This window comes from Microcystis sp. M_QC_C_20170808_M3Col (assembly GCF_007095505.1).
GTDB lineage: Bacteria > Cyanobacteriota > Cyanobacteriia > Cyanobacteriales > Microcystaceae > Microcystis.
This window is the reverse complement of the sequence record NZ_SFBY01000373.1, coordinates 1-57671: the sequence shown is the minus strand read 5'-3', so window position 1 is coordinate 57671 and position 57671 is coordinate 1. Positions and strand designations below refer to the sequence as shown.

The 57671-nt window shown below is 40.1% G+C and carries 42 protein-coding genes and 4 pseudogenes (1 of these 46 running past the window's edge); 28 read left to right on the top strand and 18 right to left on the bottom strand.

Features of this window, described 5'->3' with window-relative positions; genetic code table 11:
- On the top strand, positions 1 to 940 hold the 3' portion of the coding sequence (gene hpnH / locus EWV84_RS17295; protein WP_286826385.1) for an adenosyl-hopene transferase HpnH. The gene continues 77 nt to the left of window position 1, outside the view; 940 of the gene's 1017 nt are visible here — the last part of the coding sequence; the start codon falls outside the window, past its left edge; its stop codon occupies positions 938 to 940.
- Position 941: 1 nt separating this feature from the next.
- Here the strand turns inward: hpnH and EWV84_RS17290 are convergent, their stop codons facing one another.
- The 3 genes from EWV84_RS17290 to EWV84_RS17280 form a co-directional block, all read right to left on the bottom strand.
- Positions 942 to 2315 carry an HD domain-containing phosphohydrolase gene (locus EWV84_RS17290; protein ID WP_287079001.1) on the bottom strand — a complete coding sequence of 458 codons (1374 nt, stop codon included), beginning with the start codon at positions 2313 to 2315 and terminating at the stop codon, positions 942 to 944.
- Between the two features lie 123 nt (positions 2316 to 2438).
- On the bottom strand, positions 2439 to 2888 hold the full coding sequence (gene ndk, locus EWV84_RS17285) for a nucleoside-diphosphate kinase (protein ID WP_002780036.1): 450 nt from the start codon (positions 2886 to 2888) through the stop codon (positions 2439 to 2441).
- 336 nt (positions 2889 to 3224) lie between these two features.
- The gene (locus EWV84_RS17280; protein ID WP_286826387.1) at positions 3225 to 4031 is read right to left on the bottom strand and encodes a creatininase family protein; all 807 of its coding nucleotides are present in this window, start codon (positions 4029 to 4031) and stop codon (positions 3225 to 3227) included.
- Positions 4032 to 4171: 140 nt separating this feature from the next.
- On the opposite strand from EWV84_RS17280, the pseudogene EWV84_RS17275 reads away from it, so the two are divergent.
- Positions 4172 to 4652, top strand: a pseudogene (locus EWV84_RS17275) (transposase family protein); the annotation flags it as partial.
- 112 nt (positions 4653 to 4764) lie between these two features.
- Here the strand turns inward: EWV84_RS17275 and EWV84_RS17270 are convergent.
- Positions 4765 to 7386, bottom strand: a complete 2622-nt coding sequence (locus tag EWV84_RS17270) for an O-linked N-acetylglucosamine transferase, SPINDLY family protein (protein ID WP_287079000.1) — start codon at positions 7384 to 7386, stop codon at positions 4765 to 4767.
- 244 nt (positions 7387 to 7630) lie between these two features.
- Between EWV84_RS17270 and EWV84_RS17265 the strand changes: the two genes are divergently transcribed.
- Positions 7631 to 8686 carry a Fe(3+) ABC transporter substrate-binding protein gene (locus EWV84_RS17265; RefSeq protein ID WP_287078999.1) on the top strand — a complete coding sequence of 352 codons (1056 nt, stop codon included), beginning with the start codon at positions 7631 to 7633 and terminating at the stop codon, positions 8684 to 8686.
- Positions 8687 to 9551: 865 nt separating this feature from the next.
- Here the strand turns inward: EWV84_RS17265 and EWV84_RS17260 are convergent.
- Positions 9552 to 10166, bottom strand: a complete 615-nt coding sequence (locus EWV84_RS17260; protein WP_286826395.1) for a DUF938 domain-containing protein — start codon at positions 10164 to 10166, stop codon at positions 9552 to 9554.
- An 891-nt stretch (positions 10167 to 11057) separates the two neighbouring features.
- On the opposite strand from EWV84_RS17260, the gene topA reads away from it, so the two are divergent.
- Entirely contained in the window at positions 11058 to 13694 is a 2637-nt protein-coding gene (gene topA / locus EWV84_RS17255; RefSeq protein ID WP_287078997.1) for a type I DNA topoisomerase, read from the top strand.
- A 120-nt stretch (positions 13695 to 13814) separates the two neighbouring features.
- On the opposite strand, the gene EWV84_RS17250 is transcribed toward topA, so the two are convergent.
- The gene (locus tag EWV84_RS17250; protein WP_286826820.1) at positions 13815 to 14600 is read right to left on the bottom strand and encodes an SWIM zinc finger family protein; all 786 of its coding nucleotides are present in this window, start codon (positions 14598 to 14600) and stop codon (positions 13815 to 13817) included.
- Positions 14601 to 14934: 334 nt separating this feature from the next.
- Between EWV84_RS17250 and EWV84_RS23155 the strand changes: the two are divergent.
- From EWV84_RS23155 to EWV84_RS17190, 14 genes and pseudogenes are all read left to right on the top strand, one after another.
- Positions 14935 to 15245: pseudogene (locus tag EWV84_RS23155) on the top strand (hypothetical protein); the annotation flags it as partial.
- Positions 15246 to 15337: 92 nt separating this feature from the next.
- A complete protein-coding gene (locus EWV84_RS17245; protein ID WP_287683055.1) occupies positions 15338 to 19597 on the top strand; it encodes a non-ribosomal peptide synthetase in 4260 nt (1419 codons plus the stop codon).
- 361 nt (positions 19598 to 19958) lie between these two features.
- Positions 19959 to 24719, top strand: coding sequence for a non-ribosomal peptide synthetase (locus EWV84_RS17240; RefSeq protein ID WP_287078995.1), 4761 nt, complete (start codon positions 19959 to 19961; stop codon positions 24717 to 24719).
- A 39-nt stretch (positions 24720 to 24758) separates the two neighbouring features.
- Complete coding sequence (gene fni, locus EWV84_RS17235; protein ID WP_287078994.1) at positions 24759 to 25802, top strand: type 2 isopentenyl-diphosphate Delta-isomerase; 1044 nt, start codon at positions 24759 to 24761, stop codon at positions 25800 to 25802.
- Entirely contained in the window at positions 25796 to 26428 is a 633-nt protein-coding gene (locus tag EWV84_RS17230; protein WP_287078993.1) for a LysR family transcriptional regulator, read from the top strand. Before fni ends, EWV84_RS17230 begins: the two co-directional genes overlap by 7 nt.
- 96 nt (positions 26429 to 26524) lie before the next feature.
- Positions 26525 to 27151, top strand: coding sequence for a cupin domain-containing protein (locus EWV84_RS17225; protein ID WP_287078991.1), 627 nt, complete (start codon positions 26525 to 26527; stop codon positions 27149 to 27151).
- A 48-nt stretch (positions 27152 to 27199) separates the two neighbouring features.
- Positions 27200 to 28000, top strand: coding sequence for an SDR family oxidoreductase (locus EWV84_RS17220; RefSeq protein WP_287078989.1), 801 nt, complete (start codon positions 27200 to 27202; stop codon positions 27998 to 28000).
- A gap of 207 nt (positions 28001 to 28207) precedes the next feature.
- Positions 28208 to 31495 carry a non-ribosomal peptide synthetase gene (locus tag EWV84_RS17215; protein ID WP_287078987.1) on the top strand — a complete coding sequence of 1096 codons (3288 nt, stop codon included), beginning with the start codon at positions 28208 to 28210 and terminating at the stop codon, positions 31493 to 31495.
- A 29-nt stretch (positions 31496 to 31524) separates the two neighbouring features.
- Positions 31525 to 33261: a condensation domain-containing protein gene (locus tag EWV84_RS17210; protein WP_287078986.1), complete on the top strand. Its 1737-nt coding sequence runs from the start codon at positions 31525 to 31527 to the stop codon at positions 33259 to 33261.
- Between the two features lie 61 nt (positions 33262 to 33322).
- Positions 33323 to 34099, top strand: coding sequence for an SDR family NAD(P)-dependent oxidoreductase (locus EWV84_RS17205; protein ID WP_287078984.1), 777 nt, complete (start codon positions 33323 to 33325; stop codon positions 34097 to 34099).
- A gap of 90 nt (positions 34100 to 34189) precedes the next feature.
- Positions 34190 to 34660, top strand: a complete 471-nt coding sequence (locus tag EWV84_RS17200) for a condensation domain-containing protein (protein WP_286825440.1) — start codon at positions 34190 to 34192, stop codon at positions 34658 to 34660.
- Between the two features lie 98 nt (positions 34661 to 34758).
- Complete coding sequence (locus tag EWV84_RS17195; RefSeq protein WP_287078982.1) at positions 34759 to 35214, top strand: acyltransferase; 456 nt, start codon at positions 34759 to 34761, stop codon at positions 35212 to 35214.
- A gap of 6 nt (positions 35215 to 35220) precedes the next feature.
- Positions 35221 to 35367: pseudogene (locus EWV84_RS23150) on the top strand (acyltransferase); the annotation flags it as partial.
- A 172-nt stretch (positions 35368 to 35539) separates the two neighbouring features.
- A complete protein-coding gene (locus EWV84_RS17190; protein ID WP_287078980.1) occupies positions 35540 to 37534 on the top strand; it encodes an ABC transporter ATP-binding protein/permease in 1995 nt (664 codons plus the stop codon).
- Positions 37535 to 37648: 114 nt separating this feature from the next.
- Here the strand turns inward: EWV84_RS17190 and EWV84_RS17185 are convergent, their stop codons facing one another.
- Positions 37649 to 38101 (bottom strand): porin, encoded by a 453-nt coding sequence (locus EWV84_RS17185; RefSeq protein WP_287078979.1) that lies wholly within the window; start codon positions 38099 to 38101, stop codon positions 37649 to 37651.
- 155 nt (positions 38102 to 38256) lie between these two features.
- Between EWV84_RS17185 and pyrE the strand changes: the two genes are divergently transcribed.
- The 5 genes from pyrE (at position 38257) to nuoK (ending at position 41991) form a co-directional block, all read left to right on the top strand.
- Positions 38257 to 38844: an orotate phosphoribosyltransferase gene (gene pyrE / locus EWV84_RS17180; protein ID WP_287078978.1), complete on the top strand. Its 588-nt coding sequence runs from the start codon at positions 38257 to 38259 to the stop codon at positions 38842 to 38844.
- A gap of 378 nt (positions 38845 to 39222) precedes the next feature.
- Positions 39223 to 40341, top strand: coding sequence for an NADH-quinone oxidoreductase subunit NuoH (nuoH, locus tag EWV84_RS17175; RefSeq protein ID WP_016514317.1), 1119 nt, complete (start codon positions 39223 to 39225; stop codon positions 40339 to 40341).
- A 42-nt stretch (positions 40342 to 40383) separates the two neighbouring features.
- Positions 40384 to 40956, top strand: a complete 573-nt coding sequence (gene ndhI / locus EWV84_RS17170; RefSeq protein ID WP_002733194.1) for an NAD(P)H-quinone oxidoreductase subunit I — start codon at positions 40384 to 40386, stop codon at positions 40954 to 40956.
- 107 nt (positions 40957 to 41063) lie between these two features.
- Positions 41064 to 41660 carry an NADH-quinone oxidoreductase subunit J gene (locus tag EWV84_RS17165; protein ID WP_002762100.1) on the top strand — a complete coding sequence of 199 codons (597 nt, stop codon included), beginning with the start codon at positions 41064 to 41066 and terminating at the stop codon, positions 41658 to 41660.
- 25 nt (positions 41661 to 41685) lie between these two features.
- Positions 41686 to 41991 (top strand): NADH-quinone oxidoreductase subunit NuoK, encoded by a 306-nt coding sequence (nuoK, locus tag EWV84_RS17160; RefSeq protein WP_197533180.1) that lies wholly within the window; start codon positions 41686 to 41688, stop codon positions 41989 to 41991.
- A gap of 65 nt (positions 41992 to 42056) precedes the next feature.
- Here nuoK and lptC read toward each other — a convergent pair whose 3' ends face one another.
- The 3 genes from lptC to EWV84_RS17140 form a co-directional block, all read right to left on the bottom strand.
- Complete coding sequence (lptC, locus tag EWV84_RS17155) at positions 42057 to 43205, bottom strand: LPS export ABC transporter periplasmic protein LptC (RefSeq protein WP_287079003.1); 1149 nt, start codon at positions 43203 to 43205, stop codon at positions 42057 to 42059.
- Between the two features lie 308 nt (positions 43206 to 43513).
- A complete protein-coding gene (locus tag EWV84_RS17150; RefSeq protein WP_287078975.1) occupies positions 43514 to 45232 on the bottom strand; it encodes a DUF262 domain-containing protein in 1719 nt (572 codons plus the stop codon).
- A gap of 493 nt (positions 45233 to 45725) precedes the next feature.
- Positions 45726 to 46916 carry an HhoA/HhoB/HtrA family serine endopeptidase gene (locus EWV84_RS17140; RefSeq protein WP_287078974.1) on the bottom strand — a complete coding sequence of 397 codons (1191 nt, stop codon included), beginning with the start codon at positions 46914 to 46916 and terminating at the stop codon, positions 45726 to 45728.
- Between the two features lie 163 nt (positions 46917 to 47079).
- Between EWV84_RS17140 and EWV84_RS17135 the strand changes: the two genes are divergently transcribed.
- From EWV84_RS17135 to EWV84_RS17125, 3 genes are all read left to right on the top strand, one after another.
- Positions 47080 to 48417 (top strand): Mur ligase family protein, encoded by a 1338-nt coding sequence (locus EWV84_RS17135; protein WP_287078973.1) that lies wholly within the window; start codon positions 47080 to 47082, stop codon positions 48415 to 48417.
- A gap of 206 nt (positions 48418 to 48623) precedes the next feature.
- Positions 48624 to 49427 (top strand): type 1 glutamine amidotransferase, encoded by an 804-nt coding sequence (locus EWV84_RS17130; protein ID WP_287078972.1) that lies wholly within the window; start codon positions 48624 to 48626, stop codon positions 49425 to 49427.
- A 76-nt stretch (positions 49428 to 49503) separates the two neighbouring features.
- Complete coding sequence (locus tag EWV84_RS17125) at positions 49504 to 50424, top strand: hypothetical protein (RefSeq protein ID WP_287710017.1); 921 nt, start codon at positions 49504 to 49506, stop codon at positions 50422 to 50424.
- 30 nt (positions 50425 to 50454) lie between these two features.
- Here the strand turns inward: EWV84_RS17125 and EWV84_RS23145 are convergent, their stop codons facing one another.
- Positions 50455 to 50589, bottom strand: a complete 135-nt coding sequence (locus EWV84_RS23145) for a cupin domain-containing protein (protein ID WP_416361031.1) — start codon at positions 50587 to 50589, stop codon at positions 50455 to 50457.
- Between the two features lie 111 nt (positions 50590 to 50700).
- Between EWV84_RS23145 and EWV84_RS17115 the strand changes: the two genes are divergently transcribed.
- Positions 50701 to 50841 carry a hypothetical protein gene (locus tag EWV84_RS17115; RefSeq protein ID WP_287078969.1) on the top strand — a complete coding sequence of 47 codons (141 nt, stop codon included), beginning with the start codon at positions 50701 to 50703 and terminating at the stop codon, positions 50839 to 50841.
- Positions 50842 to 50949: 108 nt separating this feature from the next.
- Positions 50950 to 51252 (top strand): annotated as a pseudogene (locus tag EWV84_RS17110) (PIN domain-containing protein); the annotation flags it as partial.
- A 65-nt stretch (positions 51253 to 51317) separates the two neighbouring features.
- On the opposite strand, the gene EWV84_RS17105 reads toward EWV84_RS17110, so the two are convergent.
- From EWV84_RS17105 to EWV84_RS17075, 7 genes are all read right to left on the bottom strand, one after another.
- The gene (locus EWV84_RS17105; protein WP_158201804.1) at positions 51318 to 51743 is read right to left on the bottom strand and encodes a putative toxin-antitoxin system toxin component, PIN family; all 426 of its coding nucleotides are present in this window, start codon (positions 51741 to 51743) and stop codon (positions 51318 to 51320) included.
- Complete coding sequence (gene vap15, locus EWV84_RS17100; RefSeq protein ID WP_287078968.1) at positions 51721 to 51957, bottom strand: type II toxin-antitoxin system VapB15 family antitoxin; 237 nt, start codon at positions 51955 to 51957, stop codon at positions 51721 to 51723. Before vap15 ends, EWV84_RS17105 begins: the two co-directional genes overlap by 23 nt.
- A 732-nt stretch (positions 51958 to 52689) precedes the next feature.
- Positions 52690 to 54432: an SUMF1/EgtB/PvdO family nonheme iron enzyme gene (locus EWV84_RS17095; protein ID WP_287078967.1), complete on the bottom strand. Its 1743-nt coding sequence runs from the start codon at positions 54430 to 54432 to the stop codon at positions 52690 to 52692.
- Between the two features lie 32 nt (positions 54433 to 54464).
- Positions 54465 to 54914 carry a 4-Cys prefix domain-containing protein gene (locus EWV84_RS17090; RefSeq protein ID WP_287078966.1) on the bottom strand — a complete coding sequence of 150 codons (450 nt, stop codon included), beginning with the start codon at positions 54912 to 54914 and terminating at the stop codon, positions 54465 to 54467.
- Between the two features lie 209 nt (positions 54915 to 55123).
- Positions 55124 to 55444, bottom strand: coding sequence for a hypothetical protein (locus EWV84_RS17085; RefSeq protein WP_287078965.1), 321 nt, complete (start codon positions 55442 to 55444; stop codon positions 55124 to 55126).
- 327 nt (positions 55445 to 55771) lie between these two features.
- On the bottom strand, positions 55772 to 57196 hold the full coding sequence (locus tag EWV84_RS17080) for an AAA-like domain-containing protein (RefSeq protein WP_287078964.1): 1425 nt from the start codon (positions 57194 to 57196) through the stop codon (positions 55772 to 55774).
- A 31-nt stretch (positions 57197 to 57227) separates the two neighbouring features.
- A partial coding sequence (locus EWV84_RS17075; protein ID WP_502705766.1) for a transposase family protein occupies positions 57228 to 57671 on the bottom strand: 444 nt, incomplete at its 5' end.

The following is a 57671-nucleotide window of genomic DNA, read 5'->3' as shown; positions in this document are numbered from 1 at the left end:
TCCCTTAGTTTTAATGCTAGAACCTCTATTTCGCTGTAATTTAGCCTGTACTGGCTGCGGTAAGATTCAACATCCCCCGGAAATCCTCCGCAATCATCTCACCCCGGCAGAATGTTTCGCAGCGGTGGAAGAATGCGGGGTTCCGGTGGTTTCCATCCCCGGGGGCGAGCCGCTTTTACACCCACAAATCGATGAAATTGTCAAGGGGTTAGTGGACAGAAAAAAATTCGTCTATCTCTGTACCAATGCTCTGTTATTGGAGAAAAGCCTGGATAAATTTACTCCTTCACCCTATCTTACCTTTAGCGTCCATCTGGACGGTTTAAAAGCACATCACGATCGCTGTGTGGATCGAGAGGGAGTATTCGATAAGGCAGTACAAGGGATTAAAGCGGCGAAAGCGAGAGGTTTTCGGGTTACTACTAATACCACGGTTTTTGAAGGCACAGAACCGCGAGAAATGCAGGAATTTTTCGATTTTCTCGCTACTTTGGGCATCGATGGCATGATGATTTCCCCCGGTTACAGTTATGAGTGGGCCCCTGATCAAGACAGTTTCTTGAAACGGGAGCAAACTAGAGCTTTATTCCGAGAAATTCTCTCACCCTGGAAATCAGGGCAGAAAAAGTGGAATTTTAACCATAATCCTCTCTTTCTCGATTTTCTCATCGGTGAACAAGACTATGAATGCACTCCTTGGGGTAGTCCTAGCTATAGTCTTTTAGGATGGCAAAAACCCTGTTATCTGCTCAACGAAGGTCATTACAAAAGCTTTCGGGAACTTTTAGCAGAAACCAATTGGGATAACTACGGTCGGGCCAGTGGCAATCCTCAATGTGCCGATTGTATGGTACATTGCGGCTACGAACCGACCGCGGCCATGGCAGCTTTTAAACTGGCTAATATGGGACGTGCCATGCAGAGTCTCATCGGAGTCTAATCTAAACTGATTCTAACCAGACGGCGGGGACTTGACTAGGGCGATCGGGTAATTGCATCCATCCCATTTCGCACAGACGAATTACCGAACTTAATTTTTCTACCAAAGCGGGATCGAAACGAATCCCGCTATAATTTTGACAGCGCTCTAGGGACTCTCCTAAATCTAGAGCTAGTCGGTCGCCTCGCGGTTGAGTTAATTCCTGAAAATAGGCTGATAATCCTAAAATTCTCGACTCTAGGCTGATTTCTTCCCCTTTTAAGCCGTTGGGAACACCGCTACCATCCCAGTATTCAAACTCATGGTAAATAATCTGTTGAATTGGGGCTAATTCGGGCATAGTGGCGAGTAATTGTGCGCCTAACACCGATCTATCCCGCCAAAATAACGCATTTGCTCCCTCTAACTGACTGGCACGCTGTCTAAAAACTTCGATCGGAGCCTCCGCTAGACCGATGCGGTATAATAAACCGGCTAATCGTAAGCGTCGCAATCTCAGGGTGGGTAAATCGAGCAATTGTCCCAACATTTCCGCTAAAGCGGCCACCTGTAGGGAAGCAAGGGGATTATCAATATCTCTTTCATCGACCTTTTGAGCCATTCTTAGAAAAGCTTGCAGTTTATTAGCGGCCAAATTTTTATTTAAACGGGATGCTTGTCCTTCTAAGTCGCTTAATTCTCGCGTTTGTCTGCTGACGGTGACTAACTGCTGTTGACTGGTTTGCAGATAGGTGACAATGCGAGAGACTACTCCCGTTAAATCCGTGGGAATGGGATTAATATTTTGACTAATTTCCTGCTGTTGTCTGCTTAAATCGGCCGCTAGACTGGGATTATAGGGATGCAGACGCTCAATTAAGATCCTAGCGGCTTTTTCGACTAAATCGCGATCAAATGTCCATAAACCGTAGAATTTTCGCTCCGTGTCTATTTGGGGTTGACTATCGGACCGGTATTCTTCTGGGGATAACTCATGACAGAGTACCATGGAGGCGTAATCGGGGGAAAGAATGATTAAATTCCACTCATTAACCAAACTATCGCTATTATCTAAGTTGACTAGCGAAACATTCTCTAAACTGCCGGTTTTATGCTCAGAAAAACCACTATCGGCCACGGCAGCGATCGCAATATGACGAGAAGAGCGAGCGATATCTAAATAGCGCTCTGCTTCCTGTAAATACCATTTTCCCTGTTGAAAGGTGACTAAGACCAGTGGTTTATTTGTACTATCTGAGCTGCTAGTTTGCAAGATATGATCTTCAAGAGCATGACAGAGGGCCACAAGGGTATTCTTAAAATAGACCCCGTAACTGCTGGGTAATCGTCCCGATGAAGCTATTTTTAACTGTTGTAAGCTGGATTCTACGGTCATAATTTCCGAATATTAGGGGGTTGGGGAAATGGGGAGAAGGGAGAGGGGAGAGGGGAGAATAAATAAAAGCAATCTCCTGTCTCCTGTCTCCTGACGACCGGCTCCTGACTGCCTCAAAGGGGTTTATTCTACCACCCAGGGAGTGATTGCGGGAGTCCAATTAGCTAATTCTGCATCGCTAAACCAGAGACTAACTTCATCTTTGGCGGTATCTGGACCATCGGACCCATGGATAAGATTGCGTCCGACACTAATGCCAAAATCACCGCGAATCGTACCCGGTTCAGCATTGAGGGGATTAGTGGCACCAATAATTTTTCTAGCGGAGGCAATTACTCCTTCTCCTTGCCAAACCATGGCCACCACGGGGGAGGAGGTAATAAAATCGACTAACGAACGGAAAAAGGGTCTTTCCTTATGAACAGCGTAGTGTTTTTCCGCTAATTCGCTAGAAACCTGCATCATTTTCAACCCAACCAGCGTAAAACCTTTAGTTTCAAAGCGTTGAATAATTTCCCCCACCAGATTGCGCTGCACACCGTCGGGTTTAATCATTAAGAAAGTGCGTTCCATACTGCCTCTTAAAATTTAGTCATCGAAAAATTGCGTCCGAAACCCAGATTAACCCGGAATGGCATCCTAGAGAATGGCAGAGTTTTCGCTTAAATTGCTGAGTTAGCTTGCTGTCCGATTTAGGGTTTGCGGCAAAAAGTTTTTCGTGGGTGTAGGGTGTGGGGTGTAGGGTTTTAGGGATTTTCAGGGGGTCAATTACCTAATTTTCAGGGAAAAAGTCCCTGAATTTTCCCCCCAATCACTCCCATCGCTGGCACTTTTGGATTGACAAAAAGTCTAAAAGTCTTATCGAACAATGTTTTTAGATTTATTCAGCAACCTCTAATTAATCTTCTATTAATATAACTTCGGTTGACGGAATTGATAAACATCAGCGATCACCTCTACCAAACCATTAGCAACGGATTCTAATAATCGATCGCCTTTTTCTTTACTTGCATTAGTAGCATCTCCCATCACTCCACTTTTAGTTAATTCCTTAGTTAACCAAGCAAAGGGTAATTTTCCCTCCATAGTTAACAAACTATTTTCTGGCAAACCTTGAGGATATTCTCGGACGGCCCGCTCAATTTTTACCTGTTCTGGCAGTAATGATAACATAATGCTAGTTTCCACATCTCCTGCATGAATACCGTATTCTAATTCATATTCCGAGAATAATGCAGCCGCATTGTGGGGAACTCGCCAAGTGAAAAAAGGAAATACTAAAAAATCGGGATATTGTTGATGAATATCCCTAGCGGCAATTTCCATAACTTGCGGTTGCCCGCCGTGGGAGTTCATTAATACTAACTTGCGAAAACCCGAACGATAGAGACTTTCAGCTATCTCTTGAATGAGGGTTAATAAGGTTGCTGCCGAGAGGGTAATCGTGCCCGGGAAAGACCAATGTTCGTTTGATTTTCCGTAGTAGAGACAGGGTAAAGCGAAAGCGGCGATGTTTGTATCTAATTTCTCGAAAGCTTTGCCTAAAACCCCTAAACTAATGGCAGCATCGACGGCAATAGGTAGATGGGGTCCGTGTTGTTCGATCGCACCGATGGGTTGAATAATTACCACATTTTCCTTATCCGGCATTGAATCTATATCTGTCCAAGTAAGATAGGGAAAATAACGATGTGGGGGAATAAAACCGTGCATCATAATTTTATTGGGGGTGAGGGATTATGGTTAGAGGAAAAATTACTGTTTATGTTGTAATTTTATCACTAATTCTTGGCAAGGTTGCCAATCGTCTTTATATAGCATTTATCTTAATGGTGAGGTACGAATTCTCTGGTTTTAGGGAACAGGCAACAGTAGCCAGTCGTCATCTTTATGAGAGCGGAATTTCCGTTCTGCTTGATTTTCTCGGAATACTGAACAGTCGCTTTGTCAATGCGGGTCGTCTGAAAAGAGCCGGTCAAGAATCTCTCAGTCACGAAACCATCTATCAAATGATCTATCAGAACTATCGAGATTGTGGAGAGCATCAAGAATACCTAGGCGGCCAGACGAGGAAAAAGAAAGAGTCGAAGCGGGGGGAAAAGTAAAAGTAAGCGTGGCGCGATTCCGGAGCGTGGCAGGATTGGCCAAGAACAAAACCGCATCGGAAATCAACCCTTGTCACCGAAAAACTTTTCCAAGAGATTCCCCCTGACAAAAGAAAAACCGACCCTTGTGACAAGGTCAAAGAATTTTGTGGACATCAAGAGTCTCGTGAAGAAACTAGGAGCAGATTTTTATTTTACTACTCCTTATCATTCTTGGGAAAGAGGATTAAACGCAGGGTAAGAGTATCTTAAATCCTTGACAAAATGAACTTTATCTGGTTTTCTTCCCCATACCCCACACTCCAACAAACTTTTTGCCGCAAAGCCTATGTAACCCTAAAGTTTTATTTACCTTCTCCTACTACAGATTGATAAAATCTTTCTAGACTTTCTACAGAGGTTCGATCGTTAAATACTGTATCGATATTCACTTTAGTATAATCTTTGATTGTTTGTCGCCATTGATTATCTAAACCTAAACGGATAGCAATTTCAATATAGTGATTTTTATCCGTAGCAATTGTCTCGGTTATGCCTAATTTTTTCAAGATAGCATAGGAATGTCGTCCGCGCATAAATTCCCCCGGACAGGTAACCACTGGCAGCTGACAGGCAATGGCTTCGAGGGTGGTATTTCCTCCCGACCAACTTAAGTTATCTAAATAGATGTCTGCTAATAAATTAAGCTGAAAATAATCATTTTGTTCTAGCTGTGGCATCATTACCCCGTAATCTTGCCAATTGAGTCCATACCTATTAAAAGCTTGACTTAATCTCGACTGAAAGCAATGGGTCACAAATTCGCTACGATGGCAGATAAAAATAAATTGGCTGTTGGGAACTTGTCGAGCAATTCTAGGAAAAATTTCGTCATTTTCTGGCAGATATTTAAATAAACTTTGACAGTTTAAATAGATGATTTTATCCTCGGCTAATCCCATATCTAAACGAGTTTTTCTCTGGGGAGGAAGGGAAGGTTTGGGATAGGCAATACCTAAATTAGATAAGCGAATTAATTTTTCACTGTAGTGATTATCTCCCTCCGCGGGTTCCATTAATTCACTGGAGATAAAATAATCAATGGTTGGTAATCCTGAGGTGATTGGATGTCCCCAAGTTACACATTGTACTGGAGCTAAACGCAATCCTGCTAGTTGGGTAGTACGAGCATCCATACCAATATCTAAATAAACCAGAATATGTAACTGATTATCTAAAATATGTTGGGCAATTCTTTCCATATTAACTAAATTATCAAACTGATAAAAATAATCACTTTGCTCTTGATATTCTCTCGTAAACTTATCGAAGGTCTTATTAATATCTATTCCATAACAATAAATTTCAAATTGTTCTCGATTTCGCCACTGCAACCATCCTTGAAACAGTTTCGCTACCGTGTGATGACGCAAGTGAGCAGAAATATAGCCAAGGCGAATTTTTCCCGTAGGCATGGTTAGGTTTTTCACCCAATTAGGAAAGTTAACCGAGGCTATTTTATAAACTAATTTCCCATATTTTTTTTGTACTTCTAAATCATTTTTAGCCTGATATTGAAGATAAAAATTAGTTCTTAATCCAATACTTTTCCAAGCATCCTGTTGTTGATTAGTAGAGGTTAAATCAAGATTGGACAAGATATTATCTAACCGTTTCTCGTAGTTTGATCGATATAGCATAATATCTGCTTGAGTTGGGTAAACTATCGGCATTAACCGCATTAATTCTAATTTCAGAGATAGGTGATCGGGAAGATACTCTAAAGCTGATTTAGTTGCTTGAATTGCTACCTCGATCGGATAATTATTTTGTAGTAACCAAATTAGGCGCAAATGTAAATCAATATTTTTTGGATGATAGCTAATACCTTTTTTATACACTTCCAAAGCTTGTTTTTCTTCTTTGAGAATGAGATGGCAATGGGCGCAATTTAAATAAAAGTTGCTATCTTCTATTTTAATTACTAATAATTTTTGATAATAGTTTAGTGCTAACCGATAGAGTTTTCTTTGATAAAAATAATCACCTGAGTAAATATCGGCAATTTGTTGGTCAGCTTGCAGGATTTCCCAAAGGGAGAGATTTTGACTAATTTCTCGTCTATCTCCTGCCAGTTGTTGGGCAGTTTTATAAGCATTTTTTGCTTCTGTCCAAGCTTGTTTAACTAAATAGACATTGCCTAAATTGATATAAAAAGGATAAAAATCCGCTTGGCTATTAATTCCCTGCTGATAGAATTTTTCGGCTGACTCTAGCTGACCTAATTGATAAAATAAATTACCCAGTTTATTATAAGCATCGACAAAATTAGCATTGAGATCGATCGCTTTCTGATAAGCTGATAAAGCTATATCTAAACGTGATTGTTTTTCTAGCACCCTAGCCATGGTATAATGATATAAGGCTTGATTTTCCTCTAATTCTATGGCTCGTGCTAAACAGTTAAAAGATTCTGTTAGTCGGTTAATTATATAGTATAAGTATCCTAAATCGTGCCAGATGTAAGCTAATTGTTCACGCCAAGATAAAATTCTTAAGTAAAAGTCCTCAGCTAAAGTATATTCTTGCCGATTAATTGCCTCTTGCACCTCTTGAAGACAGGAGTTTATCACCGTCAGGGCATAATTTTCTATTTCTTCATCCCCTTCTATTTCTTCTAATTCTAGCCACTGGAGATAGATTAATTTAGCTTTGGCAAACTGCCAGCAATCGAGATTTCTAATTATCTCTTTTTTGAGGAGCATAATTAAATCTTGACTAGACTCTGATTGTAATAGCCAAAATAACCAAATTTCTTGCGCTGTTGCTTGCTGCTCTAGCAGCAGATAAGCTAATCCCAGATAGGGATAATAATCAGTCACTTGCGGATGAACCGCGAGTGCTTGTTGACAAAATAACAATAATTGATTATAGTCTCCCGATGCTAACATTAACTCGATCGCTTGTTGGTTATCACTGTTGATCATTATCTTTGACTCTCGTTGCTCTAATTCCACAATACCCTCGATCGAGCTTCGGGTAACATCTTGGACTTATTGAACTTAACTAGCGATAGATTCGAGGATTTATTGGCTCTATTAAGGCAGAAAATCCTTATTCTACCCTGATTTTCCACTATCTACCGCCCTAGCCAGACAAATAATTTCTCGTGCAGATAAGAATTATTCTCAATAGCTGTATAATGGGAAAAGACAAGCCAAGAATCTAGCAATGAACGATAAAATAACCCGTAGAGTCTTTCTAGGCGCAGGAACAGCCACCTTAGCGGTAGCAGTGGGTCAATTAGGGAAAATAAACGAAGTTTCCGCCCAAACTAAACAATTAAACCTCTATTCCTCCCGTCACTACAACACCGACCGACGATTGTATGACAACTTCACCCGACAAACGGGAATAAAAATTAACCTCGTGGAAGGGGAAGCAGACCCATTAATCGAACGGATTAAAAGCGAAGGCAGCAATAGTCCTGCCGATATACTCCTGACGGTAGATGCGGGGAGACTATGGCGCGCCGACCAACAGGGAATTTTTGCCCCCGTCAATTCCCGCATTCTCACCCAAAGAATTCCTGCTAATTTGCGTCACCCCAAAGGTCACTGGTTTGGGTTTAGTAAACGCTTGCGGGTAATTATGTACAACAAAGACAGAGTTAACCCCAGAGAAATCGATTCCTATGCAGATTTAACCAATCCCAAATGGAGAGGAAAAGTCGTCACCCGGTCATCCAGTAACATCTATAGTCAATCTTTTACCGCTTGGTTAATCGACATCCAAGGGGAAACGGCCGCAGAAAAATGGTGTCGGGGATTAGTGGCTAATTTTGCCCGTCCACCCCAGGGTAATGATAAGGCACAAATCGAAGCTGTAGCCGCAGGAATTGCCGATTTAGCCCTAGCTAACACCTATTACTTAGCGGGGTATGCCGAAGAAAAAGACCCCGCTAAACGGGCAATTTATGACCAAGTAGGCGTAATTTTCCCCGACCAAGCAGGCCGCGGCACTCACGTTAATATTAGCGGTGGTGGTTTAATTAAAACCGCTCCCAATCGAGAATCGGCAATTAAATTTTTAGAGTATCTTTCTAGCAATGAAGCACAGAACTTTTTTGCTAAGGGTAATCGAGAATATCCCGTCGTTCCAGGGGTTGCTTTAGACCCTTTCCTGGCAAAACTCGGACGCGGTAAAGAAGATACCGTTAGCGTGGCTAATTATGGTCCTAATTTAGCCAAAGCAGTACAGGTAATGAATCGCGCCGGTTGGAAATAAGTTATCAGTTATCAGTTATCAGTTATCAGTTATCAGTGATCAGTTATCAGTGATCAGTTATCAGTGATCAGTTATCAGTGATCAGTTATCAGTGATCAGTTATCAGTTATCAGTGATCAGTTATCAGTGATCAGTTATCAGTGATCAGTCAGCAATTCTCATTTTAAGGTTTCATGACATTAAAACCCTTGCACCTAGAGGGGTTAAAATTCTTTAACGAATCTCTAGGTCGCTGAAACAAGGCAAAATCGTTTCAAAATGAGAATTGCTGGTGATCAGTTATCAGTGATCAGTTATCAGTGATCAGTTATCAGTGATCAGTTATCAGTGATCAGTTATCAGTGATCAGTTATCAGTGATCAGTTATCAGTGATCAGTTATCAGTGATCAGTTATCAGTTATCAGTGATCAGTTATCAGTTATCAGTTATCAGTGATCAGTGATCAGTGATCAGTTATCAGTTATCAGTTATCAGTTATCAGTTATCAGTTATCAGTTATCAGTTATCAGTTATCAGTTATCAGTTATCAGTGGGAATTATGAATTAAAATCGAGAAAAGCCTCAACTCCAATCCCCGCTTGGGATTTACTTCGACCAAGCCCAAAATCGCTGAAACCCAGATATATCAAGGAAAATCATAAATCGAGGTTAACCCTTTGTCCCGTCATGGTTTGAGCCTTTTTTGCTGACCGAAAACGCCTAAGTCCCAATAGCTAAAAGCTGATTTAAGATATGAATCTTCTTGTGTGTGGTTTTTAAAACCCAGAACCAAAATAACTTTTGGATACGATGCACACTTGGCATTCATACCTCGATTCAGCAACGCCACTGATGACTGATTACTATTCACTGATGATTGCTATGTTAAGGCAATTGAAATAAAACCGAGAGATTATTAGCTGGCATAGGAATTACTTCTAACAATTGTAAACCTCGATCGCTCGCTTCTTGCACCACATCTTCTAAATTCCTAACTCCCCAAGCAGAGTTTTGAGAACGGAGAGAAAAATCAAAGCTTTCGTTACTAGGAGAAGTATGTTTTCCCTGTCGTTTATAGGGACCATAAAGATAGAGAATTCCCCCCGAACTGAGAATGCGACTCGCTCCCGTCATTAAAGCTAAACAAGCGGACCAAGGAGCGATATGAATCATATTAATATTAACAATGGCATTAATAACGATATTTTCCGTCTCTACAGCCCAAACTGACTGATGAACATCGATAAATAGGGGGCGATCGAGATTAGAACTAGGACAATAATCGCACCAACTGCGAATACTATCTAGAGCCAGCGGGTTACAATCCGAGGGAATCCAACGACAAGGAGCAAGACGAGGAGCAAAAAAAACAGCGTGTTCACCCGTGCCGCTAGATATTTCTAAGATATTCCCAGTCTTCGGTAAAAATTGGCTGAGAACTTCTAAAATCGGCTGACGATTGCGTTCTGTTGCCGGAGCGTATTGACGTAAATCAGACATAATTAGGGTTTGCGGCAAAAAGTTTCTCGTCGGGGCAGGGTGTAGGGTGTGGGGTGTAGGGTTTTACCCATTTTCATGCAACAGGCAAAAGGGGGAATAAATAATCAGTTTTTAATAACAGGATTTAGTATGACTACGGCGTTTCTCCTAAAGATGAAGCGTAACCTAGATCAGTGATCAGTGTCAGCTTTTTTCTCCCTTCTCCCCTCTCCCTGCTCCCCAACTCCCACTCTGCAATAACTACTGGCAGCCAGAAATACGTTCGGTTATTATCATACTTTGTGCTTTTTGTCAAAAAAACTTTTTCTTTGCAATAAAACTACACAAAAAAAAGATCATCGTTGCCAGTGAAATTGACTAATTTACCCGTCTTAATTAGGATCACCTTCTAGGTGTGGCAAGGGTTTCAACCATTGCTGCCTAAAAAAGCACAGAATAGTCCACTATGAAATTCTATCAAATCGCTGTAACCATTGTAACATCGTTGTTAAATAAAAATCTTTCTCAATTAATTTTTAAGAATTTATAAATATTGCGGAATGTTAATTTAAATATTCTCAAGTTTTTGGAGTCAATAGATAATTTTTGCTTATCTTTGGCGAACATTGGGTTAGGAGTCAGTATTCTCCGAGTCAGCTTTTTTCTCCCTTCTCCCTTCTCCCTTCTCCCTTCTCCCTTCTCCCTTCTCACCTCTCCCTGCTCCAGAAAAATATTAAGTTTTGTTAAGAAGTTAGTGACAAAAGACCAGCTTTAATCTCTATTATCGTAGTAAGTGGCTTTTGACCCAAATCAAGCCGGTCAAGATAAATAGTAACTTTTGCCCATCATCAAACAACGATTGTCAGTCTAACTAAAACAGTCGCTGTGGCGATGCCCTCGTGATCAATTCCTATGTCAACCCTGGTTATTGTCGAATCCCCCACCAAAGCTCGGACGATCAGTAATTATCTGCCTAGCGGCTATCGAGTCCAAGCCTCCATGGGCCACATCCGCGATCTGCCCGCCTCCGCCGAAGAAATTCCCCCCGCCCACAAAGACAAATCCTGGGCCAATTTAGGCGTGGATGTGGAGAACGATTTCGATCCCCTCTACGTCGTCCCCAAAACTAAAAGTAAAGTCGTCAAAGAATTAAAAGAAGCCCTCAAAGGAGCCAGCGAATTGATCCTCGCCACCGACGAAGATCGGGAAGGCGAAAGCATCAGTTGGCATCTCTTGCAGGTACTCAACCCGAAAGTTCCCACCAAAAGGATGGTATTTCACGAAATCACCAAAGAGGCAATCCAAGCCGCCCTAAAAAATTGTCGCTCCATCGACGAAAATTTAGTTCACGCCCAAGAAACCCGCCGCATACTCGATCGCCTCTACGGTTATACCCTCTCCCCCCTACTCTGGAAAAAAATCTCCAAAGGGTTATCCGCCGGCCGGGTGCAATCGGTAGCCGTGCGTCTGCTAGTGCAACGGGAACGGGAAAGACGAGCCTTTAAAACCGCCAATTATTGGGACCTAAAAGCCACCCTCGAAAAGGACAAAAATCAATTCGACTCGAAATTAGTGACCTTAAACGGTCAAAAAGTGGCAAATGGGAGCGATTTCGATGCCGACACCGGCAGACTGCTACCCGGTCGCCAAGTCACCCTCTTAGATCAAGCCACCGCCACCGCCTTAAAAGAACGCATCCAAGACAAAATCTGGCGAGTTAGCAACACAGAAGAAAAACCCACCCTTCGCAAACCTTCCCCCCCCTTCACCACCTCCACCCTACAGCAGGAAGCTAACCGGAAACTGGGCATATCAGCCCGGGACACCATGCGAATCGCCCAAAATCTCTACGAACAGGGCTACATCACCTATATGCGAACCGATTCGGTGCATCTTTCCGATCAGGCCATCACCGCCGCTCGCAATTGTGTAGAACAAATGTATGGTAAAAATTATCTCAGTCCCCAACCCCGGCAGTACACCACCAAAAGCAAAGGCGCACAGGAGGCCCACGAAGCCATCCGGCCCGCCGGTAGTAGCTTTCGCCTGCCCCGGGAAACCGGACTGAGCGGACTAGAATTCGCCCTCTACGACCTAATCTGGAAACGTACCGTCGCCTCACAGATGGCCGATGCCCGTATTACCCAGATCGCCGTTAATATTCAGGTAGAAAATGCCGGATTTCGCTCCTCCGGTAAAAGAATCGACTTCCCCGGCTTTTTCCGCGCCTATGTGGAAGGTTCCGACGATCCCGAAGCCGCCATCGACGACCAAGAAATAATCTTACCCGCCCTCAGCGTCGGTGATACCCCCAATTGTCGGAAACTAGAGGCGATTAGCCACGATACCCAACCCCCCGCCCGTTATAGCGAAGCCTCACTGGTAAAAACCCTCGAAAGTGAAGGAATCGGGCGACCCAGCACCTACGCCACCATTCTCGGCACAATTATCGATCGCGGTTATGCCCAAATGCGGAATAAAACCTTGATTCCCACCTTCACCGCTTTTGCCGTGGTTAGTTTGCTAGAAAATCATTTCCCCGACCTGGTAGATCCCAAATTTACCTCGAAAATGGAGGAAACCCTCGACGATATCGCCACCGGTTCCGCTCAATGGTTGCCCTATCTCGATCGCTTCTATCGCGGCGAAAAAGGGCTAGAAAGCCAAGTCAAAGAGCGCGAGAGTCAAATTAACTCTAGCACCGCCAAATCGGTGATTTTAGAAGATTTACAGGCAACTATCAAGATCGGCAAATACGGACCCTATCTGGAAGTCTCCCGAGGCGATGAAATCCTCACCGCTTCCATCCCGGCCGATTTAACCCCAGCGGATCTGAACCCGGAACAGGTGGAAACCCTGCTGCGACAGAAAACCGAGGGTCCCGATAAAATCGGTCTTCATCCCGAGACTGGAGAGCCGATTTATCTGCTGGTGGGTAGTTACGGACCCTACGTCCAGTTAGGAGATGTCAGCGATGACAACCCCAAACCGAAACGCGCCTCCCTACCCAAAGGAGTCAAACCAGAGGATGTCACCCTCCCACAAGCGGTGGGTTTATTGGCACTGCCGCGACTACTGGGAACCCATCCCCTCACCGGAGGCAAAATTAAAGCCAGTTTAGGTCGTTTTGGCCCCTATATAGTTCAGGAACAGGGTAAGGAAAAAGAATATCGTTCCCTGAAAGCCGGGGATGATATCTTAACTATAACCCTCGATCGAGCTTTGGCTTTATTAGCTGAACCGAAAAAAACTCGCGGCGCTCGTGGTTCTACCAAACCAGCTTTAAAAGAATTGGGTAAACATCCCGACGATGGGGAATTGGTGGGATTGTACGAAGGTCCCTACGGAGTTTATATCAAGCACGGTAAAACTAACGCCAAGATGCCGGAGGGAGAAACGGCTGAAACCCTGACTCTAGAGCAAGCTTTAGCGGCACTAGCGGCCAAGACAACTACTGCCAAGAAAACCACTACCAAGAAAACTACTTCTAGCACCACTAAAAAAACTACTTCCCCAGGCAGTAAAACCAGCAAAAGTAAGACGGTTTAGCGGTTAGTGGTGGGGCGATTTTCTCCATGGTTAATTCCTCACCTGATGCGAGGACAAATCTGGCTGGCTTTTTTGTCTTTTGCACCACTTTGAGCGGGCTGCTCATATACCCCAAATTCCCTACTGTAAAGCAATCGCCATCGCTTCTTGGGGAATTTGCCGGTAAATTGGTTTTAAAAATTGTTCTATGGCATCCGATTCGGGGGCAGCGAGGGGAAAATTGCCTAAAATGTCGAGAATGGTTTGATTTTCATTCCCCGGCGTGATGACAACGAGGGAGGGGTCTAGTTCTTCATCGTACTGCCAAAAGCGATCGATAGGGCTGTCAGGGGCAGTTTTTTCGACTACTGCGGGGGTTTCACTGACTGCTAAAGGTTGATTATCAGAGGAATAGGAGCGTTTTTCCCGTAAAGCTTCCAGAATTTGGCTTTTGGTTCGGCCGCGCAGTTGCAAAAGCAGGAAGGGATCGACAATAAAACGATCACCCAATTGATAGTATACTGCTCCTATATGTTTGCAGGGGTTGGCTTGATCGGGACAGGTACAACGAGAGCGAATATCAGCTAGGGAAAAGGGAAATAAATTCACCCCACTATCGATAAAAACACGCTCGATATTATCGGGCATTTGTCCCGTGAGCAATTGAGCGGAATAAATGGCCTTTTTGGAGAGAAGCTTAATAATATAGTCCCATTCTTCATCACTAAAAGCGACTAGGGATAAATCCACTAGATAAGGTTCGGATTCACTGCCTTGTACTCTAGCAATAACTTGCGAGTCTTCAAAGTCAATACTTAAAACATTGCCCTCTCTGGCGTAAAGTCTAGCTCGTTCCAAGCGTTTTTTAAAGCGATAGGAATCGAGTAGTTCTAGCCATTTTTGTACCCACCAAGCTTGTTCTGTCATTTTTTATTTACCCTACAGCTTATCAGCTTCGTTACCAACAAAAACGCCAATTCAAAAAGGAAACACATCAGCCTTAAGAGTTGACAGAGAAAGGCTCATCAGGTATATTCTGATCTTTAACAACAACAAATCAGACCCAAAAACGAAGCCCTCAACATCTTAACATAGAACAAAGAAACTTGCTCTACCAACTTGGCCAAGAGGTAAATTTATCTCAACAGCAAATAGCCGTCTTGCCCGGATGTGATCAAAGCAAGACCAGAGCGAGAATTAATACTAAATCCTGTTTAGAAAGTATCGGAGAGCAGGCAGCGGGAACGGAGTTGAGAGTTGAGAGTTGAGTGAGAAACTAGGAGTATATTTTTATGAGTGCGACTCCTTATCATTCTTGGGAGAGGGGATTAAACGAGCCGACTAATGGACTAAGCTAAGACGGATTTAAATCCCTTATTCTTAGATTAGCCGAATCTCCCCCCTCGGAAGTCGGAAAGTTGGGGGGAGTCTTGCCTCTTGCATAATTCCCTCATCTCAACAAGCAATTTAAATTACGAAAAGCTTAACAATCGTCCTCGAAAATCTCTTGACTATCCTAGCCCGAATGAGATATGCTCTGATAGCTCAGACAGTGATGCAATTCAGACTTGAATTGGCGTATTATAGATGTCGAATTGGCTACGCCTAAAAGTATTTATTGAAGAAGCTTTCACAAGATGTACACAGAACCGAGGATTTCAGGCATGGGGACAGAACACAAAAATCCAAAATTAAATTGTCAGAAATTAGCAGAAGTATTTTTATCAAATCCCTTAATTGAAGATTGCTATTTTATGATACGGGAGGGTGAAGTAGTCGCCTATATCGTTTCCTCTGGAGCTTGGAATTCTGAACAATTGTCCTCCGATTTAGAGTCTCAGTTACCGGATAATCTTCTACCTAATATCTATGTGCAAATTTCCAGTTTACCCTTAACCGATAGCGGTGATGTCGATGAAGTTGCCTTAAAAAATATCGAAATTATCGACGATAACCAAGTTCAGGAAACAGAAGAAAAACTACGCTCTTTGCCAGATGTCGAGCAAGTTGCCGCCGTCATGACTTCTAAAAAAATCAAAATTTTACCCCTACATCTATCCGAATTATTGCCCTTAAAAATAGAGAAAAAAAATGATAATCAAAAATATGAAACCTCGATTCATTTGGGGATTCACACTTCTAACACTCAAGCTGGAATCAGTCACGGACAGCTTTTAGAAGAATCTGGACTTCAGCCGAAAACCTTGGCAGAAATCCTCCAAAAAGCTGCTGAAAATTATTCAAATAAAGGGATTATTTATATTCAATCTAATGGATCAGAAGTTTTTCAATCCTATCAACAATTATGGGAAGACGCTCAACAAATACAAGCCGGATTACAAAAGCAGGGTTTACAAGCTCAAGATAAAGTGATTCTTCAGCTATCGGAAAACTATGATATTATTTCCGCATTTTGGGGGTGTATTTTAGGGGGATTTATTCCGGTTATTATTTCAGTGCCACCCAGCTATAAAGATTTTAATAATGAAATTCATAAAATATGTCAAGTTTGGCAGTTGTTAGATGACCCTATTATTATCACAAATCAATCCTGTCAGCAAGAGATAAAACATTTAGAGCAATGGTTGCCTAATCAAACCTTAAGCTTGAGTTTTATTGAAGAATTAAAAATTTATTCTCCCCATCAGCCTCCTATTAGTCAACCGGATGATATCGCGTTCTTTAATCTAACATCAGGCAGTACAGGAATACCGAAATGTATTGCATTAACCCATAAAAATGTGATCTCTCGTGCGCGAGGAACAAACATCATTTGTGAACATCAAAACGACGATGTTATTCTTAATTGGCTTCCTTTTGATCATATTGGCAGTATTTCAGACTGGAATATTCGCTGTGTCGAGTTAGGATGCCAAATGGTTTATGTTCAAACTGAATATATATTAGGTCGTCCTTTGAATTGGTTAGATTTAATTGATCAATATCGAATTACCCATAGTTGGGCTCCTAATTTTGCCTATAATTTGATCAATGAAGCTTTAAAAAAAGAACCTGATCAAAATTGGAATTTAGATTGTGTCAAATTCTTTTTGGCAGCGGGTGAAGCTGTTTCTGGTCAAGCAGTTGGAGAATTTATTAACACCCTTCATCTTCAATATAATCTGAAAAAAACGGCGATGCGTCCTGCTTTCGGGATGGCAGAAATGGGGTCAGGAATTACCTATTATCAACCTACAGAACAACAGCCATTACTCTTTCATACGGTTGATAAATCCTCCTTGAATTCTTCCTTAAAACGAGTTCATCCTGAACACCCCAATGGTGCAACTTTTACGGATTTAGGATTACCCATTCCGGGGATATCCATTAGAATTGTTAATACTGATAATTCCCTATTACCAGAAGAAACCATTGGTCATTTACAAGTTAAAGGAGAACCGGTTTCACCGGGGTATTATAAAAACCCAGAAGCGAATCAAGACGCTTTCTTAAAAGATGGCTGGTTTAAGACAGGAGATTTAGCATTTATTAGTAACGGTCATTTAGTTATTACCGGAAGAAGTAAAGAAACCATTATTATTAATGGAGTGAATTATTATAGCCATGAAATTGAAACTGTGGTTGAAACCATTGACGAAGTAGAAGCTTCTTATACTGCTGCTTGTGGGGTTCATGATCCTAGTAATAGTACCGATAAATTAGCGTTATTTTTCAGTGCAGAAACCTTTGACCACCAGCATCTAGCAGAACTTCTGAAAAAGATTAGACGAAAAGTAATTAACACTTTTGGCGTTAATCCTGAATATTTAATCCCCTTAAATAAAACTGAAATTCCTAAAACTTCCATTGGTAAAATTCAGCGAACGCAATTAACAAAACGGTTTGCGAACGGAGAATTTAATTCTATTTTAAAAGAAATAGATCTTTTGTTAGAAAATGCTAATACTCTTCCTGATTGGTTTTATCGGAAAGCTTGGAAACCTCGCTCTCCAGTGAACTTAAAACCCGAACTTTCCAAGTATTGTAGTTTAATTTTTCTGGATTCCTTGGGTTTAGGAGCATCTTTAGCAGAAAAAATTCAAGGGCAAAACTTACCCTGTATCACGGTTTTAGCAGCAGAAGAATTTTCTCAAATTAGTCAAAATTGCTATACCCTCAGACCAGGGACAGCCAACCATTATCAACAGTTAATGGCATCTTTATCCGAGCGAAAAATTATACTTGGCAATATTATTCATCTGGGAACATATCAAGACTATCAAGGAGAAATTTTAACAATTGAACAGTTAGAAAAAGCACAAGAAAAAGGAACATATGATTTATTATTCCTAGTTCAATCTCTGGCTAAAATTCATGATTTGAACTCAAAAATTCAATTGCTATTTGTTTCTAGTTATAGTCAATTTGTCATAGAAACCGATGAAATTGCCTATGAAAAATCTCCAGTTTTAGGACTGATCAAAACCCTAGCTAAAGAACTTCCTTCGTTAAATACTCGTCATGTTGATTTACCCCTAGATAACCCTGAAATTAATGTCAGTTATCTGCTGCAAGAACTATCTGTTTTATCCAAGGAAAGAGAAATTGCCTATCGCAACGGTAAACGTTTAATTGCAGGTTTAGAAAAAGTCAATTTACTGCAACACAACCAACAGGAATTACCCTTTAAATTAGGTGGTATTTATCTGATTACCGGAGGACTAGGAGGGATTGGCAGACAAATTGCTCAGTATTTGCTCAAAAATTATCAAGCTCGTTTACTATTAATTGGAAAAACACCTTTACCAGAAAAACACCTCTGGAGTGAGTACCTCAAAACCGAAGATCAATTATCCTTAAAAATCAAAAATCTCCAAGCTTTAGAAACCCTTGGGGGACAAGTAATTTATCAAGCGGTAGATGTGGCTAATTTCACTGAAGTTAAACAGGCTGTAGAACAGGTGAAAAAACAATGGCAAGGAGAACTAGATGGGGTGATTCATCTGGCTGGAATTTACAAAGATTGTTTACTTCTGGAGGAAACTCAAGAAGGTTTAGCGACAATTATTCGCCCTAAAGTAATAGGAACTTGGGTTTTACATCAACTCCTCAAAGAATCTCAGGGAATTTTTATTAGTTTTTCCTCCTTAGCTAGTTTTTTTGGAGGAGCGGCTTTGGGTTCCTATGCGGCGGCTAATAGTTTCCTCGAATCTCTGAATAGCTATCAAAAATCTAAGAATTTGTTCCCCAGTTATTGTTATAGTTGGACAACTTGGCAAGAAACTGGGATTAGCCAGGGTTATCAGATGCAATATATAACCCGTTCTCAAGGGTATTATGATATGACGGTGCAGCAAGGTTTAGACTCATTTCTAACGAGTTTATATCACAATCAAGGACAATTACTGATCGGTTTAGATGGGAGTAATAGCAAGATTAACCGTTTTACCTCTTTGTCTGAAGGATGCCAAAAGTTAACCGCTTATTACACCCGTAAACCTACAGTTCAATCGGTCAATCTACCTAATTATGTGAGTCTAAAAGATAGATTTGGAACGTCCTATCAATGTCCCCTGGTTCAGCGACAATCTCTCCCTATCAAGGACAATGGAGACATTGATAAGCGACAATTAATCAAGGAACTCCAAGGCAAAGAAAATCGCGAATTGATAGCACCCAGAACGGAAACGGAACGTCAAGTTGCTAACATTTGGCAAAAGGTGTTAAATCTATCTCAAATTGGAATTCATGATAATTTCTTTGAACTAGGAGGACATTCTTTGCTGGCGAGTCAAGTAATCTCTCGTTTACGGGATGTTTTCTCGGTAGAATTGTCGTTGCACAGGTTGTTAGAATACCCAACCGTTGCCAGTTTAGCTCAAACGATTGAGGTGCTTAATGTAGCCCAAAATACCAAAAGTGCATCCAAAAGTGGTACAGTCATGACAACAGCCTCAGAAAATTATGAAGAAGGAGAATTATGAAAATAGCTTAACTAAAATTTAAGCTTTTCAGAACCCTTTTGGGAAAAAATGTAAAAAATTGTATCCATCACTAAAATTTATCATCCAGAATATGATATAAATAGCTTCGGTTTAAAATAGTCTTTTTATGGAGTATGTAAGCGGTTGCTCCCATGGCAACTGATTTTAACAATAACCACCGACTCCCCGCCATTGATAATTTTTGTTTGGTCTATAGTGTTTATTCTTTGAGGATACTTAAATTTATGAGAACCGTTGATTATATCTCTAACAGTAGCTAAAGCTAGAGCTACTGAACTCAGCCAAACATCACCCCCATTCCAGAAATACCAGAACATTAATTAGGAAAAGGATACTATTAATGAAAGTCGCAGAATTTTTATCTTACTTAAATAGTTTAGAAATCAAGCTTTGGCTGGAGGAAGAAAAGTTAAAATATCAAGCTCCCCAGGGAGCGATGACACCGGAAATCAAGCAAGAAATCGGCACAAGAAAACCAGAAATTCTTGCCTTTTTAAGAAGTGCAATAACCCCGTCTAAGACGTTTGAATCTGTTATATCTCCCGTTGCCAGAACTGAAGATTTACCCCTATCTTTTGCTCAACAGAGAATGTGGTTTCTCTATCAGATGGATCAGCAAAATTCTGCTTATAATGAAGCTCTAACCATCCGTTTAACGGGACGCTTAAACATTGATATTTTAGAGCAAACGATTAATGCTATTATTCAACGCCATGAGAGCTTACGGACAACCTTTCCAATGGTTGAAGGAAAACCCATTCAAAAAATTGCTCCATTTCTGAAGATTAAATTATTAGTTGTTAATTTAAAAGATATCCCCCAAGAGCAAATTGACAAACGGATTATTGAAGAACTACAAAAACCCTTTGATTTAACTCAAGCTCCCTTATTACGATGTACTCTTTTTGATTTGGGATATGAAAATTATATTTTAGTCAACGTTTTCCATCATATTATTATCGATGGTTGGTCAAAAGGCATTTTATTTAAAGAATTATCTGAATTTTATCAAGCATTTTTATCCAATTCAACCGTAGATTTACCCGAATTAGCCATACAATATGCAGATTTTGCGGTATGGCAAAGACAATGGTTGCAAGGTGAAATCTTAGAAAACCAATTAAATTATTGGAAAAAACAATTAACGGCTGCTCCTCCTTTATTAGAACTTCCCACCGATAAACCCCGTCCAGCTAAACCCAATTTTCGAGGTCATAGTATCTCGTTTCAAATTAACTCAGAACTCACCGAAAAACTAAAATTTCTGAGTCAAAAGTCAGGGGCGACTTTATTTATGACCTTACTGGCTGCTTTAAACACTTTACTGTTTCGTTATAGTGGTCAGGATGATATTTTAATCGGAACACCCACGGCCAACCGAAATCGACAAGAAATTGAACCTTTGATTGGTTTTTTCGTCAATACTTTAGTGTTGCGTAATTCCCTAGAAGGAAATCCAGCTTTTTCAGGATTATTACAGCAAGCTCGCAATGTTGTTTTAGAAGCTTATGCTAATCAAGATGTACCCTTTGAGCAGGTGGTTGATGCGTTAGAAATCGAACGAAGTTTAAGTTATAATCCCTTATTTCAGGTCATGTTTGCGTTGCAAAATGCCCCCCTCAATGCTTTAGAATTACCCCATTTAAAAGCTCAATATCTAGCCGTTGAAAACCAGAGAATTAAATTTGATCTCAGCTTAATTTTAGAGGAAATAGAGACGGAACAAGGCTCTTATTTAGAAGGTTTTTGGGAATATGATAGCGACCTATTTACTGTCGAAAGAATTACTCGCATGGTGGGTCATTTCCAAACCTTATTAAAGGGAATTGTAGCCAATCCTCAACAAACCGTCAGGGAATTACCTTTACTGACTGAATCGGAAAAACAGCAATTATTAGAAGACTGGAATCAAACTCAACAAGACTATCCTCAAAATCTATGTATTCATCAACTATTTGAAGCGTGGGTAGAACAAACACCAGATGCCATAGCACTAATTTTTAAAGGTGAACAGCTAACCTACCGAGAACTAAACAGCAAGGCGAACCAATTAGCAAACTATTTACAAACCTTGGGGGTAAAACCAGAAACACTGGTGGGCATCTGTATCGAACCTTCCCTTGAAATGATAGTAGGGATTTTAGGTATCCTGAAAGCAGCTGGCGCTTATGTTCCCATAGACCCTACTTATCCATCTGAGCGGATCGCTTATATGCTCGATGATTCGCAACTAGCAGTTCTATTGACTCAGGAAAAACTGGTCACCTCGTTACCACAGCATCAAGCACAAGTAATTTGCTTAGATTCCGATTGGAAAGAAATCTCTACCGAAAGTAAAAGTTCCCCTATCACTAGCCTAACACCAGAGAACTTAGCTTATGTCATTTACACTTCTGGCTCAACCGGAAAGCCGAAAGGAGTTCTCGTTGCTCATCGAGGATTGTGTAATCTATCCCAAGCACAAATCAAGCTATTTGACGTGCAGCCGGATAGTTGTGTCCTTCAGTTTGCATCCATTAGCTTTGATGCTTCTATTTGGGAAATTGTCATGGCTCTTTGTGCGGGGGCAAGGCTTTATCTGGGAACGCGGGAAGAACTACAACCGGGACAACCTTTACTGCAACTATTACAAGAGCAGGAGATTACCCATTTGACTCTTGTGCCATCAGCACTCACCGCTCTGTCCAGTGAGAACTTGCCAGCATTGCAGAATATCATTGTTGCAGGAGAACCCTGCCCTCCTTCTTTGGTTATTCAATGGGCTAGTGGACGGCGTTTTTTTAATGCTTACGGGCCAACGGAATCCACTGTCTGTGCTACAGTTGCACAGTGCTTTGAAGACATGGATGTGCTGCCCATTGGTCGTCCGATCGCAAACACCAAAATCTATATTCTTGATCGCTATCTCCAACCCGTTCCTATTGGTGTTCCTGGGGAATTACATCTTGCCAGCGTTGGATTAGCTAAAGGATATCTCAACCGTCCAGAGTTAACCGATTCTAAATTTATTACTAATCCTTTTAGTGAAAAAAGCAGTGATCGTCTTTATAAAACCGGTGATTTAGTTCGTTATGGAAACGATGGACAAATTGAATTTGTGGGTCGCATTGATGGTCAAGTTAAGATTAGAGGTTTTAGAATTGAATTAGGGGAAATTGAAAGCGTTCTCAATCAATACCCCCAAGTTAAAGATGCTATTGTAATTGTCAGAGAAGATGAGTTAAAAACCAAGCGTTTATATGGTTATTTTATTCCTAAAACGGAAGCCTTAACGTCCCAAGAATTACGACAATTTATACAAGATAGACTGCCAGATTATATGATACCAGCTTTCTTAATTTCCTTGGAATCTTTTCCCTTAACTCCTAATGGAAAAGTAGATCGCCGCGCTTTACCTCTACCCAAAATTAACCCAAATGAATTAGAAAATTATGCAACTCCGAGTACAAAAAATGAACAAATTCTCGCTCAAATTTGGCAAGAGGTTTTAGGACTTAAAACTATTAGTATTAACGATAACTTTTTTGAATTGGGAGGAGATTCTATCTTAGCCATTCAAATCATTGCTAAAGCGAATCAAGAGGGATTAGAAATTACTCCTAAACAGCTATTTATCCATCAAACTATTGCCCAATTAGCCCCTGTAGTCGAGGAAGTCCCTATCCCTGAAATTATTCAGGAATTAGTCACCGGTAAAGTTCCCTTAACCTCAATTCAACACTGGTTTTTTGAGCAAAATTTATCCGAACTGCATCACTTTAATCAATCGGTATTTTTAGAAGTTTCTGCTCATGTCAAACCTGACTTATTAAAACAAGCGATCGCTAAGTTACTGTATCATCATGATGCCTTGCGTTTACGCTTTATTAAAGAACAGGGAGAATGGCAACAATACAACAGTGATGACGAGGATACTTTCGGCTTTGAAGTTGTCGATTTATCTGCACTGTATTATGGGGAACAAATCACCCAAATGGCAGAAATTTCTGAGCTTAAACAACGGTCATTAAACCTAGAACAGGGTCCCTTGGTTTCAGCAGTTTTCTTTCAATTAGGGAACTCAGCAAGGCTATTAATTATTATTCATCATCTAGTTATCGATGGAGTATCTTGGCGTATTCTTCTGGAAGATTTAGGCACAAGTTACCACCAATTAGAAGCTGGCAAATCTGGACAATTACCTGCAAAAACTAGTTCCTTTAAAAATTGGGCTGAGGCAATACAAATTTACGCTCAAAAACCAGAACATAAATCTCAATTAGATTACTGGTTAGCGGCTAACTTTAACTCTGTTCCCTGTCTTCCCCTTGACTATCAAGCTGATGCAACCGCTAACACCGTTGCTAACGCTAACATCCTATCTTTTAGTCTTACTGAAGAACAAACCCGCTTACTTTTACAGGGGGTGCCCCAAGCTTATAACACTCAAATTAATGATATATTACTAACCGCATTAGTTCAAACTTTTGCCAGGTGGACAGGGAGTGATAGGCTTTTGCTTGACATGGAAGGTCATGGAAGAGAGAATGTAATTGAGTCCGTGAATTTATCTCGAACTGTAGGTTGGTTTACCAGTATTTATCCCGTCTTTTTGACCTTAGAAAATCTTGATCATCCGGGGGAATGTCTCAAGTCCATTAAAGAGCAATTGCGACAAATTCCGAATCGGGGATTTGATTATGGAATTGGATATTATCTCAACTCGGATTTAACGATTCAATCCCAGTTAAAAAATTATCCAAAAGCTCAAGTTAGCTTTAATTATTTAGGGCAATTTACTGACTCTCAGATAAGCTCTCTAGGCGGAAAATTTGCTAAGGAATCGAGTGGTTCTATTCATAGTCCTTTAGGGCAACGTTCCCATTTAATTGATATTAATGGAATTGTTGTCGGGGGCAAACTAGAAATAGAATGGCAATATAGCGAAAAATTTCATCAAAAAACAACGATAGAAAATTTAGCTAATGCTTATCAAGAATCTTTAGAAAGCCTGATTAACCATTGTTTATCAGCAGAAGGAGGCTATACTCCATCAGATTTTCCCGATGCGGATCTTAATCAAGCAGAACTAGATGAACTGCTCTTGGAACTCGATTTTTAACCTCAACTTAATGTTTAACCCTCATACTTGATAATAACTATGTCACCGCCTAATCTTCCCAGTGAAATTGAAAATCGTAAAAGCGAACATCTACGAGTTTGTATCGAAGAAGATGTGGAATTTCAACAACTTACAAGCGGTTTAGAAAAATATCGTTTTACCCATTGTTGTCTTCCTGAACTTGACCGCAGCGATATTGAATTGGGGACAACCTTTTTGGGGAAATCTCTAAAAGCTCCAATTCTAATCTCTTCCATGACTGGAGGAACAGAATTAGCCCATTTAGTCAATACTCGATTGGCAATGGTCGCTCAACGCTATGGTTTAGCGATGGGAGTGGGTTCTCAACGCATTGCACTCGAACAACCAGAATTAGCGCCGACCTTTGCAGTCCGTTCTCTGGCGCCGGATATTCTCCTGTTAGCGAATTTAGGGGCTGTACAGTTAAATTACGGCTGCGGTTTAGAGGAATGCCTCAAATTGGTAGATTTATTAGAAGCGGATGCCTTAATTCTCCATCTCAATCCTTTACAAGAATGGGTACAATCGAAAGGGGACAAGAATTTTAAAGGATTAATCGATAAAATTGCGTTAATATGCTCAAAATTACCCGTTCCTGTCATCGCTAAAGAGGTCGGCAATGGCATCTCATCGATGATGGCACAGCGATTAATTGAGGCCGGAGTCGCTGCCATTGACGTAGCCGGAGCCGGGGGGACTTCTTGGGCAAAAGTGGAAAGTCAAAGGGCAAAAGACCCTAAACAGCGTCATCTCGGACAAGTTTTTGCCGATTGGGGTTTACCTACGGCTGAATGTATTACCGCCATTCGTACTCTGAATTCAACCATTCCCTTAATTGCTTCTGGTGGCTTAAAAAATGGCTTAGATCTTGCCAAATCCATCGCTTTAGGAGCCGATTTAGGAGGGTTGGCTCGACCGTTTCTCGTAGCAGCGATTGAATCAGAAGCCGCCGTTGATGAGTTAGTGAAATTTTTAATTGCTGAAATTGAAATTGTTTTGTTTTGCACCGGAAATCCTAATTTATCCGCCCTTAAAAATTCAGGAGCCTTAAAACCATGTTAAAGTTTTCAATGGAATTGTGTTATCCCCAGCCTGATGTCAAAACTTTAAGCGTTGGCACTTTGGGTCCAAAAGAAACCAGCAGCGAACAAACCTTAAATTATCTAATTTCTCAATGGAAATTACAACAGATTTCGGTTAATAGTCATTTATTTGATAGCTTTACAGAGTTAAAGGAATCTTTACTCCAATATCAGATAGATTTGGCGTTAGTACCCCATGCCTATGAAAGAATTAATGATTTCTATATGGAACCAAGTTTTAAACTAGGTTTTATCTTCACCTATCCCACACCCGTTTACGGATTAGCCAAGCGAAAAAATGAAGAAATCATTTTAGAAAATTGCACCCTAGTCACTCATCCCGCTCCTCTTCCTTTACTTCCTTATTTATTACCGTGTGACCTAAATCAAAACAAGATTAAAATCACATTGGTGAATTCTACCAGTGTTGCCGCTATTCACGTTAAACAGGGGTTGGCAGATTTAGCGATTACCAATGAAAATGCCCTCCGAGAACATGATTTAGAATTTGTTTCACAATATGGTAAAATTGAGATGAGTTGGTCTTTATTCTACAAAAAGGAAAACACCATGATTCAAGGTATTTATTTACCTGTGCATACCTAAAAAAGCTACCTATCCGCTCAGAATAGTTGCCTTCATCACATAAAAATAATTGAGAGGTTAAATCTCAATTTCATTTTGAACCTGTACCCTAAAATCATGTCTGAATTTTTCCCAATTCCCAAGTATATTAAACTCAATCCTCATGTAGAATTAGAGGTTTTTCAATGCCAAGATACCATTTTTCAGTTATACGTTATAGCTCCCAATGCTAAACTTGAATCCCACCACCATCCTGAAAGTCAAATTGGCATGGTATTCTCAGGAGAACTGGAACTGTATATTGAAGATGTGATTAAACCCTTAAGACCTTTGCAAGATGTTTATATAGCTGATGGCAATATTCCTCATGGTGCTTTTAATCCTTTATCAGAACCGATGATTGGATTTGATCTTAAACGGATTACCTCTGCTTTACCTTCCCAAGACGTTGTATTAACCCTATCAAACAACCAAGATCAAATCACTCATTTACCTTGTCAATCTGTTAAGGGTTCTTGGTTTGAAATTGTCATGACGACAATTCCTTCTGGTTACTCCATTCCCCCACATCAAGGTGAGCAAGAAGAAATCGGATTTATTTTGAATGGAAAATTAGAAATCTCCATAGAAAATGAAGAACAGTGTTTAGAATATGGTCAAATTTATTATGCTCCTTCAAGGGTTTTGAAAAAGGGATATAATTCATCGAATCAAGATATTAATTTGATTAAAATTTTAATTTAGTTCGGTTTAAAATTTTAAGTTTAACCTCAAAATGCTAGGGCAAAGTTTATGGATTTAGGATTAAAAGATAAAGTGGCTTTGATTACGGGAAGTAGTGCGGGAATTGGGTTGACCATTGCTGAAAAATTAGCAGAAGAAGGCTGTCACTTAATTATTTGCGGTCGCAATTCCCAACGCTTAGAACAAGCTTATCAATCTCTGGCTCAAGCTTATCCTGCCCAAGAAATTCTGCGTTTAGTGGCGGATGTTCATCAAGCTCAAGATTCTGAACAATTAATACAGGACTCTTTAAATCAATATGGCAAAATTGACATTTTAGTTAATAATTCTGAAGGAGCTAACTTTGCTGACAATTTAATTGAAAACCTTTCCGATGACGATTGGTCAAATGTTTTTCAGGGAAAATTAATGGGTTATATTCGCTTAACCAATTTAGTGTTACCGATTATGAAAAAACAACATTGGGGAAGAATCGTTAATATCATTGGGACATCGGGAAAAGAGCCATCCCCTCGTTTAGTTAAATCGGGTGTTGTCAATGCAGCTTTAATGAATTTTACCAAATCGGTAGCTAGACAAACTGCCCCCTATAATGTTTTAATTAATAGTATTAACCCCGGCGTTATTGACACCCCTAGACATCGAGACTATTTAGAAATGTATGCCGCCAAAGAAGGAACAACCCCAGAGTTAATTCGAGAAGGAATTCTAAAAACAATTCCCATGGATCGGATTGGTACGACTGAAGAATTTGCTAATCTCGTTGTATTTTTAGCTTCAGAATGCGCGAGTTATATCACGGGAATTACTATTCCGGTAGATGGAGGATCATCAGCTTCAGCCTTTTAATTTTATCTATCCAGAAAACATCAACAGCAAAAACTGTTATGAATAGCGAATCTAAACCTCAAATAGAAGAAATTAACAAGTTTAAACACAAATGGTCTAGGCTACGTTAAAGGTGATTAGTCCTCAATTCTTTGGATTTCTTGAAAAAATCTTGAGTCCAGAAACTCACTCTTGTTTTTATTGAACTTATTTATTAGGAAAAAAACAATGTTAACACCTCAAAAATCTAAGGTTAGTAAAAAAGATATTGAATCCATTTATCCCCTTTCTCCCATGCAGCAGGGGATGTTGTTTCATTCTTTATATAATCCAGAATCAAAGACGTATTTATCACAAATTCAAATCACCTTAAAAGGCAATTTAGATATTAATGCGTTCCAACAAGCTTGGCAAAAAGTAGTAGATAGACATAGTATTTTACGGACTTGTTTTGCTTGGAAAAAAACCAAACAGCCTCTGCAAGTGGTTAGAAAAAATGTCAGCTTGCCTTGGTTTAATCAAGATTGGCGATCCCATTCTCCCGCCGAACAAGAAACTAAATTTCAAAAATTATTAACCTCTGATAAAGAGCAATATTTTGAATTAGATAAAGTCCCCTTACTTCGATGTCATTTAATTCAACTTGAAGATCAAAAATATGAATTTATCCATACTGGACATCATATTTTATTAGATGGTTGGGCAACAGCAATTCTGTTGAAAGAAGTTTTCGAGTTTTACGCTGGATTTATCAACCATCGACCCGTTAATTTACCCACACCTCGCCCTTATCAAGATTATATCAATTGGGTACAACAGCAAGATCAAACCCAAGCCGAACTCTTTTGGCGACAAAATCTTCAAGGCTTTACCTCTCCAACTCCATTAGTCGTTGATAAACCGTTAAATCCTCTTGTTACTCAAAGTAAAAATTATCTTCATCAAAAATCAAAACTTTCTCCAGAAATTACCAGTCGTCTGAAATTACTCGCCCAAGAATATCGCCTTACTCTTTCTACCTTCATTCAAGGAGCTTGGGCTTTATTATTACATCATTATAGTAGTGAATCTGATATTGTATTTGGCGCAACCGTTTCGGGACGACCGCCCAATTTTACAGGGATTGAATCGATGGTTGGTATGTTTTTAAATACCTTACCCATTCGCATCCAAATTGAGCCTCAACTTGAATTATTAACTTGGTTTCAACAATTACAACAAGAGCATTTAGAACGAGAGCAATATAGTTATAGTTCTCTAATTGACATTCAAAAATGGAGTGAAATTCCTGCTCCTCATTCAGTTTTTGAAAGTTTTGTTGTCTTTGAAAATTTACCCTTTAGCGAAAATGATAGTGAGAATTTAGGCGGTTTACAAGTCGGGGAAATGCAAGATTATGGCAATGCTGATTATCCCTTAACCGTTATTGTCACCCCTGGGGAAGCCTTAAGTATTAAAATTATTTATCCTCAAGAACGATTTGAAAATGACACCATTGAACGGATGTTAGGTCATTTTAAAACCTTATTAGCAGGAATCGCCATTAATCCCCATCGTCGGATTCAAGACTTACCTCTGTTAACGGAAGCAGAACGTCAATTATTATTAATTGAATGGAATCAAACGATACCAGAAAATCCCATAAAACAGTGCGTTCATGAATTATTTGAACAACAAGCCATCAAAACTCCTTCAGCCATTGCTGTTGTTTTTCAAGAGCAACAATTAACCTATCAAGAACTGAATGAGTCTGCCAATCAACTGGCTCATTATTTACAAAAAATCGGTGTGAGTTCTCAATCTTTGGTGGGGATTTGTTTAGAACGGTCTGTCAATATGGTGATTGCCGTTTTAGCAGTGTTAAAAGTAGGCGGTGTCTGTGTTCCCCTAGACCCAACCTATCCTCAAGAAAGACTTTCTTACATCCTGCAAGACACCCAACTTCAAACCTTATTAACCCAAAAAAATTGTCAATACCTTTTAAACAGTGAAACCATTTCTCAACGGATTTTATTGGATGAACAAGGGTCAGAAATTGCCTTAGAACCCAAGACCAATCTTGACAACCCCGTGAGTTTAAAGGATTTGGCTTATATTATTTATAGTTCAGGCTCTACGGGTGTACCCAAAGGTATTATGATCCTGCATCAATCCTTAACTAATATTATTGAGGATCATCGGGTAAAAATGTCACCAGAGAGGAATTTTTTACAATTTGCTCCCTTTAATTTCGATGTCAGCTATCACGAAATCTTTGCTGCGTTGTGTTTAGGGGGGAGCTTATTTATTGTCCCAGAAGATTCGCGTTTAGACCTTGCTAAATTAAGTCAATTGTTCGCTAACAATCCAATTCATAAAGCCATTTTGCCCGTCACTTTGTTACAACAATTCATGGAAACCTATAGTGAGGAAACCTACTTATTCGCTAACTTGCGTGAAATTATTTCAGCTGGAGAGCAATTACAAATTACTCCAAGGATGATTTCTGTATTCAAACAACTCGAACATTGTACGCTATACAATTTTTATGGACCCACAGAAGCGGATCTCGTTACCAGTTATACCTTTGACCCTAATCCTGAGCTTTGGCCGAAGTATATTCCCATTGGTAAACCCGCTATTAATGTGCAAGTTTATATTTTAAATTCCTATCTTCAACCCGTACCCATCGGAGTTACTGGGGAGTTATATGTTGCGGGTGGCGGTTTAGCGCGGGGTTATTTCAATAATCCCCAATTAACCCAAGAAAAATTCATTCCTAATCCCTTTAGCGATAATTCATTGCTGTATAAAACTGGGGATTTAGCGCGTTATTTACCCAATGGAGATATCGAGTATTTAGGAAGAATTGATGATGGGGTGAAAGTTAGAGGTTATAGAATTGAATTAGGGGAAGTAGAAACTATTTTAAATCAACATCCTCAAATTGCTCAAGCTGTTGCTACAGTTCAGGGAGAAACTGCCAGAGAAAAATATTTAGCCGCTTATTTTATTCCCCGTCTAGGTGAAACCATAAACCCAGTTGAATTACGTCATTTCCTCGAAAACTGGCTACCCGATTATATGATTCCCTCTGCTTTTATGGCGATGGAATCTTTTCAACTCAGTCCTAATGGTAAGGTTGATCGAAAAGTATTACCAATACCCGATAAAAACTCCTTATCATTAACTCAAAATTATGTCGCTCCTCGAACTGCAATTGAAGAAGTTTTAGCGGAAATTTGGGCAGAAATTTTAGAAGTCGAACGAGTTGGGATTGAAGACGATTTCTTTGTGTTAGGTGGACATTCTTTAAAAGCGATTCAACTGATTAGTAAAATCCGTCAAACCTTAGAAATTGAAGTTTCTGTGCGCCAACTTTTTAATCACTCAACTATCAGCCAATTAATTCAAGTCATGATTGAATTAGTCGGGAATGAAGAGTTGCTGAATGAAATTGCTGTAACCGTTCAAGAAATTTCCCAACTTTCACCAGAAGAAGTTCAAGCTTTATTATCTCAAAACAAAAAAAAATAAGTCAACCACTCCTGAATTATTAATTACAAATGAAAAACAACTCTCAAGATCAACAAAAATTACTCAAGCTCCTGCTTCAAAAAAAAGGTATTAGTTTTAAAAAAGTAAATACTATACCTAAACGCCAATCATCCAACTCTGAATTAATTCCTATCTCTTTAACTCAGTTAGAACTTTGGTTTTTTGCTCAATTTTATCCAGAAAATTGTATTTATAACTTGCCTTGTATTTATCGCATTGAAGGCTTGCTTAATGTTCCTGCACTAGAGGAAAGCTTAAGAGAAATTGTCAAACGTCATGAAAGTTTGCGGACAACTTTTACTTGGATAGATGGGAAAGTGTTCCAAAAAATTACAGATGATCCAGTTTTTGATTTTTCAATTCTTGACCTACAAAGACTTAGTGAACTGGAGCAAAAAAAAGAAACCCAAAGATTGTTATCAGCAGAAATTAACCGATCTTTTGACTTAGAAAAAGGTTCATTATTTCGCAGTAAAGTTATAAAATTTGCTGAAGATAACTATCTGTTAATCATGATAATCCATCATATTATTGCTGATGGTTGGTCTTTGAATATTTTGACTAAAGAGCTAGGCATTCTTTATGAAACTTTTTGTCTGAATAAACCTTCACCTTTGCCTGAATTACCGATTCAATATGGTGACTTTTCTCTGTGGCAATGGCAATCAATAAAAGATAATTCATGGCAATCTCATCTGAATTTTTGGAAGAAACATATAGGGATTAACCCGCCCATTTTAAAACTCCCTACTGATTACCCACGCACAACGGCTCAACCTGTTGAAGCAGCTATTCATCATTTCCTCATTTCCCAAAACTTAACAGACGCATTAAAGTCATTAAGTCATCAAGAAAAAGCGACTTTGTATATGACTTTATTAGCCGCCTTAAAAATATTACTCTTTTACTATACACAACAGACAGAAATTATTATTGGTGGAGTTGCGGCTAATCGTAACCAACCCGAAACACAAGATTTAATCGGACTTATGGTTCAGTTTCTCCCCTTATATACTCATGTAGAAGATCAAGCCAATTTTCGAGACTTGCTGCATCAAGTAAAAGAAATGAGTTTAGAATTTGATGCTTATCAAGAAATTCCTTTTATCACGTTAGTGGAAAAATTAAAACCGATTAGAGATCCTCAATATGCTTTGTTTCATCAAGTTATTTTCCTTTTCCAGAATGCTCCTAAACAAGATTTAAAATTGATCAATCTGACAGTCACGGACGAGTTATCAAAAATGGATATAGATGCCCATAGTGCTGAAAATGATTTAACTATATCCCTTGAAGAAACTGAGCAAGGTATAAAAGGTGCTTTCGTATATAAAGCTGATTTATTCACGACTGAAACTATTACTCAAATGGAACAATATTTTCAGCAGTTATTGAAGAATATTGTCACTGATCCTGATAAAACCATTTCTGATCTATGTCCTTTATCTGAATCCGTCTCCTTCTCCGGCAATACTTCTCCCTTGTCTTTATCAATCAATGAAATTAAATCTAATGACTTACCCCATAATCTAACTAGAGAAACCGTGATCAATATCTGGCAAGAAGTTTTAGAATTAGAAGAAATTAGTGTTAATGATAACTTTTTTGACCTTGGGGGGGATTCTCAAAAAGTTATTCAGGTAATTGATAAAATCGGTAAGATTATTAAAATTAATTGTACTTTGCGTGATTTTTTTGAAAATCCCACTGTAGCCCGTCTAATCACAACCTTTAAAAATAAATGAATTTAAGCGTATTTCCCTAGCTTTAAAAATGGTATGATTACAAAAAAAATACAGAAAAAAAATGACAAATCATCTCTTTGATTTAACAGGTAAAGTTGCAATTATCACGGGCGCTGCCCGAGGAATTGGTCGGGTATTAGCGCAAGGGTTAGCACAAGCTGGAGCTAAGGTGGTAATTGGTGATATTAATCAAGTTGGTGCTGAACAAACGGTTCAACTCATTCAAGAAGCAGGCGGCGAAGCCATGGCAATTCACACCGATGTTCGTCAACGTCCAGCTTGTCAGAATTTAATTGAACAGGCCGTTGCTCATTATGGTCAACTCGATATTATGGTTTGTAATGCAGGGGTTGAAATTCTCAAAAACACTCACGAATTAGAGGAATTGGAATGGGATGAGGTCATTAATGTTGACTTAAAAGGTTATTTTAATTGCGCTCAACTCGCAACCAAACAAATGCTGCAACAAGGTACAGGAGGTTCAATTATTATGAATTCTTCTATCTGTGCTTTCGTTGCTGTTCCCAAATCTTCAGGAGCATATAGCGCCGCAAAAGGCGGTGTCAATCAATTGGTAAAATCCCTAGCGGTCGAATTAGCTAGTAACAAAATTCGAGTCAATGCTTTTGCACCAGGGTATATGAATAATATGATAGAAGGAACAGAAGGTTTACGTTCAACTGGGGATGAAATGGACGAATTATATACTAGAATTCCCATGAAACGAACCGGAGATTTACAAGAGTTAATTGGTCCCGTCGTATTTTTAGCCTCCGAAGCTTCCTCTTATGTAACCGGAGCAATTTTAATGGTAGATGGAGGTTATACCGCTATTTAGCATCAATAATTAAACAATTTTTAGGTTGATTTGTATCCATCAAACCAACCTAAAATCACTAGATTAAAACCTATTTAACCCAGGGTAAAAATGAATCATAACTCTCAAGACAAACAAAAATTACTCAAGCTGTTACTACAAAAAAAAGGAATCGGTGTCAAAACAAATACGATACCGCCTAGAGATAAATCTCAACTTGTACCGCTTTCTTTTTCTCAAGAAAGACTTTGGTTTTTGTACCAATTGGAAGCTCAAGGCTATACCTATAATATGCCGTTTCGCTTTCAAATTGATGGCAATTTAGATATTGATATCTTTAGGAAAGCTTTGGAAACTATTATGCAACGTCATGAATTGTTGCGAACTTGTTTTCAAGAAGTTGACGAAATTTGCCGACAAATTATTAACCCGAAAATTCAGTTAAATTTGCCTTTATTGGATTTACTACAAGAACTTTCTCATCTATATGAAGCTTTTTTACAAAAACAATCTAATCCTTTACCAAATTTCCCTATTCAATACGGTGATTTTGCCGTTAGGCAAAGACAACAGTTATTTTGAATATTTTATAAAAGTGGGTTTTTAACACAATAAATGTCGATTTTATTACACCCCTAAATTCAAAAAATCCAGATCATGAATTCCACGAGGTCAATCTTATGTTTAATCTAAGACATCAATTATATTTATTGATTTCAAAATTTTTAGAAGAACAAGAACGAATCGAAAAACGTAAACAACTTTCCGACAATGCCACATTTCACAGTTCCGTCAAATTTATCGGAAACTGTGAAAATTATAGGGGAGATAAAAGTTTAATTCAAATTGAAGAAAATACAGTAATTATCGGAGAATTAGTTATATTTCCTTATGGTGGAAAAATAGAAATTGGTAAAAATTGTTATATTGGTGAAGGAACTCGAATTAGATCAGCCAATTCTATCAAAATTGGCAACGAAGTTATAATTTCCGATGATGTCAATATTTATGATACCGATGCTCATTCATTAAATTATGTCTTAAGACATAAAGAATTTGTGGAAGTCGTCATTTTCAATAATCTGATTAAGGATGCTAAGGATGTTGATATACAATCTGCACCCGTGGTGATATAAGATCATGTTTGGATTGGATTTAATCTGGCAATTCTTAAAGGAGTTACGATGGGGAAAGGAGCAATTATTGGAGCGGTTTCTGTTGTAACAAAAGATGTAGAACCTTTTACTGTAGTTGCTGGGAATCCTGCCAAAATTATCAAACGATTATGAATCTGATCCAATTCGCTTAATATTCATTCCTGATCTGTAGAAAATCCAGAAAATAGTCGTAATAAAATTTGTGATAATAATGGAGATTTTTATGGTATGCTGAATGAATGTCTAACTTAAGAGATAGACATTCAAAGTTCTAATGTCCCCATTTTAGCGCAAGGAGAATCCTATGAGTGTTGCCGAAAAAACCTCAGATAGTATAAATCTCAAAGAAGATGTTCAAACTTTCAATCAATCTCTTCAAGAATTTTTAAGATTTATTCAAGCTTATTGGTATCCTAAAGAACACCATGATAGAGCTTTTTCACAGATTATTCGTTCCTGGGGAATGCTAGTTTTATTGTTTTTGTTATTAGTGGGAGTAGTGGGTCTTAATGCGTTTAATAGTTTTGTTTTTAGAGACTTAATTACCTTCACGGAAGCTAAGGATGCAGAAAAATTAACCTATTTTGTCATCATTTATGGGATTACCCTAGGCAGTATGACGTTTTTCGGAGGATTGTCTAAGTTTCTTAAAAAACTAATTGCGCTGGATTGGTATCAATGGATCAATAGTAGTATCTTGCAAAAATATTTTGAAAATCGGGCTTATTATCGAATCAATTTTAAAGGAGATATTGAAAATCCAGATCAACGTTTATCCCAAGAAATTCAACCCATCACCAGAACAACGATGGACTTTTTAACAACCTGCGTCGAAAAACTCATGGAGATGCTGGTTTTTATTGTCATCCTTTGGTCAATTTCTAGAACCATTTCTATAGTGCTTCTGGTTTATACGATTATTGGAAATATTCTTGCTGCCTATATTATTCAACAATTAAATAAAATCAATAAACAACAATTAGACGTGGAAGGAACCTATAAATACGCCATTACTCATGTTCGTACTCACGCTGAATCAATTGCATTTTTTAGAGGGGAAGAAAAAGAGTTAAATATTATTCAAAGGAAGTTCAATCAGGTGATTAAAATCATTATTGAAAGAATTAATTGGGAAAGAACCCAGGAATTTTTTAACCGTGGCTATGAATCCATTGTTCAAATCTTCCCCTTCTTAATTGTTTCCCCATTATATATTAGTGGTAGAATTGAGTTTGGACAAGTTAATCAAGCCAGCTATTGTTGCTATTTCTTTTCCACAGCTTTATCCGTGTTAGTGGATGAATTTGGACGCTCCGGTGAGTTTATTAATTATATTGAACGTTTAGAAGATTTTTCCCAAGCTTTAGATACTGTAAGCGAACAAACCAACCAGGTTAATACCATTAAAGTCATTGAAGATAACAATCTAACTTTTGAGGATGTCACCTTACAAACTCCCGATGCTGCTAAAGTGATTGTCGAACATTTATCCCTGTCCGTTGAACCAGGGGAAGGTTTATTAATTGTTGGTCCAAGTGGTCGAGGAAAAAGTTCTCTTTTACGCGCTATTTCTGGGTTATGGAATACAGGTACAGGTCATTTGGTGCGACCTCCCCTCGACGATTTATTATTTTTACCCCAACGTCCTTATATCATTTTAGGAAACTTGCGTGAACAGCTAATTTATCCCCAAACGACAACGGAGATGAGTGAATCCCAATTAAAAGAAATATTACAAGAAGTTAACCTGCAAGATGTTCTTAATCGCATCAAAAATTTTGATGAGGAAGTGGATTGGGAAAATATTTTATCTTTAGGAGAACAACAACGTCTAGCCTTTGCGCGACTGTTCGTTAATCAGCCAGATTTTGTGATTTTAGATGAAGCCACCAGTGCTTTAGATTTAAAAAATGAAGATCATTTATATAAACAGTTACAACAAACTGGAAAGACCTTTATTAGTGTCGGACATCGAGAAAGTTTGTTTAACTACCATCAAAAGGTTTTGGAACTTTCCGAGGATTCTACTTGGCGATTAATGAGAATGGAAGACTATCATCCATCAGCAGCGATTGCCACTCATTCTAACAATGCCAAAACCGTTGATGAAACCATAGAAATTGTCTCTGAAATTAACAATCAAGACAATTTTACCCATCAAGAAATGCAAAAACTGACCAACTATAGCTTAAGTACCATCAAAAATAAAGCCAGTCGAGGTCAAACGATTATTGGCAATGATGGCATGAGCTATCGTTATGACAAAACCCTTGATATTGCCAAATGGGTGAGAGTTTAGCTTCTCAGGGAGCTTCGATCGAACTTAAAAAGGCATCTTGCCGCAGTTCGGGAACCTTCAAAGAAGATTCTCGACCCATTACATTGTTCGCCAATTCCGAGTTAAATTGGCGGATTAAAAGCCACCTGGACTTAAATAACTGGGATTTTCCTGTAGGGAAGTATCGAAGGGATTGGGTAAATCTTGGGTGCGAATTAAGGGGCCAGACTGTTGCTGTTGCATGACATCATAGTATAAAGTTTCGGTCAATTTGGCATCCCGGGTAATCATATTATCGAAATAGGAACCTTCGGGAAAAGTACGCCAACCAAAAAGAGAGTTTAACTGTCCTAAAATGTTGGTGTAGTCGTAGAAACGACCCGTATTGTTATTAACAGCGCGGTTAAACAAACCGGGGATATTATTAAATCCCACCGCCGTATCGGGAGAGGGGACAAGTTGCAATTGTTGGATTTTTACCGGTGGGGGATTGGTGGCGGGTGGATTTTGGGCGATCGCACTAGGCGGACTCAACCAGACTAAACCGGTTAAACAAAACAGAGAAGGAAGTAAAAATTGAGCGCGCATGGGTAAAAATCTCCTCACAGGGATAGGGTTAATTAAAAAATCCCGTCAATGGGACAAGAAAGAAATCAATACTAGCGATCGAGTCAATATATAATGACTTTTGGCTCAATTGTAACCGAAATTTTGGAGTCAGTTAGGCTCCCAATCCTGAAAATATGGCTAATTCCTCGGTAGCGACTCTCGATACTGCTTCCCTGCGTCAATTTCTCCTCGATGCTCTTGTCCGTCTTGCCTATCGAGAGGGGGACTTCACCCTGTCTTCAGGACAAAAAAGCCGCTACTATATCAACGGTAAACAAGTTACCCTCACTGCGGAGGGAGCTTTAGCCGTGGGGCGTTTATTGCTGTCTCTACTGCCTCTAGATACCCAAGCGGTGGCAGGATTAACCCTAGGGGCGGATCCGATTGTCAGCGCGGTTAGTGTGGTATCTGCCTACGAAAATCGCCCGATTCCAGCTTTAATCGTCCGCAAAGAGGCAAAAGGTCACGGGACTATGGCTTATATCGAGGGGCCGACTTTAAACCCCGGTGCTGCGGTGGTTGTCCTCGAAGATGTGGTGACAACCGGGAAAAGTGCCATGGTAGCGGTAGAAAGATTACGGGATGCGGGTTATCAAGTAGATTTAATCATTGCTTTGGTGGATAGAGAGCAAGGAGGGGCGGAATTTTACCAATCTCAGGGAATAAAGTTTCAAGCTTTGTTTTCAATTCGGGATCTACAGGCGGCCTATCAGAAAAAATAGCGGCGATTGGCAAGAAACGCTCGATAACTGGATTTTAAAAGTCGGTAAAACTTATCGCACAAGGGACCGGAGAGCGGCTTTAACTGTCTAAACGGTAACTTATCTACACTTTTTTCCTGTGAATAATTGGTCACTAGCCGAGGTTTTCGGCGCTAAGAAACAGATGAGAACATTGATAGATTCAGAGTCTAACTATTGACTAATAGCTATTCTCGGCGGGGGAATCAAGATTGCTAGACTCTCTTGGCTGCTAATGAGTTGAAGCCTTTGTCACTTTACTGATAACCCTCAGACCGACTAACTGTATACTAGGCTATAAGATTTGCTTAAAAATCTTCAGACCATGCCGAACTATCGACAGTACAGCGATCGCCAAATATGAATCAAGGCATAGATTTACAAGAAAGTTTCATTAAATCCCTAACAGACTTGGGATTAAGTGGAGGACTGGCTAAAGCGATTTGGATGCCTTTACCCATGTTCCTGATGATTATAGCCGCCACAGTGGGGGTTTTAGTCTGCGTCTGGTTAGAAAGGAAAATTTCCGCCGCCGTCCAACAGCGTATCGGACCGGAATACGCAGGCCCCTTGGGCGTTTTACAACCGGTCGCCGACGGTCTGAAATTAGTCTTTAAAGAAGATGTCGTCCCCGCTAAGGCTGACCCTTGGTTATTCCTCTTTGGGCCAATTTTGGTGGTGATGCCGGTGTTTGTCTCCTATCTCATCGTCCCCTTCGGTCAAAATCTGGTGATTACCGACCTAAACGTGGGTATCTTTTTATGGATTTCCTTATCCAGTATTGCCCCCATTGGCTTATTAATGGCGGGTTATGCCTCGAATAATAAGTATTCCTTGCTGGGAGGCCTGCGGGCGGCGGCGCAATCGATTAGTTATGAAATTCCCTTGGCTTTATCGGTATTAGCGATCGTGATGATGTCTAATAGTCTCAGTACCATTGATATTGTCGAACAACAATCCGGTTATGGCATTTTAGGCTGGAATATCTGGCGCCAACCGGTGGGGTTTCTGATTTTCTGGATTGCCGCTTTAGCTGAGTGTGAACGTCTGCCTTTCGATTTACCGGAAGCGGAGGAGGAATTGGTCGCCGGTTATCAAACCGAATACGCGGGGATGAAATTCGCTCTTTTTTATGTGGGTTCCTACGTTAACCTCGTGCTATCGGCCCTAGTTTTCGCCGTCCTCTATCTTGGTGGTTGGGAATTTCCTATCCCCGTCAATGCTTTGGCCGGCTGGTTGGGAGTTAGTGAAACCAATCCTTGGCTACAAATTATCACCGCTTCCCTAGGGATTACGATGACAGTATTAAAAGCCTATTTTCTCATCTTCATCGCTATTCTCTTGCGTTGGACCGTACCCCGGGTTCGCATTGACCAATTACTCGATTTAGGCTGGAAATTCCTCCTACCGGTATCTTTAGTTAACCTACTACTTACCGCCGCCCTAAAACTAGCTTTTCCCTTTGCTTTTGGCGGTTAATTTCCGTTTTTGCCCTGTTAACCCACTATACCTCTGACCATCATGTTTAACATCCTCAAACAAGTCAGCGATTACGCCAAAGGTAGCATTCAAGCGGCGAAATACATCGGCGAAGGTTTATCCGTTACCTTTGATCATATGCGTCGTCGTCCGATTACCGTCCAATATCCCTACGAAAAGTTAATTCCCTCGGAACGTTATCGGGGTAGAATTCACTTTGAGTTCGATAAATGTATCGCTTGTGAAGTTTGTGTGCGAGTTTGTCCGATTAATTTACCAGTAGTAGATTGGACTTTTAACAAGGAAATTAAAAAGAAAGAACTCAAACACTACAGTATCGATTTTGGGGTCTGTATTTTCTGCGGCAATTGTGTGGAATACTGTCCGACTAATTGTTTGTCCATGACCGAAGAATACGAACTAGCGACCTATGATCGTCATGAATTAAACTATGATAACGTCGCCCTAGGCCGTTTACCCTACAAAGTCACCCAAGACCCGATGGTGACACCTCTGAGGGAATTAGGTTATCTACCTAAAGGTGTCATCGAACCCCACGATTTACCCGCCGGTAGTCAACGCGCCGGTAAACGTCCAGAAGAAATTACCGATTAATTAGCAGTTAGGGGACAGGAGACAGGAGTTGGAAACTTAACAGTAATAACTGATAACTGATAACTAATAATTAATAACTCTCAAACATAAAAGGAGATGGAACTACTGTGAATTTAGCCGAGGGCGTTCAAATAGTATCTTTTGGCATTTTAGCGGCCCTGGTAATCGGGACAGCTTTAGGCGTGGTACTATTATCTAATATCGTTTATTCCGCCTTTTTATTGGGCGGTGTTTTTATCAGCATTTCGGGTTTATATCTCTTACTAAATGCTGACTTTGTAGCGGCGGCACAAATTCTAATTTATGTGGGCGCAATTAACGTTTTAATTCTCTTTGCCATTATGCTTGTTAACAAGCAAGAGGACTTTTCTGATATTCCTAAACGTTGGATTCGTCGGGCATCTACTGCTTTAGTTTGTGTGGGTTTATTTGTACTGTTATCGACCATGGTTTTAATCACGCCTTGGTCAATTTCTAGCACTTCTCCCGCAGTAGTGACTAATACTTTAGTAGAAATCGGTAAGCATTTCTTTAGTGATTTCCTGCTACCCTTTGAATTAGCTTCCGTGCTATTATTAATGGCCATGGTCGGAGCAATTATTTTAGCTCGTCGTGACCTTATCCCCACCCTGAAAGCTGAAGAACCTACGGCCACAGCCTTAACATTACCCGAACGACCTAGAGAATTAACCGCCCCTAAATAAGACCAAAGAAAGAGGTATCATGCAGATTCAGTTAGAGTATTATTTGTTATTAGCGGCGGCTTTGTTTTGTATCGGAATTTACGGTTTAGTCACCAGTCGCAATGCTGTCCGGGTTTTAATGTCGATCGAATTGATGCTCAATTCCGTTAACATTAACTTAATGGGTTTTTCCAACTATCTTGACCCCGCTAATATCAGAGGCCAAATTTTTACTATTTTCGTGATTACCGTAGCGGCAGCCGAGGCAGCCGTGGGTTTAGCGATTATCCTGACTATCTATCGTAACCGCGACACGATCGATATGGAACAGTTTAATCTGCTCAAATGGTAAGCTTTTAAATATTTACCCCCCCTCTCCCTTTTTTGGGGAGAGTTTTTTTTGGCTAATTTTCCCTGTTAACGGGGATAAATCTCGGTGACAACTCGATCGGGGGAACTACTACTAACAACAATGTTATTATCTTCTAAAGTGCCGATCGCTTTATCGCCGGTGAGATTAAATTTTGGTTCCTGTTGTTCATAGATAATATTCCCCTCGGCCTCGACAATTTTTTCCGACATTTTCCAAGTTAAGATCTGACTATACAATTGCGCTCCAGTTTTCTGATTAATTCCCTTAACCCCATCCTTGAGATAAGCGATACGATTGCCTAATTCCACCACCACACGATTACCGGTAATAGTGATTTGATCTTGATATTGAAAAATTTCCGTGGGGCGATCGGAAGTTAGGGTACGATTTTGATAGTTCCAAATTGCCTGAGAACCAGAAATCTGTAAAGGTGGTTCTAAAGAGCGATATTCGAGGTTTTCTTGGAGGATAACCTGATTATTTTTTCTTTCCCAACGACCGCCGATAGCAGTCAGGCGATCAATAATAGTTTTACTAATATAGCGATCAAAAGCGACTTTTTGATCGGTACTAATGACCTGTTGCGGAATTTCCCAGTACAGGCGCTCGGTTTGCAGAACGACACGGGATTCCTTGGCGGTAGCCACCACTTGACCTTGTAATTCTAGTTTTTCTTGGCGCGTGTCGTAGCGTCCTTGGCGCGCCTTGGCTTCTAGTTGTAGATGACTACCTTTGATCCCTTTGGGGGAGATTAAAACACCTTCCTTGGGTAGCCAACGCAATTCCGGCGCGTTAATAATGGCCTTATTGCGGGGATCCACAGCCACAATATTATCTTTGAGGAGAATTTCCTGGCCTTCCTTGTAAACTTCACCGCGGTCGGCACTAACCTGTAAAACTACTTTCCCATCTTGATAGATATTGCCTTTGATATTTTCCAGACGGGCGATTTTTTGGTCTTGGGTGTAGGTAGCTTTTTTGACCTGAATTTTCCAGAGGGGTTGTCCCGAGGGGTTAGCCTGTTCTAAGGTGGCATTATTGAGAATTAAGCGGCCAGTTTCTTCAATTTTAGGCGATTCTGTCGGCGAAATTTTCGGCGGATCGGGAGGTTGACAGGCCGTTAATCCCAGCAAACCGATTAGAAGGGCAGCCCCGCGCCCAATTGATAATTTTAATTGTAACCGCTGCCTCAATTTCGATCGCTCCGCTGCTATTTTATTAGGGTTCGAGAATAGAGTCGCCTCCATCCCCTCCCATTCAGAACCGTACATGAGACTTTTACCTCATACGGATCCTCGTTTGACTGTTCCCTTGTTAAGGATACAGCCTGACATTCATTGGCTGTCTATATATCATTGTAGTTGACTCAAGGTCAAGTTAACTACGGATGATTCTAGGCTTCCATTGGCTGCTGTTTGATCACTGAAGACCCGACTAGGCAATTATTTCAGGCATTTCAGCCTTATTTCATGCCTAAACGTTTCGCACATCTTTAGTTATTTTATCTTGACCAAATTTCAATAGCCAGATCAGCTAGATAATTAGCTCGCTTTTCAATTTCTTCCTTATTCCAGACATTTTTGTCATAAAAGTATTTGTTCAAAGAAACATTACTGTCTTTCAACAAACTAACTTTATCTAAAAACTGTTTATTAGATAAGCCTGAATTGTCGGCCGTCAAAGTCAGATTACCTAAAGTATGTAGCCAAGTTTTATGTATTTGTTCGTGATTATCACCAAGCATATCTTGCCAGTGCGCTGTTAATTTCTGGGGCATTATATGCTCTATTGTCAGGTTCTTAGTATCAACCATCTCTTTGGTCATGCGGCGTTCTATGGTTTCCAGAATAAGCTTAACTCTATCATTTGTTTTGGCATTTTTACTATAGATGTCTTTTTTGATTAGTCCTTCACGAAATTCATCGTCTGATGGCCATGACTTTTCTCCTTTATAATCTCTCAGAACTTTTTTGAGATTAAACAGTGTATTATTAGAGTTAGTTTCTTTTTTTATGTCTTTATATAAATTTTCAAAAATTTTCCCTAAAATTCTTGTAGATTTATTAACAAAGGATCGTCGAACAAAGTATGATTCTAAACAATCAACAATTTGAAGGAAATCCTGAATAGATAAATGCTTGTCTTGAAAATCTTTATAGATATTGAGAAGAAAAATATGACCAGTACCAAAATCTAGGCGATTTAATCGACTAAATCTATCTTTTAGTTCCTCTTTGTTTTCACTTTCTTGGGGACAAACAAGACACTGATAATATTCAGCAAAGTTAATCAACTCATCTAGTTTATCTTTAATATTAAAATTATTGTTTTCCGCATTTTTGTCTAGGCGTTTTTTAATTTCTTTATAAACTTCTTTTTGACTAATTGATTCACCGTCTTTGCGAAGATAGAACCAAAAAGAATTAGTCAATAATTCAGCATATTTTTCCTCTTTTTTTATTGGCTCTGTAGTAGCTAGTCTTTTAAAAGATGCTTCAAGAGGTTGCCACTTTTGTTTGTATATATCTTCTCGTTGTTCACTAGGTAACTTCATAAAAACATAGTTACGGACTAAATCTGCTTGGGTAAGTTCTTGTCCTTTTGTATTGAGACTTTCAAAAATAAGATAAGGATTTTCTTCGCTATCAGAAGTAATATTGACTAAAATTAAACGCTCTAAAAGAATATTTTTGAAGAGTTTATGTTCTCCCTCTGCAAAATTCTTCTTTTTAAGACGTTCCTTAAAGTATTGATATGCCTTATATATTATTTTGTTATCAAATTCTCTGCTATTTTGGTTTTTGATGATACTTTTGTAAGCTTCACGATCATCTTGAGTTGGCAAGATTTTATAAAAATCATCATCTTTTTTAAACTTATTTATCAGATAGTATTCATATAATTCTTCCGCCAACTCTGTATGGTTTTTCTCTTGTAAATAATTTCGCAAAGCCGCTATGATGATGGCAAGAGTAGTAAGACGTTGTTGTCCATCTATTACGACATACGGAGATATACCTTCGGCTGTTCCAGGAATTGACTGGGTGACAATAGAACCAAGAAAATGAGGTTCTTGCTCCTTATCATAGAGACTCATTAGATCTTCCCATAAAGTCTCCCATTTTAACTTGTCCCAAGAATAAGGTCTTTGAAATAGAGGGATTTGAAATTGTTTAGTACCTTCAAGTAAATTACGAAGACTGGTTTCTGATGCTTTCATGATTTGATTTGCTCCTGCAATCGTTTTGTCTTTGCTAAAAGTGGCAAAAATTGTCTCAATTTGATTAGCCCATAAACGCCGAGCTTAGGGAACCGTCCGAAACCTTCCACGGCGAACTAAGGAAATCAACTAACTAAATAAAATCGCCCAGTTAACGGGAGAATGACCCCCACCGAGGCGGTTTATCCTCCTTCAAGGTGACATCTTTCACCCAGTTTAACTGATTTTCAATACTCCAATGCCCCTGAATTGCCTTCAAAAAGGCTTCCGCAGACAATCTTTCACTACTGATGAAATAAGTCTTCTCCTCAAAGTTCTTTCCCTCCCGTTTGCCTTGACGTTCCACTAGGACAAAGCTTTGTCAACCTTTCCATCCTGCTCATGGTTATATACTGAAACGATGCTGACTCACATCTTGCTCGCAAGTCTGTCCACCTTTTACCGTACACTTAATACTTTTTGCCCCAGTTGCCAGGATGGTCTGGTATTTGCTTTACTCGCTAGTTTTGCTGGGAAAAACTCCCGGTTGTACGGTGAGAGTTTGTTGTTTACCCCTGCGGTTAATCTCGATTTCCAGATTACCACCGATCGCACTGGTTTCTACACCTTGCTGCACATCGGAAGCGGTTTTAACGGGGTTTCCTGCCACAGTTTCGATGATATCACCCGCTTGCATTCCGGCTTTTTGGGCGGGGGAATTTTCCACCACTCGCAGGACGATTACCCCTTCATTTTGGTCAATATTAAAGTTTAATTCTTTAGTTTCGTTCAATTGCTGCCGTAATTCTGGGGTTAGCGTCACCATGTGGATACCGATGTAGGGATGTTCCGCTTTACCCTTGCTAGATAGCTGTCCCGCCACTTTTTGGGCGGTTTCGATGGGAATAGCAAACCCTAAACCCTGAGCATCGGCCCGAATTGCCGTATTAATGCCGATAACTTCCCCCTTGGCGTTCAGCAACGGGCCGCCGGAATTGCCGGGGTTAATAGCGGCATCGGTTTGAATAAAACGGACTCGTTTATCGGGAACCCCCACTTCGCTGCTAGTCCGGCCCAAGGCACTAATAATGCCCACCGTAACCGTATTATCTAAGCCTAGGGGATTGCCAATAGCGATCGCCCACTCCCCGGGGATTAAAGTTTCGGCCTTGCCAAAAGTCACCGTCGGTAAATTTTCCGCCTCGATTTTCACCAGGGCCACATCGGTCATATTGTCAACCCCCAGGACTTTACCCTGATAGGTTTGACCGTTTTTCAAAGTCACTTTTACTTGGGTTGTCCCTTCCACCACATGGGCATTAGTTAAAAGTAGTCCATCTGTACTGACTATAAACCCAGAACCGGTTCCCCGTTCCAAATGCTCCCTGGGAATCGGCACTTCATTACCAAAAAAGCGCCGAAAAAAGGGCTGTTTAAATTCTTCGGGAATTTGGTCGGCCACTTCCCGGGCCGAGTCAATCCGCACCACCGCCGGCCCGACTTTCTGCACGGCCTGGGCGATAAAATTAACATTGCCGTCGTTTTGGGGAATAACAGGGAGAGAGAGGGAAGCGGGGAGGATTGCCGGCGGTTTATTTACCTCTAGGGGCGCTTTTCTGCTTAAATACTGATTTCCTAGCACCCCCACAGTACCGCCTAGGGCGAGTAATCCCAGTGAAATCCCCAATCTTGTCAATAAACCCATAAGCTCTAGCCCTAAAATGTCGTGTGCGGTAGAATCGGCCCCAAACTTACCTATATTATAGGCTGTCTTTTTTGTCGGTAGGAAAGAATCAATGGGAACTTACCCCGTTTACCGGTCTTCTTTTAGCGGTAAAATCACGAAACAGCTTTGAGAATCTCAGTTCATGCAATTGTTTGATCGCATCCGTTTAGGGATAGCCGTAGCGGTGGCTAAAACCGTTACTGCTCTGGTTAAAGGACTCCGTTTAGGGGCTGCCAGCGTCTTGCCGGGGGAAATTGCCCGTCGTCTCCATCCCCGTTTGTTACCGCTACTCTGTGGGCAAGTCCGACGAGGGGTAATCTTGGTGGTTGGCACGAATGGAAAAACTACCACTTCCCTACTCCTAAGAACTATTCTAGAGCGTCAGGGGGCAAAAGTCACCCATAATACCACCGGGGCGAATTTAATTAATGGTTTAATCACTGCTTTATTAGCCGATGCCAATTTATTCGGCACTTTAAAGGCTGATTATGCCATTTTAGAAGTGGATGAAAATATTCTCCCTTTGGTTTTAAAAGATTGTCGTCCTCGCGCTATTTTAGCTCTAAATTTGTTTCGCGATCAACTCGATCGCTATGGGGAAGTAGATACAATTAGTCGCCGTTGGCAAGGAGCCATATCTCCCCTACCCACCAATACTTTAGTGATTCTCAATGCTGATGATCCGACCCTTTCCCATTTGGGTCAACAACTGCCCCAACGAGTTGTATATTTTGGCTTAAGTGAGCCAGAATTATATCTAGAAGAAATTCCCCACGCTGTCGATTCTATTTACTGTCCTAAATGTGGTGCTTCTTTGGATTATCGCGGGGTTTATCTCTCCCATTTAGGGGATTTTAGTTGTCCTAGTTGCGGCTTTAAAAAGAGTAGTCCTGCTTTTCATAGTCAGGATTGGCCGCAGATTTTAATCGGTGTTTATAATAAATATAATACTTTAGCGGCGGGTTTAGTAGCCCAGGAATTAGGGATTAAAGATCGAGAAATTTTTGAGACAGTTCAGGGTTTTAAAGCGGCTTTTGGTCGAGCAGAAGAATTAGAAATTGAGGGTAAAAAAGTTAGAATTTTACTGTCTAAAAATCCCGTGGGTATGAATGAAACAATTCGCGCAGTGGCTGATATTTTACAGAAAGAAAAGTCTTCTACTACTCTCTTAGTTCTCAATGATCGCATCCCCGACGGTACGGATGTTTCTTGGATTTGGGATGTGGATACGGAAAAATTAACCCGTTTGGGAACAACTTTAGTAGTGACAGGCGATCGACTTTATGACATGGCTTTACGCTTACAATATAGTCAGGATAGTCTCAGTTATCCAGTTAATTTAATTGTTGAATCCGAGCTAAAAAAAGCGATTCAAATTGCGATTAATAACACCAAAAATGAGGAAACTTTACATATTTTACCTACCTATTCTGCTATGTTAGAAGTACGAGAGATTCTCACGGGACGAAAGATTTTGTAGAAGTTAGAAAAGAGTGAAGATTGGTGTTAGGTGTTGGGGTGTTAGGGTGTTAGTTGAATTCCCCCATTTCCCCATTCCCCCATTTCCCCATTTCCCCATTTCCCCATTCCCCCATTCCCCCATTTCCCCATTTCCCCATTTCCCCATTCCCCCATTCCCCCTATCCCCCATCCCCTATCCCCCATTCCCTAATCCCCTAAAAAATTATGCAAGAACTAGAACTAAAAATCGGCTGGTTATATCCGACATTAATGAGTACCTACGGCGATCGAGGTAATGTTATTACTATCCAAAGAAGATGTCAATGGCGTGATATTGCTGTGACAATTATTCCCCTAGATGCTCAAACAGAAACCGAGACATTTTATCAAGTAGATATAATTGTTGGGGGTGGGGCGCAGGATCGGCAGCAGGAGATCGTTATGCGCGATTTACAAGGGGCAAAAGCAGCGGCGATGAAAGAACAATTATCGGCAGGAATACCTGGTGTTTTTACCTGTGGTTCCCCACAATTATTAGGCCATTATTACGAACCAGCTTTCGGTCAAAGAATCGAAGGATTAGGATTATTAGACCTAGTAAGTAAACATCCTGGACCGGATGCAAAACGCTGTATCGGTAACGTGGTTTTTGAAATTACGGCCTCTCCTTTAGCGGAGGAAATAAAAGCTATGACTGGGGAAAAACCGCTAGTAATTGGCTTTGAAAATCACGGGGGTCGTACCTATTTACAGACCGTTTCTCCCTTGGGAAAGGTGATTACCGGTTACGGCAATAACGGAGAGGACGGTTATGAAGGAGCATTTTACCACAATGCGATCGCTACCTATGCCCATGGTCCGCTACTACCCAAAAATCCCTTTTTAGCCGATTGGTTAATCCAAAAAGCTTTAGAACAAAAGTATCAAAAAGCCATTTTTTTAACAAAACTTGATGATTCTCTGGCCTTGAAGGCACGATTTGCCATGTTTGAACGACTAGAACTAACCGGCGTGACCAATAAAGCCTAAACTGGTCATATACACTTATGGCAGGAGATAGTCAAACTAGCCATTAAGAATTTTAATTGTGGCAGCTTATGAAATTATGACTGGAAAAATTATCGAGCGTCAAACGGCGGGGTTTCTCGTCCTCATCATTCCCCTAGCGGTGCTAATCATCCTTGTTTTTACCGCTTGGCCATTGATCCTACTTGTCTTCTTCTTAACTCTGGCAGTCAAGGTGTGGCAAGACTATCGCTGGTCAAAATTATCGACGGTGATTAACCCCTATTTCAATCAACTTTTACAGGACAATCAAGGTTGTCTCACCCCGATTGACCTATCGGCAAAAGCCAATCTCACGGCCAAATTAGCCAGACAATTTTTAGACAAAAAAGCTGAGGAATTTGGGGCGCAAAAAAAAGCTGTAGGCGATAAGGGTATGGCCTATTACTTTATCACCGCCAGTACCTTGGGTAGTATTTTTGATGAGAGTGACCCCTCTTTAGAAGAAATAGGGGAAAAACAAGTTCCTGCGATTACTGCCTCGAGATCACCCCTGACTAATTTAGAACAATCGCAGGAGGCTAAATCCCCCCTGATTGTCGCCGAGAAGAGCGAAAATTCTGTCCCGGAGGTTCCTGTTATTTCCTCCTCCCAACCTCTGACTAATTTAGGTAAATTATTTGAGGAAAAAGAGGAAGAAAAAACCGAAACGATCGCTGTTCAAGAAACGGTAATTCAAGAACCGGAGGAGATAATTAATCCTAGTTTGAACAGTCCTGACAGTTCTTTATCCCAATCAGAATCAGAAGTTAGGGAAGAATCTCTAACCACTGTATCTGAAACCATCTCATCGATGAGTTTGGCGGATTTGGCTAAACGTTTAGGAGTTACCCCAGCCGTTTTGGGTAGAAACAAGAAAAATAAATCCGAAACAGAATTTGCCGATTGGAGTCGCATCAGAGATCCCGATGGTATTGCTTGGAAATTTGACGCAAAAAACTCCTTATTTGTGGTCAGCTGATAGGGAATTTGTTTTGTTTTTTAGACAGGCTCAATGCCTGTCTTTTTTGGCTCTACGTCCGACTCCTGTTTCATCTACAAAATTGCCTTCAAACACCAAAATCTCTTCACCACCAGGATGTCCATGCAGCGGGAAAAAACCACCGGGATAGAATCGAGTCAGCATTGTCAATGGATGATCCTGGATTTCATGGTCAGACTCGAAACAGCCAAACCATAATGGTTCTTCCGAACTTACACTGTAGAAAATTCCTCAAGCTCCCTTTCAGAATTAGAAATGATGTCCGATGAAAATCTAAATCAGAAAATTAGGCAAGTTTTGGGAGTACAAGCAATGGCGGGAATGCTGAAGGATTTAACTTCGGAACAAATGGCAGAGTTTGACGCAGTGATCGCAAGTTTTAGACAAAAATATTAAATAGTCGTGGGTTATCTACTCGATACTAACATCGTCACAGCTATTCTCAAAGACAACTAAGTAGTTGTTGAGAAATTAAGTGAAGTAAGACTACAAGGAAATGATGTTTTTATAAGCTGTATTACCTATTTAGAAACTGAGGCTGGGTTATTAGCAGTTAAAGCAACGAATAAGTTAGCAAGATTTCAGGATTTGTGCCGCACTGATTTAAGAGTATTGTTATTAGATACAATGGAAATTGTCCATGAAGCTGCAGCAATTTCTGCTGATTTAAGGCGCAAAGGAACCCCAATACAAATGGCTGATATTCTCATTGCAGCAACAGCTATTAGCCATAATCTCATCCTCATTTCTGATGACTCAGATATGCTGAGAGTTCAGAGATTAACGGTAGAAAATTGGCTGCGATGATGTAGGGAGATAAGCTGTTCATCATTGTAATCAAACCAATCTTATCCTAGGTTGGGTTTCGTTCCTCAACCCAATCTACAGATTACTAAAAATTGTTGATAAGTAACAATTTTAGTTATTCCAAATTGTTGCAAAATCAATAAATCTTGATCGCCTGTAATTAAAAAATCAGCTTGACTATCTTTGGCTAAGGCTAAAAGGTAGTTATCTTTAGCGTCTCTACAGATATTAATTTTTGATTTAGTCTCAATACATAACCCAATTATGCTTAAAAGTTCAAGTAATTCTTGAACTTTACTTTGGGGAAAATGCTTTTGTAATTTTGGTCTTTTGGTAACAAGGTTAATTTCATTAAGTAGCTGTGGAGAAAAAATCGGCACAAGAGTTTTTTCAATCAGTAGATATTTTAAACTGGCTAACTGTTTACCAATAAGAAAGCTAATCCAAAGGTTAGTATCAATAATAACTTTAATCGGTGGCTTGTTGTCCATAAATTTTAGCCCTAACTTCCTCCACTTCTTCGGTAATTGTCTCCAGGGAAAGCTCATCAGTTTTAAAGGTTTCTAAAAGTTGGGTTAGTTTTTGATTTAAAGTTTCTTTTTCGAGTTCTTTACTGAGTTGTATTTTGTCACTTTCTGGGAGTTGTTTAACCAAATCTAAAATCTGGTCAAAGTTTAAGGTTAGTTGGTAAGTTTTTTGGTTCATTTTCTCAAATTATTGTTTATTGATAAAGCGAGGTATTAGGTATCAAGTTCCTGAAAAGCTGATGTTTATAGGAGCAAAACCACTAAAATTAGACTTGACAAAAAACCTGAGATCGTTATATTCTACAGGTTAAAAGCTTTGAGAGAAGGATAACCAACCCCCACGCCCCACGCACCAATTATATCATTCATTCTACCTGAATATCAAACAGGAACTAGAAGCCTGTTACTAGGGAGAGATTGCTACGGGGGGATATTGATTGAGAGATCAAGGTTAACTCTGGTATCATACCATATAAAGCTTTTGTCGGGTGCGTTAGTAATAGCGTAACGCACCAATTTTCTTAAGATGGTGCGTTACGGCGCGATCATAGTTTAATTATGGCTCTTCGTTACTTGGTATGGTTCGATAGGGGGGCATAAATCGACTAAATCCTTATCTGGCAAGAGATTTAATCCATTAGTTCGCTCTAGATCAAAAATAATTGACAAAAATCGCCAAATATCTTTCTATATAAGGGTTTCATCTCTTATAATCCTGTCCGTTGCATAAGACAAACCGAAGAGCCTTAATTATTAACAAATTTCCTTTAAATACGCGCAAACACGCACCCTACAAACCACAGATTACTACCTCAATTTTTTCAAAAAAATCGACCCGCCGCTAGGCGGGAAAAAGAGAAAAATTGAAAAAAGTAAAAAAGGGTAAAAAAGGGTAAAAAGAGAATAAGGGTTACAGAGTCCTCCCAGCACCGCACACCACCCGAAAACCGAGGAAGAAGCTGAAGTAGTCGCGGCGGAAGTAGTAGAAGCGGAAAGCGGAACGGCAGAAATTCGGATTGAGGTACCAAGAACCGCCCCGCAGTATTTGATAATCATTATCATTTGTCAGCCAAGCACTGCCATCCTTTGGCGCTCCGATATAGTTATCGTGCCAATTGTCCTCGCACCACTCCCAAACATTGCCACTCATGTCATACAGTCCCCAAGCATTAGGCCTTTTCTGGCCCACAGGATGAGTTTTATCCTGAGAATTTCCGTTATGCCAAGCGTAATCTCCTAACTGATTGGCATCATCACCGAAATAATAGCGAGTGGTTGTCCCCGCACGACAGGCATATTCCCATTCCGCTTCCGTCGGTAGGCGATAGGTTTTTCCTGTTATTTGACTCAATTTTTGGCAAAAGGCTTGAGCATCATTCCAACTAACCTTTTCTACCGGATTTTGGGGATTGTTTTGAAACAGAGAGGGATTGTTTCCCATTACCGCTTCATATTGTGCCTGAGTCACCGGATATTTCCCGATCGCAAAACTGTTTATTTTAACTGGGTGTTGAGGCTTTTCATAACTTGTAGCATCGCGATCACTATCAGGAGAGCCCATGATAAATTGACCTGCTGGTAAGCCTACCATCTCCAGTGTTATTCCCTTGGATATTTTTTCGGTGAAGTTTGTCAGTGGAGTTGGCGCTACTTTAGGTAGGGGTGTAGATGTCACCGGAGCGTTACTTTTCCCTAAGTTACAATCCTTTGCGCGAGAGGAGAGAGCCCCCAGGAAGCCACCATTGAGACCGAACCGGAGCAGAAACATCTCAAGAAACGATAACTGCAAAGCCAGCGGGAATAAATGCGGCTCCAGACTGGTACCTATCTGCCTAGCAATAACCACAGCAACCACAACCATCAGTGAGTAAATACAATACATCGAATATAGCAAACTGAAACCGATCTCATCCTTAAGAGAACGCAAAAAGTCCCAGTTGACAAAAAGTTTAATACGCCGAATAAGCCGAATAAAACAATTAGGCTTATGCCAATTAACATCTGACGCTACCAAGATAACCACAAATACCCAATAAGTAAAAATACCAACCACATACCAAAACGCAAACCAAAACACAAACCAAAAAAAAGCCCACCCAAAAAGAAAAACCCACAACGGCCACAACGTTAATCCCACACTGATCGAGAAAATCGAGCAAAACAAACCCCAAAAAACCAAAATTGCCACGATACCAATCGGCGGAACAACGAAACGATAAAATAAAAATGGGAAGTGAGCTTTGGGGGCTGCATTATTAAACGTTAGGTTCCTGTAAGACAACCATTTTCCTCTTTTTCTCCAGCCGACGAGATCGCCGAAATTTTTCCAGACTTCTTGATGGAAATTTTCGAACAATCCCCCATTATACCCTCTCGTGCCACCGAGACTCTCATAGATTTCTTTCTGGACGCTGAAGCCAAACTTACCCTGACTGTAGTGTAGCCAGAGTTGGTCAATAGTTTGCAAATCTTCACAGGGGAAATTGTCAATATCCTCTGTCTTTAGCCATCCACGTTTGCTTTCCCTGCTGACAACCTGAAGCATGACTTTACGTGTTTCTTTGTCTGCTTCTTTCCAGTTTCCCGCTGCTAGGAGTTGCTGTAATCGAGAATAGTTAACACCCCTAGCACTTTTAAGCACAATATTAGTCATTGTTTTTACTCCTTTAAGTAGTTGGGTTGACGTTAAAAAAGTTGGTTGTGTTGGGTTTCGTGCCTCAACCCAACTACAGGATATTGAAGTAGGGTTTCTCCTTCAATAAACTCTTGCACTAAATAGAAAGAGTTTCCTTCCGAGAAGTAGTCATAAACAGGGGGAATTTGTTCGTGTTTTAATTCGTCTAATTTTTCTGCTTCTCTTTGAAATAATTCCTTAGACTTCTCCAGAGCCGAACCCTGCATTTGAGCGATAAATTTTTTAATAACCCGGGGTTTTTGATTAAAATTCAAGTCCTTAGCTTGATAAGTTCTCCCGAATGCACCTTGTCCTGAAACCCCGACAATGAGATAACGGCTATGAAAAGAATATGATTGGGTATTTTGGCTTAAATTTCCGCCACATCCTTGACAATAGCTATAATGAGTCGGATTTTGAGGATGGGAACATTCGGGATTGAGACAGTAGAGGATACTCATAAATCATCTGGAGGAACTTGATTAAGTACCTAAAAAAAATTGATGATATCATTAAGAGAAGATGAGAGGAAAGAGTGTAGGCTCCCTGAGTCGGTTACAAATCTGGTCAAAAAACCAAAATTAACAATCCGCCGTAACGCACCAATTATATCATTGATTCTACCTGAATATCAAACAGGAACTAGAAGCCTGTTCCACGGCAGTGGGAGCTAGGGGTTGCTAACAGGGGGAACAGTGATGACAAAGCGGATAACAGTTCCGATAACTGCTGTTGCCAAGATAGTGATTAATGCCCAAATTTGGGCTTTCTGGGAGCCTTTAATTTCTTTTAGATCACCTTGTAAGGTGTTGACTTCTCCCTGTAATACCTTGAGGTCTCCCTTGACTTCGGCCTCGAATCTGACTTGAACAATCTTGATGTCTGTGACATCTTTCTGGAGCGCGTCTAGCTTCTGATTGGTATCTTTAAGATTCTGATTAATCTGGTCTAGGATTTTTCCTAAATCGGTTTCGATGGTGGGGCCGCTCATGGGTTAGACTCCTGATTAATCGGTGCGCTCACCAATGATTGTAGATGGTAGAGTGCGTGTTTGCGGTTAGTAATTCGGTCAAAAAAATAAAATTAACAATCCACGCCCCAGGTACTAATTATATCACTAATTGTCCCTGAATATCAAACAGGAACTAGAAGCCTGTTCCACGGGAACTTTAAAAACCCACTTCCCACTCTCCTATACTTTTAAACAGGATTTAGTATCACTCCCTCATAATGACATTGTTGATTTTCGTTGAGGATGTTTATGGTGATAATTTTAGCACTCGTAGGCTTTGTTAGTCGAGCACCTAAGGACTATAAACTACATGGCATAGCAACTTTTTTCGGAAGTATCAAAGTGAGCAAGCGTAATTTTTTGGGCGAGGATAGAAGTTTTTTGCGGCAAAAAAACAGAACGTTGCCAGAAATATTCGCCAAAATATTGACGGTAGAGAGGACAACTGACTCGGCAAAATTTACCTTGTCGGTGAATCAGTCCGAGACTTTCTAGGTGAAAAGCTGCCATTAAATCAATTTCTATGTCTTTTTCTGCCATCACCACCTTAGCAAAGATAGCCGCTAAATTGCCTTTTAAGTATTGTAGATGCGAAAGTAACCGTTTAAGATGGTCTGCAAAAATATTACTTTCCTGCTCGATCGAAGTAGCTAAAATGGTTTCTAGGGTACAATTACCCCGAGCAATATGATAGCAAGCAAGACGAATTAAATAGGGATTACCCCCTAGAAATATCCGTAATTTTTCGTAGTCAAAATTCTGATCTAATCCCTGTCTTTGACTTAATTCTCGTACTTGTGCGCTGGTAAAATTAGGCAATTCGATCGGTAGGCCAAGACCAAAAGGAGATTGATAGGTATCTGAGGTTTTACCAAGCTCGTGTGCAGGGGAATAGGCGACAATTAAACGTAATTTTTGCCAGAGGGGTTTGTTTTTGCCTTCCTCGTGCCAGAGGTGCAGAATACTAAAAAATTCTTCCCTTAGCTGTGGATAGGATAAAAGATATTCAAGATCATCAAAGGCAATCACTAAAGGGCGATCGAGATGGGAGAGAATATGCTTTTCTAGATAGATTTTACAGTTAATTTTACCCCCTAAGAATTCATCCCAATCCTGTGGGAGATGATTTTCTAAATCTAACTGGCGACTAATACTAACACAAAGCCAACGCAGCCAGTGATTTAAATCTTGAAAAATTGAGCTTTCTGCTAACCGAAAACTGAAATAAAGCGTATGGTATTGCTGTTGTTGTGCATAATTAATAATTCTAGTCATCAGGGAAGTTTTTCCCATTTTTCTGGCCGCGTTAATCCGGATAAGACTACCCCCGCGCAATATCTCTTGATAACAAATCTGTTCTAGATTGTTTCTGTTGATATAAAAGGGGGAATCGAGGGGGACTTGTCCCTCTGGTAACTCAGGCAATAGTTGAGGATTAATAGTATCAGTTTCTGGCAAGTTAGGACGATAATAATCGCTATTTTCTAGAGTTAAACTAAAAGCTTGAAAACAATGTTTCAGGGTTTGTTTATCCACTCCCGATTCACAAGCAAATACCTTCATCAGAGTATCTACCCCTAAAAGAGTTTTCTCGCTGAGGACTTCTAGGGTGAAACGATGACCGCGATTATCCCGATATTCCGCTTCTTGTTTGGCAGTAAGTAATTTTTCTAGTCCCGTGGGGGTGAGGATAACCCCGCGTCTGCGGCGCTGTTTTTCTGGTTTTTCCATGATAGTTTTTCCTGAGAGGGGGACAAGCGAGCTAGAAGGTAGACAGAGCTAGATCTATAGCTCTTTGTCCTTTGATGTAATCCTTCAACGGATAGCGGCTAATTTGCATTAGCTCTTCTATATTTTTTGGGAACATTTGATGTAGCCAGAGCCAATGATAGAGATGTTGACCCACATAAAAACTGCTGTGCCTGCGCTGACCTTTATATCTTTTTTCAGGTCTTGTGACATATTTTTGGATTCCCATATCCTTAATTTTTTTACCTTGCAGTGTGGCACTTGTATACGCAATAGCTATAACAATTATCAGCTTTGATAGGTATTGCGTTGCTAATTGAGAACCTTCTAAGCTATAACCTCCAGACTTGAAATCTCGAAACATCTCCTCAATATCAAATCTTTTTTGATCGGCCATTATTGCCGTCTCTAAATCTCCCAAGTTAGTCAGAATATACCAAGGTTCTTTTGTACGAAA

Bases quoted from the DNA above. Each gene is read 5' to 3' on its own strand.
- EWV84_RS17290 (WP_287079001.1), bottom strand. From the start codon at position 2,315: ATGACCGTAGAATCCAGCTTACAACAGTTAAAAATAGCTTCATCGGGA.
- ndk (WP_002780036.1), bottom strand. From the start codon at position 2,888: ATGGAACGCACTTTCTTAATGATTAAACCCGACGGTGTGCAGCGCAAT.
- EWV84_RS17280 (WP_286826387.1), bottom strand. From the start codon at position 4,031: ATGATGCACGGTTTTATTCCCCCACATCGTTATTTTCCCTATCTTACT.
- EWV84_RS17270 (WP_287079000.1), bottom strand. From the start codon at position 7,386: ATGATCAACAGTGATAACCAACAAGCGATCGAGTTAATGTTAGCATCG.
- EWV84_RS17265 (WP_287078999.1), top strand. From the start codon at position 7,631: ATGAACGATAAAATAACCCGTAGAGTCTTTCTAGGCGCAGGAACAGCC.
- EWV84_RS17260 (WP_286826395.1), bottom strand. From the start codon at position 10,166: ATGTCTGATTTACGTCAATACGCTCCGGCAACAGAACGCAATCGTCAG.
- topA (WP_287078997.1), top strand. From the start codon at position 11,058: ATGTCAACCCTGGTTATTGTCGAATCCCCCACCAAAGCTCGGACGATC.
- EWV84_RS17250 (WP_286826820.1), bottom strand. From the start codon at position 14,600: ATGACAGAACAAGCTTGGTGGGTACAAAAATGGCTAGAACTACTCGAT.
- EWV84_RS17245 (WP_287683055.1), top strand. From the start codon at position 15,338: ATGGGGACAGAACACAAAAATCCAAAATTAAATTGTCAGAAATTAGCA.
- EWV84_RS17240 (WP_287078995.1), top strand. From the start codon at position 19,959: ATGAAAGTCGCAGAATTTTTATCTTACTTAAATAGTTTAGAAATCAAG.
- fni (WP_287078994.1), top strand. From the start codon at position 24,759: ATGTCACCGCCTAATCTTCCCAGTGAAATTGAAAATCGTAAAAGCGAA.
- EWV84_RS17230 (WP_287078993.1), top strand. From the start codon at position 25,796: ATGTTAAAGTTTTCAATGGAATTGTGTTATCCCCAGCCTGATGTCAAA.
- EWV84_RS17225 (WP_287078991.1), top strand. From the start codon at position 26,525: ATGTCTGAATTTTTCCCAATTCCCAAGTATATTAAACTCAATCCTCAT.
- EWV84_RS17220 (WP_287078989.1), top strand. From the start codon at position 27,200: ATGGATTTAGGATTAAAAGATAAAGTGGCTTTGATTACGGGAAGTAGT.
- EWV84_RS17215 (WP_287078987.1), top strand. From the start codon at position 28,208: ATGTTAACACCTCAAAAATCTAAGGTTAGTAAAAAAGATATTGAATCC.
- EWV84_RS17210 (WP_287078986.1), top strand. From the start codon at position 31,525: ATGAAAAACAACTCTCAAGATCAACAAAAATTACTCAAGCTCCTGCTT.
- EWV84_RS17205 (WP_287078984.1), top strand. From the start codon at position 33,323: ATGACAAATCATCTCTTTGATTTAACAGGTAAAGTTGCAATTATCACG.
- EWV84_RS17200 (WP_286825440.1), top strand. From the start codon at position 34,190: ATGAATCATAACTCTCAAGACAAACAAAAATTACTCAAGCTGTTACTA.
- EWV84_RS17195 (WP_287078982.1), top strand. From the start codon at position 34,759: ATGTTTAATCTAAGACATCAATTATATTTATTGATTTCAAAATTTTTA.
- EWV84_RS17190 (WP_287078980.1), top strand. From the start codon at position 35,540: ATGAGTGTTGCCGAAAAAACCTCAGATAGTATAAATCTCAAAGAAGAT.
- EWV84_RS17185 (WP_287078979.1), bottom strand. From the start codon at position 38,101: ATGCGCGCTCAATTTTTACTTCCTTCTCTGTTTTGTTTAACCGGTTTA.
- pyrE (WP_287078978.1), top strand. From the start codon at position 38,257: ATGGCTAATTCCTCGGTAGCGACTCTCGATACTGCTTCCCTGCGTCAA.
- nuoH (WP_016514317.1), top strand. From the start codon at position 39,223: ATGAATCAAGGCATAGATTTACAAGAAAGTTTCATTAAATCCCTAACA.
- ndhI (WP_002733194.1), top strand. From the start codon at position 40,384: ATGTTTAACATCCTCAAACAAGTCAGCGATTACGCCAAAGGTAGCATT.
- EWV84_RS17150 (WP_287078975.1), bottom strand. From the start codon at position 45,232: ATGAAAGCATCAGAAACCAGTCTTCGTAATTTACTTGAAGGTACTAAA.
- EWV84_RS17140 (WP_287078974.1), bottom strand. From the start codon at position 46,916: ATGGGTTTATTGACAAGATTGGGGATTTCACTGGGATTACTCGCCCTA.
- EWV84_RS17135 (WP_287078973.1), top strand. From the start codon at position 47,080: ATGCAATTGTTTGATCGCATCCGTTTAGGGATAGCCGTAGCGGTGGCT.
- EWV84_RS17130 (WP_287078972.1), top strand. From the start codon at position 48,624: ATGCAAGAACTAGAACTAAAAATCGGCTGGTTATATCCGACATTAATG.
- EWV84_RS17125 (WP_287710017.1), top strand. From the start codon at position 49,504: ATGACTGGAAAAATTATCGAGCGTCAAACGGCGGGGTTTCTCGTCCTC.
- EWV84_RS23145 (WP_416361031.1), bottom strand. From the start codon at position 50,589: ATGCTGACTCGATTCTATCCCGGTGGTTTTTTCCCGCTGCATGGACAT.
- EWV84_RS17115 (WP_287078969.1), top strand. From the start codon at position 50,701: ATGATGTCCGATGAAAATCTAAATCAGAAAATTAGGCAAGTTTTGGGA.
- EWV84_RS17105 (WP_158201804.1), bottom strand. From the start codon at position 51,743: ATGGACAACAAGCCACCGATTAAAGTTATTATTGATACTAACCTTTGG.
- vap15 (WP_287078968.1), bottom strand. From the start codon at position 51,957: ATGAACCAAAAAACTTACCAACTAACCTTAAACTTTGACCAGATTTTA.
- EWV84_RS17095 (WP_287078967.1), bottom strand. From the start codon at position 54,432: ATGACTAATATTGTGCTTAAAAGTGCTAGGGGTGTTAACTATTCTCGA.
- EWV84_RS17090 (WP_287078966.1), bottom strand. From the start codon at position 54,914: ATGAGTATCCTCTACTGTCTCAATCCCGAATGTTCCCATCCTCAAAAT.
- EWV84_RS17085 (WP_287078965.1), bottom strand. From the start codon at position 55,444: ATGAGCGGCCCCACCATCGAAACCGATTTAGGAAAAATCCTAGACCAG.
- EWV84_RS17080 (WP_287078964.1), bottom strand. From the start codon at position 57,196: ATGGAAAAACCAGAAAAACAGCGCCGCAGACGCGGGGTTATCCTCACC.